This is a genomic window from Microcoleus sp. MON1_C1, assembly GCF_036701945.1.
GTDB lineage: Bacteria > Cyanobacteriota > Cyanobacteriia > Cyanobacteriales > Microcoleaceae > Microcoleus.
Map to the genome: position 1 here is coordinate 1 of NZ_JAUBRO010000044.1, position 57,671 is coordinate 57,671.

37 protein-coding genes are annotated in these 57,671 nt (G+C 48.1%); 19 read left to right on the top strand and 18 right to left on the bottom strand.

What is annotated here, in order from left to right; genetic code table 11:
- Positions 1-829: 829 nt before the first annotated feature.
- A complete protein-coding gene (locus QUA62_RS22115) occupies positions 830-1,648 on the bottom strand; it encodes a class I SAM-dependent methyltransferase (protein ID WP_333406718.1) in 819 nt (272 codons plus the stop codon).
- A 299-nt stretch (positions 1,649-1,947) separates the two neighbouring features.
- Between QUA62_RS22115 and QUA62_RS22120 the strand changes: the two genes are divergently transcribed.
- From QUA62_RS22120 to QUA62_RS22150, 7 genes are all read left to right on the top strand, one after another.
- Entirely contained in the window at positions 1,948-2,619 is a 672-nt protein-coding gene (locus QUA62_RS22120) for a response regulator transcription factor (protein ID WP_333406720.1), read from the top strand.
- 88 nt (positions 2,620-2,707) lie between these two features.
- On the top strand, positions 2,708-4,690 hold the full coding sequence (locus QUA62_RS22125) for a CHASE2 domain-containing protein (protein WP_333406722.1): 1,983 nt from the start codon (positions 2,708-2,710) through the stop codon (positions 4,688-4,690).
- Between the two features lie 514 nt (positions 4,691-5,204).
- Positions 5,205-5,960 (top strand): DUF928 domain-containing protein, encoded by a 756-nt coding sequence (locus QUA62_RS22130; RefSeq protein WP_333406724.1) that lies wholly within the window; start codon positions 5,205-5,207, stop codon positions 5,958-5,960.
- Positions 5,961-5,966: 6 nt separating this feature from the next.
- On the top strand, positions 5,967-9,263 hold the full coding sequence (locus QUA62_RS22135) for a tetratricopeptide repeat protein (RefSeq protein ID WP_333406726.1): 3,297 nt from the start codon (positions 5,967-5,969) through the stop codon (positions 9,261-9,263).
- A gap of 646 nt (positions 9,264-9,909) precedes the next feature.
- Positions 9,910-10,542, top strand: a complete 633-nt coding sequence (locus QUA62_RS22140) for a hypothetical protein (RefSeq protein WP_333406728.1) — start codon at positions 9,910-9,912, stop codon at positions 10,540-10,542.
- A 293-nt stretch (positions 10,543-10,835) separates the two neighbouring features.
- Positions 10,836-12,575 (top strand): S8 family serine peptidase, encoded by a 1,740-nt coding sequence (locus QUA62_RS22145; protein ID WP_333406730.1) that lies wholly within the window; start codon positions 10,836-10,838, stop codon positions 12,573-12,575.
- Positions 12,576-12,986: 411 nt separating this feature from the next.
- On the top strand, positions 12,987-16,313 hold the full coding sequence (locus QUA62_RS22150; protein WP_333406732.1) for a tetratricopeptide repeat protein: 3,327 nt from the start codon (positions 12,987-12,989) through the stop codon (positions 16,311-16,313).
- Between the two features lie 154 nt (positions 16,314-16,467).
- On the opposite strand, the gene QUA62_RS22155 is transcribed toward QUA62_RS22150, so the two are convergent.
- Positions 16,468-18,426, bottom strand: coding sequence for a cation:proton antiporter domain-containing protein (locus QUA62_RS22155; RefSeq protein ID WP_333406735.1), 1,959 nt, complete (start codon positions 18,424-18,426; stop codon positions 16,468-16,470).
- 432 nt (positions 18,427-18,858) lie between these two features.
- A complete protein-coding gene (locus tag QUA62_RS22160; RefSeq protein WP_333406737.1) occupies positions 18,859-20,124 on the bottom strand; it encodes a GH25 family lysozyme in 1,266 nt (421 codons plus the stop codon).
- Positions 20,125-20,238: 114 nt separating this feature from the next.
- On the opposite strand from QUA62_RS22160, the gene QUA62_RS22165 reads away from it, so the two are divergent.
- Both QUA62_RS22165 and QUA62_RS22170 read left to right on the top strand, forming a co-directional pair.
- Positions 20,239-20,733 carry a DUF427 domain-containing protein gene (locus tag QUA62_RS22165; protein WP_333287082.1) on the top strand — a complete coding sequence of 165 codons (495 nt, stop codon included), beginning with the start codon at positions 20,239-20,241 and terminating at the stop codon, positions 20,731-20,733.
- Positions 20,734-21,122: 389 nt separating this feature from the next.
- Positions 21,123-22,232 carry a diguanylate cyclase gene (locus QUA62_RS22170; RefSeq protein WP_333406739.1) on the top strand — a complete coding sequence of 370 codons (1,110 nt, stop codon included), beginning with the start codon at positions 21,123-21,125 and terminating at the stop codon, positions 22,230-22,232.
- Positions 22,233-22,291: 59 nt separating this feature from the next.
- On the opposite strand, the gene QUA62_RS22175 is transcribed toward QUA62_RS22170, so the two are convergent.
- Positions 22,292-22,486: a helix-turn-helix transcriptional regulator gene (locus QUA62_RS22175; RefSeq protein ID WP_333406741.1), complete on the bottom strand. Its 195-nt coding sequence runs from the start codon at positions 22,484-22,486 to the stop codon at positions 22,292-22,294.
- A gap of 299 nt (positions 22,487-22,785) precedes the next feature.
- On the bottom strand, positions 22,786-23,751 hold the full coding sequence (locus tag QUA62_RS22180; protein ID WP_333406743.1) for a methyltransferase domain-containing protein: 966 nt from the start codon (positions 23,749-23,751) through the stop codon (positions 22,786-22,788).
- A 634-nt stretch (positions 23,752-24,385) separates the two neighbouring features.
- On the opposite strand from QUA62_RS22180, the gene trxB reads away from it, so the two are divergent.
- From trxB to rpoD, 6 genes are all read left to right on the top strand, one after another.
- Positions 24,386-25,756 carry a thioredoxin-disulfide reductase gene (gene trxB, locus QUA62_RS22185; RefSeq protein WP_333406745.1) on the top strand — a complete coding sequence of 457 codons (1,371 nt, stop codon included), beginning with the start codon at positions 24,386-24,388 and terminating at the stop codon, positions 25,754-25,756.
- A 265-nt stretch (positions 25,757-26,021) separates the two neighbouring features.
- The gene (locus QUA62_RS22190; RefSeq protein ID WP_333096144.1) at positions 26,022-26,906 is read left to right on the top strand and encodes an ABC transporter permease; all 885 of its coding nucleotides are present in this window, start codon (positions 26,022-26,024) and stop codon (positions 26,904-26,906) included.
- A 578-nt stretch (positions 26,907-27,484) separates the two neighbouring features.
- A complete protein-coding gene (locus QUA62_RS22195) occupies positions 27,485-27,646 on the top strand; it encodes a hypothetical protein (protein WP_333406747.1) in 162 nt (53 codons plus the stop codon).
- A gap of 255 nt (positions 27,647-27,901) precedes the next feature.
- Positions 27,902-28,066: a hypothetical protein gene (locus QUA62_RS22200; protein ID WP_223300711.1), complete on the top strand. Its 165-nt coding sequence runs from the start codon at positions 27,902-27,904 to the stop codon at positions 28,064-28,066.
- 220 nt (positions 28,067-28,286) lie between these two features.
- On the top strand, positions 28,287-28,484 hold the full coding sequence (locus QUA62_RS22205) for a hypothetical protein (RefSeq protein WP_333406749.1): 198 nt from the start codon (positions 28,287-28,289) through the stop codon (positions 28,482-28,484).
- A gap of 267 nt (positions 28,485-28,751) precedes the next feature.
- Positions 28,752-29,918: an RNA polymerase sigma factor RpoD gene (rpoD, locus tag QUA62_RS22210; RefSeq protein ID WP_333048311.1), complete on the top strand. Its 1,167-nt coding sequence runs from the start codon at positions 28,752-28,754 to the stop codon at positions 29,916-29,918.
- Between the two features lie 214 nt (positions 29,919-30,132).
- On the opposite strand, the gene QUA62_RS22215 is transcribed toward rpoD, so the two are convergent.
- The 3 genes from QUA62_RS22215 to QUA62_RS22225 form a co-directional block, all read right to left on the bottom strand.
- Complete coding sequence (locus tag QUA62_RS22215; RefSeq protein ID WP_015179166.1) at positions 30,133-30,285, bottom strand: high light inducible protein; 153 nt, start codon at positions 30,283-30,285, stop codon at positions 30,133-30,135.
- Between the two features lie 125 nt (positions 30,286-30,410).
- Positions 30,411-31,844, bottom strand: coding sequence for an ABC transporter ATP-binding protein (locus tag QUA62_RS22220; RefSeq protein WP_333406751.1), 1,434 nt, complete (start codon positions 31,842-31,844; stop codon positions 30,411-30,413).
- A 231-nt stretch (positions 31,845-32,075) separates the two neighbouring features.
- Positions 32,076-34,628 (bottom strand): DNA topoisomerase (ATP-hydrolyzing), encoded by a 2,553-nt coding sequence (locus QUA62_RS22225; RefSeq protein WP_333288342.1) that lies wholly within the window; start codon positions 34,626-34,628, stop codon positions 32,076-32,078.
- A gap of 1,496 nt (positions 34,629-36,124) precedes the next feature.
- Here QUA62_RS22225 and QUA62_RS22230 point away from each other — a divergent pair.
- Positions 36,125-36,520 (top strand): response regulator, encoded by a 396-nt coding sequence (locus tag QUA62_RS22230; protein ID WP_006632892.1) that lies wholly within the window; start codon positions 36,125-36,127, stop codon positions 36,518-36,520.
- A 310-nt stretch (positions 36,521-36,830) separates the two neighbouring features.
- Here the strand turns inward: QUA62_RS22230 and QUA62_RS22235 are convergent, their stop codons facing one another.
- From QUA62_RS22235 to rpsT, 7 genes are all read right to left on the bottom strand, one after another.
- Positions 36,831-40,961, bottom strand: a complete 4,131-nt coding sequence (locus QUA62_RS22235; RefSeq protein ID WP_333406753.1) for a DNA-directed RNA polymerase subunit beta'' — start codon at positions 40,959-40,961, stop codon at positions 36,831-36,833.
- A gap of 451 nt (positions 40,962-41,412) precedes the next feature.
- Complete coding sequence (locus QUA62_RS22240; RefSeq protein ID WP_333406755.1) at positions 41,413-43,287, bottom strand: DNA-directed RNA polymerase subunit gamma; 1,875 nt, start codon at positions 43,285-43,287, stop codon at positions 41,413-41,415.
- An 84-nt stretch (positions 43,288-43,371) separates the two neighbouring features.
- Complete coding sequence (locus QUA62_RS22245) at positions 43,372-44,463, bottom strand: HNH endonuclease (RefSeq protein ID WP_333406757.1); 1,092 nt, start codon at positions 44,461-44,463, stop codon at positions 43,372-43,374.
- Positions 44,464-44,604: 141 nt separating this feature from the next.
- The gene (gene rpoB, locus QUA62_RS22250) at positions 44,605-47,991 is read right to left on the bottom strand and encodes a DNA-directed RNA polymerase subunit beta (protein WP_333041547.1); all 3,387 of its coding nucleotides are present in this window, start codon (positions 47,989-47,991) and stop codon (positions 44,605-44,607) included.
- A 451-nt stretch (positions 47,992-48,442) separates the two neighbouring features.
- Complete coding sequence (locus QUA62_RS22255) at positions 48,443-48,625, bottom strand: hypothetical protein (protein ID WP_333288348.1); 183 nt, start codon at positions 48,623-48,625, stop codon at positions 48,443-48,445.
- On the bottom strand, positions 48,594-49,373 hold the full coding sequence (locus QUA62_RS22260) for a TatD family hydrolase (RefSeq protein WP_190660454.1): 780 nt from the start codon (positions 49,371-49,373) through the stop codon (positions 48,594-48,596). The genes QUA62_RS22255 and QUA62_RS22260 overlap by 32 nt, the downstream gene beginning before the upstream one ends.
- A gap of 224 nt (positions 49,374-49,597) precedes the next feature.
- A complete protein-coding gene (gene rpsT / locus QUA62_RS22265; RefSeq protein WP_006632886.1) occupies positions 49,598-49,897 on the bottom strand; it encodes a 30S ribosomal protein S20 in 300 nt (99 codons plus the stop codon).
- A gap of 895 nt (positions 49,898-50,792) precedes the next feature.
- On the opposite strand from rpsT, the gene hisD reads away from it, so the two are divergent.
- Both hisD and QUA62_RS22275 read left to right on the top strand, forming a co-directional pair.
- Positions 50,793-52,106 (top strand): histidinol dehydrogenase, encoded by a 1,314-nt coding sequence (gene hisD, locus QUA62_RS22270; protein WP_333406759.1) that lies wholly within the window; start codon positions 50,793-50,795, stop codon positions 52,104-52,106.
- A gap of 324 nt (positions 52,107-52,430) precedes the next feature.
- A complete protein-coding gene (locus QUA62_RS22275) occupies positions 52,431-52,859 on the top strand; it encodes a universal stress protein (RefSeq protein WP_333406760.1) in 429 nt (142 codons plus the stop codon).
- A 43-nt stretch (positions 52,860-52,902) separates the two neighbouring features.
- Here QUA62_RS22275 and QUA62_RS22280 read toward each other — a convergent pair whose 3' ends face one another.
- The 3 genes from QUA62_RS22280 to QUA62_RS22290 form a co-directional block, all read right to left on the bottom strand.
- Positions 52,903-54,237: a carbamoylphosphate synthase large subunit gene (locus QUA62_RS22280; RefSeq protein ID WP_333406761.1), complete on the bottom strand. Its 1,335-nt coding sequence runs from the start codon at positions 54,235-54,237 to the stop codon at positions 52,903-52,905.
- Positions 54,238-54,379: 142 nt separating this feature from the next.
- A complete protein-coding gene (locus tag QUA62_RS22285) occupies positions 54,380-55,273 on the bottom strand; it encodes an isoaspartyl peptidase/L-asparaginase family protein (protein ID WP_333406763.1) in 894 nt (297 codons plus the stop codon).
- Between the two features lie 626 nt (positions 55,274-55,899).
- Entirely contained in the window at positions 55,900-56,532 is a 633-nt protein-coding gene (locus tag QUA62_RS22290) for an alpha-ketoglutarate-dependent dioxygenase AlkB (protein WP_333406765.1), read from the bottom strand.
- Positions 56,533-56,749: 217 nt separating this feature from the next.
- Here QUA62_RS22290 and QUA62_RS22295 point away from each other — a divergent pair, with 217 nt between their 5' ends.
- Positions 56,750-57,583 (top strand): hypothetical protein, encoded by an 834-nt coding sequence (locus QUA62_RS22295; RefSeq protein WP_333406767.1) that lies wholly within the window; start codon positions 56,750-56,752, stop codon positions 57,581-57,583.
- Positions 57,584-57,671 lie beyond the last annotated feature (88 nt).

Consider the following 57,671-nt stretch of genomic DNA (forward strand, 5'->3'; position numbering starts at 1 on the left):
CTTCCCTTTCATTTATTATCAAACTTTCCTATTTTACCAGAGAAATCCATATTTACATCTCAAATGGAATTGCTATAGAGTTACACACAGAAATTATGGCAATGCTTGATGTATTTCGTAATCAGATAGAAAATGCTGCTGTTAATAAGGATTATATGCGGAATTCACCTTAGATAAGTTATTTTTTTAGAGTGGTTTGAAGCTTAGTTGCGGATGTACAATCGCCAATCCCAGCATTTAGTTCATTTCACATTGAATTACCGATACAACCAGATGTACGATCAAGCATAAGGACACAGTTGAGCCGACGCCGACCACCATTGGCTCTCACAAACAACCTTTGCGCGATCGGCTCCAAGGATTTGTTAGACTGGTAGGTGTAAAGTTACTAAGCTCAAAAATATGAAAACTTATAGCTTTTATATGAAATCTTTTAGAATCGGAATTATTCCTATTTCTCTTCTCGACCTCTGCGTGAATCAGCGTCAATCCATTGTCCTCTGCGGTTAAAAAATAATCTTTTTTTAACCGCCGATGAGGGCAGATAAACACAGATTAACGCGGACGAATTAGATCAAATCCGGTTGCACAATTCGTGATTCCTGACTGTTGACTAGATTTGACGCCCGACGATGCTACCGGATTTGATATGATACGATTCTAGAGCTATAGGTGCAGCTTTAACCTAATTCTGAGGGGAGAATTCATTCTGAACTTTTTCGTATTTTACTGTTAGATAAGTTGGCTTTGTTAGCTCGCAATTTAGCGATAGTGCTAGAGGTTTTGCTGCGACCGAACATCAATGTGTGGTAAAAAAATTGTCTTAATTTTATTCATTTTTTTCACCGCAAGCCATCAACCAAAAACTCATCATCGATCGATCGCCCGCAGCTACAAACTCATCCCGCGAAACCAGATAGCTTTCTATTTCCGACTCGGAAATCAACCCTTGTTTGACCATTTGCAAAATGGGCCCGGAGTCCAGCAAAGGTTCAAACGCTTCAATTCCAATTAAATCGCTGTGGCTGACAACGGCTTCTAAATCAACGCTACCAAACCCAGCTTCTTTGAGAATGCGGCACAGATTTCGCCCGACGCATAAATTGCCGCCCCGCGATGCCATTACCTGCTTGAATTTCTCCCTGACAATCTCGACTGACCAAGGTGGATTTGTCAGCCAAAACAGATCGGCATCGCTATCAATAATCACCAGTTTGCCGCCCGGTTTCAAGATGCGGAATATTTCTCTAGCTGCTGCGACGGGCTCGGGAAGGTGAACGAACAGCAAACGGGCGATCGCAAAGTCAAACGTGTTATCCTCCAAACCAGTATCCGCCACCGATGCTTGAATGCGATCTACTCGATCGCCCCCTTTGTCCTGCAAATATGCTACTGCTTTTTCGTGCAGTACCGGGTCGATTTCTACCGCTGTTACCGAACTGTTTGGCAGCAATTCTAACAGTTTTTCAGTGAAAAATCCCGGCCCGCTACCCGCTTCCAAAACCTTCATCCCGTCGGCTAAACCGAACCAAGTTAAATTGCGCGCCTCCTTTTCCCAACTGAGGAGAACTTGACCTTTTAACCGCTGGATTTCTGCGTCAAGTTCCAGATTGTACGTGCTGGCTTGATACGAACCTTCTGCTGTCATAAAATTATCCTTCTTCTTGCTTGGACACCTAGATTATAATAGAACTGCGCTTTAGCGCAATTCTCGTTGCGGACATCCCCAACGCCAGTTGGCGGACAGATGCAGGACGGGAGCCCGGTAATTCCTCTATTGTAAGAAGATGACCGAGACGATTTTAGATTTGGGATTTTGAATGAGAATTTCAGCGGTTTAAAGCCCCTAGTTTCAACTAGGTCACAAATCGAAAATCGTAAATTCCCAATCTAAAATGGGTTGACGGATTACCTAAACTGACGATGTTGTGTGGTAACGAATCAATTATGCCCCAGACTTTACCTCAACCAGAGAAACGAACATTTTTAGTCGTGGATGACCATGCGATGGTGTTAGGTGGCACGCTTAACATTCTGAAGCAAGAATATCCAGAGGCAGACATTCTGACGGCTCCGACGGCTCAGGCAGCGCTTGAGCAAATAGCGCAGACGACCCCGGATTTGGTGATTGTGGATTTGGTGATGCCAGAGACGACCGGCGAAACAGCTCAAGCGAATTCAGGGCTTCAACTCCTCAAAACGTTGATGGAGCAGTATCCGAATCTGAATATTGTTGTGCAGAGTGCCCATGTTCGGACTTTAGTTTGGCTGAAACCGTCGATCGACAATCACATGGGCGGCTTCACAGTTGTCGATAAGAGCCAGCCGACGAAAGACTTGCTAGCAATGGTTGATTGGGCGCTGCACGAGCGGATTTATACACCCAGAGAGATCCGCAATGGGCTGCAACTCAAACCCGCCTGGATGCAAGTGTTGCAATTTGCTTTTCACGAGAGCTTGCAGGATACTGCGATCGCCAAACGGATGAATGTTTCTGAACGCACTGTGCAGTGTTACTGGACTAAGATTCGAGATGTGCTAGAGGTGTATGCTCATAATGATAAGAATCTGCGGATTCAAACGGAAGTGCGAGCTAGGGAACAAGGATTGATTGATTAGTGATATCAAGTCGGGTTAATTACTTATAAATCCTGTACGGGCATCGGGCATCGGGCATCGGGCATCGGCCAAACAGTCGTACAAAAGTATGATAACTATTCAATCGGACATTATTATGAAGCCCGATCGATGGCAAGCAGTGAAAGCGGGGGTCACGACTTGGGGACGAGGATCGCTTCCAGGGGTGATGGTGATTGGCGCTGTGATGATGGCTCGATTGACCGGTGCGCTTCAGTTTTTGGAGTTGGTGACGTTCGATCGATTTCTGCTGCTGCGTCCCCCTGAGCCAATGGATGAAAGGACTGTAATCGTAAGTATCACCGAGGAAGATATTCAACGCGCCAGAACTTATCCGATTCCCGATCGTGAAATTGCTGAACTTGTCAAATCTTTGCAGACGTATCAACCGATCGCGATCGGGCTGGATATTGTACGCGATATTCCGGTTGAGCCGGGTAATGCTGAACTAACATCGGTGTTTCGCAGCAGCAAGAATACGATCGGAGTGGAGATTGCCCTGCCCGATCGCAGTGGCTTTACCGTGGCACCTCCGCCCGCGCTGCCACCGGAACAGGTTGGCTTTGCAGATGCCGTTCTCGATGCGGATGGCTACCAGCGCCGCAGTTTGTTGGGCGCTCACAACCCCCAGCAGGAATACCGTTTTTCGTTGGCGATCCGGCTGGCGGAACGCTATTTAGCAGCCCGAGGAATTAAGTTGGGCAATGGAATTCGCGATCCAGACGCGATGCGCTTTGACAGCATTGAATTGACCAGAGTGCAGTCAAACTCTGGCGGATATGTGGGGGCGGATGCTGGCGGCAACCAGATTTTACTCAATGTTCGCAGCGGGACAATGCCGTTTCGCGTGCTTTCTCTCTCGCAAATCAAATCGGGACAGGTCAACCCGGATTGGATTCGAGGCAAGATTGTGCTGATTGGGATGATGTCTTTTAGCGCGAAGGATTTGGCAAGTTCAGGTGCGATCGTTGGCATCAATCCGGGACGGATTTACGGAGTCGAAATCCAGGCGCACGCCACTAGCCAGATCGTTAGTGCGGTGATCGATCGCCGATCGTTGCTTCGGGTTTGGGGAGACGCATGGGAATATCTCTGGATTGTGGCATGGGGACTTTTGGGGATAAGTCTGGGGCGGTTTTTGCGATCGCCCTGGAAAATTTTGTTGGGGCTCTTAGTCGCCAGTGTCAGCTCGATCGCGCTCTGTTACTGGCTGATTCTTTTGGGATGGTGGGTGCCGATCGTACCTGTGTTGCTCGTGCTGGTGTTGAATGGGGCTGGCTTGATGGCAGCCTTATTTTATCGCCACGAACAGGAACTCCGACTGCGGTTGGAGGAACGTCAATTTGCGATCGAGCAGACCTTTAATGCAATTCATAGCGGCCCGTTACAAACATTGGTTGGGATTTTGAGAACTGCTCAAGAACAAGCCACACCGCCGTTATTTCTACCGGAGTTGCAACGCTTGAATCAAGAATTGCGGGCAGTTTACGGCTCTGTGCAACGAGACGCGATCGCGGAGGAACCGCATCTCCGCATGGGAAGTGCGATCGAATTGGCCCTGCAGGCTCCATTGCATGAATTGCTCTACAAGGTCTATTCCAACACGCTCGAACAAGAATTGCCCTACCTCAAAACCATCAAATTCAAAATTGTGCAGTTCGATCCCTTGAACACCTCGCATCTGCGGTTGGAACACAAACGAGCACTCTGCCGCTTTCTCGAAGAAGCGCTCTGCAATGTCGGCAAACACGCGATCGAAGCTACTCGCTTGACCGTAATTTGCACTCAAGAAGGCGATCTGCAGGTGATTCGAGTGGCGGATAATGGTAGGGAGAAACAGTCTCAGTCAGAAACGCTTAGCTTGGCTGCAATCGATCGAGACAAGGAAATAACCGAAGATCCAAACCCTAAACTTCAACCTTCAGGATTAGGAACCCAGCTTGCAAAGAACTTAGCCAAACAGTTAGGCGGAGCATTTCGGCGCTACCCGAATCAACCGAAGGGGACAGTGTGCGAGTTAACCTGGCCAGCAAAACGGCGGTGGTTCTGGTAATTGGTTGGGTTCACCCTTGTCAAATCGGAGCTAATTGAGATGAGATATTGCACCATTTTCAATAAGGCGTTTATGAACGGGCATCCTGCCCGTTCCACAAGAAATTCACTCTTTGTGGAACGGGCATCTTGCCCGTTCTTGAGAATGGTTTAAGAACTCAGATATAACGATCGACAACACGGCAACTCTGGATACGGCAATGCCCAAAGCGTGTCAACTTAAGCTGTCAGTCCACCCAGTCCTCCCGCCCACCCGGCAGTCCGCCAGGGAATGAATTCCCTGTCTCAGAGCGAAAGTCCTCTCAAACAGGACTGAAGAACTCATTAGTCGTCTGAAGACGACTTTCGCTTTGAGGCAGGGGTTTAAACCCCTGCCGGACTGCCGGACTGAGGGTTTGCCCTTAAGCTGATACCAATATCTTTGCACCTTCCCGCAAACGAAGCTTGCGGACAGTGCTCTATTGTGTTTTTGTATTCGTGATTACTCTAGAAGATAGTTACAGATGAGGATTCAGATGATGACTCACGAGTTGAAGCGTCGAACCGTTGACTATGCGGGCATTGCGAGTTTAATGCTGAGTGTTTCGTTCTGGATCGCTCCTGTAGCGCTGGCAAAATATACTCCTCCTGAAAACCCTTCTAAACCGAAAGACACCGGGACGAATACCACTCGCGGCGGCAGTTGCGAAGCTAATTCATCGGCGAGATTGACTGTCTTGGTGCCGTTTAGCCATGTGGGAGAGACGATTTCTGGGCATCCGACCTTCACCTGGTTTGTACCCGATCGCACTCCTCGTCCGCTGCAATTGAGGCTGTTTACTCGCACGGGACAACTGCTCTACAGAACCGAGATGCAGAGTCAGCCAGGAATCATGTCGGTTGCTTTGCCCTCAAATCTGCCCCAACTGTCGATCGGGCAATCCTATCAGTGGCAAGTGGTGTTGGTGTGCGATCCGATGGTTCCTTCGAGGAATGTGGTGGCGACGGGAGAAATCCAAGTAGTCCAGCCTGCGGCGTCGTTGCAGTCTCAACTTGCAGCCGCCCAAACTCCCCAGCAGCGGATCGACCTGTATGCGGGGGCGGGGCTGTGGTATGACGCGATCGCCGAAGCGCGCAAAGCCTCTGAGACTTCTCAAAACCAAGCGGCTGTCCTGGAACTGCTGGATTCTCTCGCTAGTTCGGAAGCCGAACCTTTGAAAGATTGGAGCGATCGATTGCGGCAGATTAGGGCGATCGAACAACAGCGACAACCTCCCCAACCCAAACCGTAAAATCCCATGAAGCCTGACTCGCTAAAACTGCTTAAATCCAGCAATTGTAAAGTGCGATCGCGCTTTCTCTTTCCCCTCGCTTTTTGCCTTTTGTCTGTTGCTTTTTATATTCCCGTGCACTCACCACTCCCGGCTGCTGCTCAAACTACCGATGCTCGTCAAGCAGAGGGCGATCGGCTAATGCAGCAGGGGATGCAACAGTATCAGACCGATCAATTTCCAGCAGCCCTGAATTCCTGGCAACAGGCACTGCAAATTTATCGCGCTCTCAAAAACCGCCAACGGCAGGGTTTGGCACTAGGCTTTTTGGGAGGTGCTTACCTCAAGCTGGGCAACTCGGCCAAAGCCATTGAGTATTCACAGCAACAGTTAGCCATAGCCCGCGAAATTCAAGACCGCCAACAGGAGGGTTTGGCACTAGGCCTTTTGGGAGCCATTTACGGCTCTGTGGGCAACGATGCTAAAGCAATTGAGTATTTACAGCAACAGTTAGCCATAGCCCGCGAAATTCAAGACCGCCGATCGGAAGGTAGCGCACTAGTTCTTTTGGGAGCCAGCTACAGCTCTCTGGGCAACGATGCTAAAGCCATTGAGTATACACAGCAACATTTAGCAATCGCCCGCGAAATTAGAGACCGCCGATCGGAAGGTAGGGCACTAGGCCTTTTGGGAGCCAGTTACAGATCTCTGGGCAACTGGGCTAAAGCCATTGAGTATTCACAGCAACAGTTAGCGATCGCCCGCGAAATTCAAGACCGTCAAGGGGAGGGTGCAGCACTAGGCCTTTTGGGAAGTTCTTACCACTCTCTGGGCAACTCGGCTAAAGCCATTGAGTATACACAGCAACAGTTAGCCATCGCCCGCGAAATTAAAGACCGCCAACAGGAGGGTTTGGCACTAAGCGTTTTGGGAGACACTTACCGCTCTCTGGGCGACTTTGCCCAAGCCATTGAGTATGCACAGCAACAGTTAGCAATCGCCCGCGAAATTAAAGACCGCCAACAGGAGGGTGGGGCACTGGGCAATTTGGGAGCCGTTTACGGCTTTCTGGGCGACTATACCAAAACCATTGAGTATTCACAGCAGTGGTTAGCTATCGCCCGTGAAATTAAAAACCGCCAATGGGAGGCTTTGGCACTAGGCACATTGGGAGTCGCTTACCGCTCTCTGGGCGACTATACCAAAGCCATTGAGTATTCACAGCTCAGTTTAGCCATCGCCCGTGAAATAAAGGACCGCCAACGGGAGGCTGTGGCACTAGGCCTTTTGGGAGACACTTACCGCTCTCTGGGCGACTTGACCCAAGCCATTGAGTATGCACAGCAACAGTTAGCCATCGCCCGCGAAATTAAAGACCGCGGAGTGGAGGGTCTGGCATTAAGCTTTTTGGGAAGCGCTTACCTCTCTCTGGGCAACTATGCTAAAGCCATTGAGTATGCACAGCAAACTTTAGCCATCGCCCGCGAAATTAAAGACCGCCAACAGGAGGGTTTGGCACTAAGCATTTTGGGACTCACTTACAACTCTCTGGGCAACTCGACCAAAGCAATTGAGTATTTGCAGCAAAATTTAGCAATCGCCCGCGAATTTAAAAACCGCTCTGAGGAGGCTGCGTCACTGAGCAGTTTGGGAATCACTTACAACTCTCTGGGCGACTCGACCAAAGCAATTGAGTATGCACAGCTCAGTTTAGTCATCGCCCGCGAATTTAAAAACCGCCCGATAGAGAATGGGGCACTGAGCAATTTGGGAGTCGCTTACTTCAATCTGGGAAACTATGCCAAAGCCATTGAGTATTTGCAGCAAAATTTAGCAATCGCCCGCGAAATTAATAACCGCCAAAGTGAGGGTGTGGCGCTCAACAACCTTGGAGTGGCATTCTTGAAAGCTGGCAACTCAACAGAAGCCGAGAAAATACTCCTCAATGGGATTCAAGTTTGGGAATCAATGCGTCAAATGCTCGGCTCCAACGACGCGAATAAAGTCTCTATCTTTGAAGGACAAGCTGGCACCTATCGCCTTCTACAACAAGTCCGGGTGGCTCAGAATAACCCGATCGCCGCCTTAGAAATTGCCGAACGGGGACGTGCTCGTGCCTTTGTCGATCTCCTGACACAGCGCTTATCGTCAGGTTCTACCAATCCGGTTATCGCCACTGCTCCCGATCGGGATCAAATCCGCGAAATCGCCAAAGCACAGAACGCCACTTTGGTGCAGTATTCCATCATCTCCGACGAGTTCCAGATTCAGGGCAAGCAAGTAGGACGTGAATCCGCACTCTACATCTGGGTGATTCAACCTACGGGCGAAATTACCTTCCGTCAAGTCGATCTCAAACCCCTCTGGCAGAAGCACAACGCCTCCCTAGCCAGCTTGATCCTGGGCAATCAAGAATTCCTCGCCGTCCGCAGTCGCAGCAGTCTTGGCTCCACCCAACCCCAACCCGACTTACCGACACTACATCAACTGTTGATCGAGCCCATTGCCAGCCTCCTACCCAAAGACCCCAATGCCCGCGTCATTTTCATTCCTCAAGGAGCGCTTTTCCAGGTGCCTTTTCCCGCCCTGCAAGATGAAGGCGGCACTTACTTAATCGAAAAACACACGATTCTCACCGCCCCTTCGATTCAAGTATTGGATTTGACTCGACAGCAACGGCAGAAGTTAGCACAGAAGCCAGCCAACAACGGCAGGGCTCTAGTCTTGGGCAATCCCACGATGCCAAGCGTGTCTCTCTCTCTGGGAGAGCCCAAACAGCAATTGTCTCCTCTACCGGGAGCCGAAGCTGAAGCTAGAGCGATCGCCCCTCTGCTCAATACCCAAGCCATCACAGGCGCACAAGGGACAAAAGCTGCGATCGTCCAAAAAATGCCCCAGGCATCGATTATTCACTTAGCAACCCATGGATTGCTGGATAATGTGCGCGGATTGGCAAGTGCGATCGCCCTGGCTCCTTCTGGTAGCGATGACGGCTTATTGACCGCAGAAGAGATTTTCGACATGAAACTGCAAGCAAATTTAGTCGTTTTGAGTGCCTGTAACACTGGAGAAGGCCGAATTACCGGGGATGGTGTGATTGGCTTGTCACGCGCTTTGATTTCGGCAGGAGTGCCGAGCGTGATTGTTTCTTTATGGGCGGTTCCCGATGCGCCGACATCGGAATTAATGCAATCGTTTTATCAAAACTTGCAAAATAATCCCGACAAAGCACAGGCACTTCGGCAGGCAATGTTAACCACGATGAAAACTCATCCCCAGCCGCGAAATTGGGCAGCGTTCACGTTAATTGGGGAGGCCGAGTAAGTTTTTATTAATAGCGAATTGGCTCCATGTTTTTATCCTAAATTTTATCCTAAATTATATCAATTCCGGTTGTACCGGAATGATAGAGCAGACGGCAGTGCGGTTTCCCTACCCAAAATAACATTGTAGGGAAACGGCACTGCCGTATCCTTTTCGGATACTAATAATTCCGATGCAATCGGAAACGATCTTTATTCTTTAGTCCGCGCAGGCAGACTTTGTTTGTGTAGACGCGGTTTCAACCGCCGAGTTATCTGTGCGTCTCAATCTCAAAACTGATGGGAGTGAACCATCTACTCTACATATTCACATACATTGCACTTTCCCGCAATCTATTTTGCACCCGGTACTTCATCAAGTCTGTGGGTAGAACGAATGATTTTCCCATCTGGGTTGCTTAAGATTTAAGTCAAGTGTTAAGAGGATTTTTTTAGGGCTTTACAACCCGATCCGTCAGAATCTCGACGATTAATTGGCGACAATACATCCGAATTTGTTACTTTGTCGATCGGGGTAAAAAATTTACGACTCATTTAGGATTGCTATATCAACTGTCAACAGTCAACTATCAACTAAGAGGGCGGGCTCTCTTGGCACCGCCCCTACCACAGGTCAACTGTCAACTGTCAACTTACTGCGTAACTTTATGAATGCAGAATCAGCTACAAACATTCTAGATAACCTGGTACAGGAAAAGAGAGGCGAACCATTGAACCGCTTACAGCGAGCAATTATTCAAGGAGTGTTAGATGGTTTGACATACCAAGAAATCAAGAATAACTATGCGATCGCGCGGAACTATCAAATATGCTACTTAGCGCGATACGTTGCTTATCATTTGTGGAAATTGCTGACAGAGGTATTGAAAGATGCAGGAATTATCGACCCGGATGAAAGAGTCCGCAACAAAAATTTGTGGGAGTCCGCGATGAGAGTGGCGCAGCAAAGCGTGCAGTCGGAATCTGTACAAAAAAGTCAACCCCCCCTACCGCCCGATCCGATGCTGGACAGAAAACTGCGAATGCGTTACCGAATTACCGAACAGTTGGTAAGTACCGAGTTTAGCGATACTTATCTTGCGGGAGATGAAGATGTGCCCGATCGCCCTTTATGTGCAGTCAAACGTTTGAAAAGTCACTCGATCGAAACAACCAAGTTGTTCGAGCGGGAAGCGCGAGTATTGTGCAAATTGGGCAAGCACGATCGCATACCGGAACTGTTAGCTCGCTTTCAGGAAGAGCCATATTTCTATTTGATAGTTGAATTCATTTATATCTGAAAGAGGACTAATGAATTATATTCTTCAGTCCTCTTTTAGAGGACTGGTGCTATGAGACAGGGAATTAATTCTCTGGCGGACTGTGGAATTAATCTTTGTTCGCGCTCGCGTCTCAATCTCAAAACTGATGGAAGTGAACCATCTACTTTACATATTCACATACTTTGCACTTTCCCGCAATCTATTTTGCACCCCGTACTTCATCAAGTCTGTGGGTAGAACGAATGATTTTTCCATTGGGACTGCTTAAGATTTAACTAAAGAATGAATCGACATATCGGGGTTTTTAAATTATGTTAGACATCAAAACCAATCCTAACGATCGCCTTTATTTAAATCAATATCCAAACGATCTCGCCACATCAATATTTCCGGCTAACAGCGACTTGCTCAACGGAGCGATCGAGCCATTGAATATTCCTGGTTATAGTGCTGAATCTAGCTTGACTAATATCACAGCATCCAGCATCGACCAACAGACACAGAGCGCAGATTTTATTGTAGCTAATGCAGCCCAGGGCCTCAGTTTCTCTGCGAGCGATCGAGTTACTGGCGATGTCGCCGATTCTCAACTCAAACCGCAGTCACAATCGGCGATCGCAAACGCAGATCCGCTAACAGGAACGATATCTGCTTCTCAGTTGAATTTCGCCGATCCAGGTAACTCTCTTTCGACAGCTCGTAATATTGTTGGTGTTGAAAATGGTAGCATCAACTTAACTGATTTTGTCGGCACAGGCGATCGCGACGATTTCTACCGCTTCGATATCAACACTAAGAGCAATTTTAACCTGCGTCTGGATGGTTTAAGCAGGGATGCTAATGTCAGGTTAATTCACGATAGAAACCGCAACGGTGGTGTGGATAGTGGTGAAACTATTGCCAGCTCTATTGAGATTGGCACCATCCCGGACGTGATTAATGTACCCAATCTGGTTCCAGGAACATACTATGTTCAAGTCTCTAGCTTCTTCAACAACAACTCTACTAATTACAACGTGAATTTTTCTGCAACCTCTATTCCTGTAGTGCCAGATATTACCACACCTAATGGTGTTTACAATACTAACTACGGCTACGGTTTAGTGAATGCAAATGCAGCAGTTTCCCACACCTTAAATCTTTCAAGTCTTTTCCCCGCTCTTCCAGATATGGGTGGGAATAACTGGGCGCTAGATGTGATAAATGCGCCGGAAGTTTGGAATCAAAACATTACAGGAAATGGCATTGTTGTAGCTGTCGTGGATACTGGTGTTGACTACACCCATCCCGATTTGGATGGCAATATTTGGCAGAATAATGATGAAATTGCTGGAAATGGTATCGATGACGATCGCAACGGATTTATTGATGATATTCGGGGTTGGGATTTTGTGTCTAGCGACAACGACCCAAGAGATCAGATCGATAATAACCCTATAGGTAAGAATTTCTATGGTCACGGCACTCACGTAGCAGGTTCGATCGCGGCAGAGCGAAATGATTTTGGCATCACAGGAGTTGCGTACAATGCAAAGATTATGCCTGTGAGAGTATGGCCCGCCTCTAGTCCCGGCTCGCCGAATAATGTTGCTGCTGGAATTCGCTATGCTGCTGATAAGGGAGCAAATGTAATTAACCTCAGTGGTTCTTACCTTTCCACTCAGGTGAATGACGCAATTGAGTATGCAAATAATAAAGGCTCTGTTGTGGTTATGGCAGCCGGAAACTCGGGTGTTGACCAACCAGGTTATCCAGCTCGTAAGGCCGATCGCTTGGGAATTGCAGTGGGCAGCATAGATGTAAACGGCAGGATGGCTGACACCTCGAACCGTGCGGGTTCCACACCTTTGGATTACCTAGTTGCTCCGGGAGTAGACATCTATTCTACAACTCCCTATAGCACCTATGACACCCTAACTGGCACATCTATGGCAACGCCACAAGTAGCGGGTGTAGCGGCTTTAGTTTTGAATGCCAATCCGACTTTAACTCCGGCTCAAGTTGAGAACATTTTGACGACAACAGCTAATCGAAATGGGTTGATAGGATAGCATTGCAAATCCCCACTTAAGTCCTGCGGACATTAATCGAGCATTAGAGCAGACGGCTCTGAATATGGACGATCTAAACACGCCAGGTTTTGATGTTGGATTTGACTATGCCAGTGGATAATCGTTTGATTCAAGCCGATCGCACGATCGCTAAAATTGTCGTCTAATTCAGATTAGAGTCCCCATCCCTGCCGCGAGATCGGGGAGACAGAGTAAGCTTCTATGAAGGTCGATCGCCTGTGGCAGATTGAGGCGATCGCGCGACGACGGCAGAAAGAGCGATCAAGCTAATTCTCTAAATTCCAACTCTAGAATCCTATGCTGTATTCCCCATTTAAGCGACTCAAATCAACCCACTCTAGGCTCACTCATGTTTTCCTAGCTTCCATTTCCCTGTTCCTGCTTGCCACTATGTCTCTATTAACTACTCCTGACTCTCTCTTCCCAGCGATCGCTCAAACTATGGATGCTCGTCAAGCAGAGGGCGATCGGCTTGTGGAGCAGGGGCTTCAACAGTTTCAGACCGGCCAATTCCCAGCAGCCCTGAATTCTTGGCAACAGGCACTGCAAATTTATCGCGCCCTCAAAAACCGCCAAGGGGAAGGGAATGCACTGGGCATTTTGGCAGGTGTTTATCACTCTCTGGGCAACTATACCAAAGCTATTGAGTATTCACAGCAGAGTTTAGCCATCGCCCGCGAAATTAAAGACCGCTACGGGGAGGGTATGGCACTAGGCAATTTGGGAAACACTTACGGTTCTCTGGGCAACTCGGCCAAAGCCATTGAGTATTCCCAGCAGAGTTTAGCCATCGCTCGTGAAATTAAAGACCGCCTTGTGGAAGGTCGGGTACTGAATAATTTGGGATTCGTTTACAACTCTCTGGGCAACTCGGCCAAAGCCATTGAGTATTCACAGCAGAGTTTAGCCATCGCTCGTGAAATTAAAGATCGCTACGGGGAAGGTCGGGTACTGAATAATTTGGGAACTGCTTACCATTCTCTGGGAAACTATGCCAAAACCATTGAGTATTCACAGCAGAGTTTAGAGATCGCCCGCGCAATTAAAGAGCGCGAAGGGGAAGGTAATGCACTGGGCAATTTGGGACTGGCTTACGGTTCTCTGGGCAACTATACCAAAGCCATTGAGTATGCACAGCAGACTTTAGCCATCGCCCGCGAAATTAAAGACCGCCAAAGGGAGGCTTTCACACTAGGCATTTTGGGAAACGCTTACCACAATCTGGGCAACTCGGCCAAAGCCATTGAGTATGCACAGCAGAGTTTAGCCATCGCCCGCGAAATTAAAGACCGTCAAAGAGAGGCTTTCGCACTAGGCATTTTGGAAGGTGCTTACAGCTCTCTAAACGACTCTGCCAAAGCCATTGAGTATGGTCAGCAACAGTTAGCCATCGCCCGCGAAATTAAAGACCGCAAGGGGGAAGGTTGGGCACTGGGCAATTTGGGAGGTGCTTACAACTCTCTGGGCAACTATGCCAAAGCCATTGAGTATTCACAGCAGAGTTTAGCCATCGCTCGTGAAATTAAAGACCGCAAGGGAGAAGGTCAGGTACTGAATAATTTGGGATTCGTTTACATCAATCTGGGCAACTCGGCCAAAGCCATTGAGTATTCACAGCAGAGTTTAGCCATCGCTCGTGAAATTAAAGACCGCTACGGGGAAGGTCGGGTACTGAATAATTTGGGAACTGCTTACCATTCTGTGGGAAACTATGCCAAAACCATTGAGTATTCACAGCAGAGTTTAGAGATCGCCCGCGCAATTAAAGACCGCTACGGGGAAGGGGCAGCACTGGCCAATTTGGGAAACGCTTACGGTTCTCTGGGCAACTATGCCAAAGCGATCGAGTACACACAGCAGACTTTAGCCATCACCCGCGAAATTAAAGACCCCAAGGGGGAAGGGGCAGCACTGGCCAATTTGGGAAACGCTTACCACAATCTGGGCAATTATGCCAAAGCGATCGAGTATACACAGCAGACTTTAACCATCGCCCGCGAAATTAAAGACCGCAAGGGGGAAGGGGCAGCACTGGGCAATTTGGGAAACACTTACGGTTCTCTGGGCAACTATGCCAAAGCTATTGAGTATTCACAGCAGACTTTAGCCATCGCCCGCGAAATTAAAGACCGCAAGGGGGAAGGGGCCGCACTGGTCAATTTGGGAATCGTTTACCTCTATTTGGGCAACTATGCCAAAGCGATCGAGTATATAAAGGAGAGTTTACTCATCGTCCGCGAAATTAAAGACCGCGAAAGTGAAGGTGCGGCGCTCAACAACCTCGGATTGGCTTTCTTGAAAGCTGGCAACTTAACAGAAGCTGAAAAAATGCTCATCAATGGGATTCAAGTTTGGGAATCAATGCGTCAAATGCTCGGCTCCAACGACGCGAATAAAGTCTCCATCTTTGAAGGACAAGCTAAGACTTATCGGACTTTACAAGAAGTCCGAGTGGCTCAGAATAACCCAATCGCCGCCTTAGAAATTGCCGAACGGGGACGCGCTCGTGCCTTTGTCGATCTACTCACACAACGCTTATCAACTGGTGATGCCAATTCGGTCATCGCCTCTGCTCCCAACCAGGAGCAAATCGCACAAATCGCCAAAGCACAGAATGCCACTTTGGTACAGTATTCCATCATCCACGACAACTTCCAGATTCAAGGAAAAAGCGAACCGCGTGAATCCGCGCTCTACATCTGGGTGATTCAACCCACAGGCGAAATTACCTTCCGCGAGGTAGACCTCAAACCTCTCTGGCAGCAGCACAAGGCCTCTCTAGCCAGCTTGATCGTTGGCCACCAAGAATTCCTGGCTGTCCGCAGTCGCAGCAGTCTTGGCTCCACCCAACCCCAACCCGACTTACCGACACTGCATCAACTGCTGATCGATCCCATTGCCAGCCTCCTACCCAAAGACCCCAATGCCCACGTCATTTTCATTCCCCAAGGTTCCCTGTTCCAGGTGCCCTTCCCCGCCCTGCAAGATGCCAACGGCACTTACTTAATCGAAAAACACACGATTCTCACCGCCCCTTCGATTCAAGTATTGGATTTGACTCGACAACAACGACAAAAGTTAGCACAGAAGCAATCCCACAGCGGCAGGGCTCTAGTATTGGGCAATCCCACCATGCCAAGCGTGTCTCTCTCTCTGGGAGATCCCAAGCAGCAATTGTCTCCTCTACCTGGAGCCGAAGCTGAAGCGATCGCGATCGCCCCGCTTCTCAACACCCAAGCCATCACGGGCGCTCAAGGGACAAAAGCTGCGATCGTTCAAAAAATGCCCCAAGCATCGATTATTCACTTAGCAACGCATGGATTGCTGGATGATGTGCGCGGATTGGGAAGTGCGATCGCCCTGGCTCCTTCTGGTAGCGATGACGGCTTATTGACAGCAGAAGAGATTTTTGATATGAAACTTCAAGCAAATTTAGTCGTTTTGAGTGCCTGCAACACTGGAGAAGGGAGAATTACCGGGGATGGGGTGATTGGTTTGTCGCGCGCTTTGATTTCCGCCGGAGTGCCGAGTGTGATTGTTTCTTTATGGGCGGTTCCCGATGCGCCGACATCGGAATTGATGCAGGCATTTTATCAAAACTTGCAAAATAATCCCGACAAAGCACAGGCACTTCGGCAGGCAATGTTAACCACGATGAAAACTCATCCTGGGCCGCGAAATTGGGCGGCGTTCACGTTAATTGGGGAGGCAGAGTAAGGACGATCGCTCTAATCTGCTTGTCGCGATCGATCTGATATATGTTGTGCATTGAAATTGTATATTTCAATCCCATATCAAAAATTGTAAAATCCTCTCCCCCTCTTCCCCTCTAATACCATATACAATCTAGATGCACGACAGCTTACTGCCCCTATCGCGAAACTGGCGGTAGCAAAACTTCTGCTTCCTTCTCGATGTTAGCTTCCTCCAAAATCGGCTCTAAAACCGGAGAAGGAATCGGCACTTCTTCAACTACCTGATGCTTTTCCAAAGTCAAACGAGACTGAGACGAACCAGACAATCTTTTCAACAATTTCGGTGTCGGATCGTACAACAAATAAATAATTCGATCGCCTGCTTGCCAAATCTGAGTCGCCGACACTACTTGCAAGTATCCTTGCCTTTCCAGCAGCAGCGGCGCCAACTCCCCGGCTTTAACCAAAGCTTGTAAGTGAGCAATCTGAAACTGCAATCCCTCACTTTTTAACTCAGTTTCCCCCAATTTTACTTCGCCGTCGCTCAAATATTCGTTCCAATCCTTCAGCGACAAATCCGAGACAAAAGCTTGATTGATTTTAGTCGGATTTGCAGGCGTATTTGCTTGCGGATCTTTGGGGAATATTGCCAAAACCCTCGGCGGTGCAAACTCTTCCGCCGCTCGCTGAGCTAACACTAAGTTTACCTCGCCGTTGTTAGTCATTGCCAAAAAAGTTCCCATCGAATCGAGTCCGGCTTCTTCTAACACGCTGTGGTCGAGTGCACTGCTCAAAAACACCCGCAAACCTTCTCGTTCTGCTTGTGCACAAGCTTCCGGGTCGGTGTCAATAATTGCCACCGATTCTCCGCGTTCTTGAAACAAGCGAGCAATTAGTCTGCTCAAAGGATTTGACCCCACAATAGCAGCACCGGTTGCGGATTTTGAGGTGATGCCCAAAAGTTGAGCGATCCGTCCGGCCGTTAGTCCCTGGACGAAAACTGTCATAATAATTGTTAGGAAAACTAAGGCTTTAATCGAGTCGCCGCCGTTGATTCCCCGCTGCGTGAGCAAAATTGCAAATAAAGATGCGATCGACGCTGAGACAATTCCCCTCGGCGCTACCCAACAAACAAATAATTTCTGCCGCCAATTCAGTCCGCTGTTCCAAGTGCAAAGCCAAACGTTGATCGGCCGCACTACCCACATTAAAGCTAAAACTGTAAACAAACTTCCCCAACCGAGGGCGACCACACTAGCGAGCGATAAATCGGCCGCCAGCAGCACGAACAGCATCGAAATAGCCAGGACTGTCAGTTGACCTTTAAACCTCCTCAGCAGCCTTTCTTCCGGCACAGCAGCGGCTCTGAGGACGATGCCGGAGAGGACTGTTGCCATCAGTCCCGATTCGCTGCGGATTTCTTCTGCTAAGCCGAAAAATCCCCACAAACCGGCTAAAACTACTAAGTTTTTGAGGTCTTCCGAGAGAAATTGCGATCGCTTGAGAATGAATCCCAGCAGCCAACCTCCCGCAACTCCGACGACTGCGCCAACGAAGAGTCGGACGATTAAATCTCGGAACAAAACCAGCAAATCAGGATTGCCGTTCAAAATAATATTCAGCACCAATACTGCCAGAATTGCCCCGACAGGATCGATTAAAACGCCTTCTGCTTCTAGCAAGGCGGCGACTTGTTTGTCAACAGATACTTGTTTGAGCAAAGGGCCGATTACTGTCGGGCCTGTGACGACTACTAGAGAAGCATACAAAAATGCGATCGGCCAGGGAAATTCCCCCAACCAGTGTGCGGCCATTCCGCCGCCAATTAGGGTAATTAAAGTGCCTACGGTAACTAAATTGCGGATGCTGCCGGAAAGTTTTCCTAAATCTCGCAATTCCAAATTCAAGCCGCCTTCAAACAGAATTAACGCTACGCAAAGCGATACCATAACTTCCAAACCGCTGCCCAGCAGATTCGGGTGCAGCACTCCCAAGCAGTCTGGGCCGGCTAAAATTCCAAACAACAGCAAAAAGACGATCGCCGGAACTTTCAGATAAGCGGCGATAACTTGAGCGCTGATGCCACAGATGACGGTCATGACCATCAACTGGGTGATGTTAAAGGGGATTTCCATAGATATAATTGTTACAGGCTGCCCGCTTAGTTTTAAATGTTCGATCGCGGGTAATTGGAGTGCAGGCGCTATTTTCGGCGCAGCTTACAAACTCGGCACGGCCCTGCATTTTTCCCAATAAGATTAAAAAACCTTGATAGTCGCTATAACTTTATCAGATAATTCTCTTGGCGTCAAAGATGGCAGCAAGCTGTAGCTAAGCGAGAGATTGTCTGTTAGGTTCCAGAGTCTAATGGAGATGCGGGGAGAGAGGGAGAGGATTTGACGAGTTTTGATGTGGAGTCAATCTCAAATCTCCAATAGCAAGATTTGGTGGCTTTTCAATTACAGAGCGCTCAAACCCTCAGATTCATTTGTGGAGTCAATCTCCTATCTAAAAAACTCTAAAATCACAAGATTCATCTGTAGAGTCTCTCTAAAATCTAAAATCAATCATCGATTGGCATCCTGCCACCTGCGAAAAAACTCCGATAGAATTGCCGGCGAAATTCGCCCTTCCAGCCAATCTAAAGCCTGGTTTTGCTGGGGTGCGGCCCGATAAAATTTGCACGCATCAATCAGCCGAATCGGAGAATTAGTGACAATAGATTGAGAGCGCCATTTTTGTGCAAACTCGGTAATAATAGCCGGAGAAATTTGTTTTTGCAGCCAATCTAAAGCTTGGTCTTGTTGTGCTAAACCGCGATAAAATTTGCCCACATCTATCAATCGCAAATTACTGTCTTGAGGTAAGGCAGTTGCCCGCCATTTTTGAGCAAATTCCCCTAAAACAGAGGTAGGAACCTGACTTTGCAGCCAAATTAAGGCAGTATCTTGGCTAGCGCTAGCTTTATAAGACGAGAATACCTGAGTCAGCCGCACGCCTGATATGGGAGCAGGAGTCGGCGGCGGGGCGGGTGTGGGCGCTGGAGGGGGGACAACTACTTTGGGAGATTTTCGCATCAAAGCGGCCCAAGTTTTGAGGGTTGCAATGCCATCTGGATTGAAACCTTGAGATTTCTGAAACGAGATGAGGGCCGCTGTGGTGGTGGCTCCAAATTTACCATCCATCGCGCCTTGATAAAAACCTTTAATTCTTAATTCCCTCTGGATGTCTGCAACTTTATAACTTTGGGCGCCTTCTCGGACGCTTTCAAAAATATTGGTGTCTACATTGCCCGAGATGCCGGACACGCTGCCGGTGTCGCTGTACTGCCAAAAAGTCCAAGTTTTCCAGCCGCCGGGAACCCAAGGTTCTTCAGCACTGGTATAGTGAGCAATCCACAGTGGGTAATCGGCAAACCGTTTTGTCCCCAGGTTGTCCCAGAAACCGGGGTAGGTGTAGATAATCGGCCGCATCAAGGTGGCTTTTTCGACTGCTTGTAACCAAATTGCGGCTCGATCGCAGAATTCACCCACACTCAAACCGCCTGTAGTTTCCAAATCCAAGACTGCCGGCAAATCCCCCGGTTCGAGTTTTACAGTTTTCAAGAACAAATCTATTTGCCCTTGAACGCTGCTTGCAGGTCGAAAAAAGTGGTAAGCACCGCGTTGAATCCCCGCTGCTTTCATAGCCGCCCAATTGCGGGCGAAAGTTTGGGCCACTAACGTTGCACCCTCCGTCGCTTTGACAAAACTGAAGGCAATACCATCCCGGGCAACTGCTTGCCAATTGATATTGGGCTGGTAGTCGGAAACATCTATACCGCGAATACTCATATTACGAAGAGTTGAGAAAAGCTGGTTTGGTCTGAAGCAGCGACTCGATTAAGGGTACATTAAATTGTAATGCTAAGTCGCTAAGTGTTTTTTTTTGCAGGGGAGATTGTGCAAATGAACTTCGATCGAATAGAGCCGGGCCCTGGTGAAGAGTCTGTTTGGGATTACCCGCGTCCCCCTCGCCTTGAGGAATCGACCAAACACGTACAGATAGTTTTTAATGGAGTGACGATCGCAGACACGCGCCGCCCTCAGCGGGTATTGGAGACAAGCCACCCTCCGGTTTACTATATCTGCCCCGAAGACATCAAAATGGAATATTTGCACAAAACTTTACAGGGCTCTTGGTGTGAGTGGAAGGGACAAGCCGGTTATTACACTGTGACGGTAGAGTCCAAAGAAGTAGTAAATGCGGCTTGGTTTTATCCCAATCCTAATCAGGTTTTTGCAGCTATTAAAGATTATGTGGCTTTTTATCCGAGCAAAATGGATGCCTGTTATGTGGACGGGGAATTAGTGCAATCTCAACCAGGGGATTTTTACGGCGGCTGGATTACCAAAGATATTGTGGGCCCGTTTAAGGGAGGGCCAGGAACTTGGGGGTGGTGAGGGAATGTTGAGTGTTGAGTTTTGAGTTTAAAACAGGGGCAGAAACCACGTTTTTTTACGCAAAACCTTGTTACAAGCATCGACCCCTTTTTAACAACCAGGTTTCTTGAGTTTTTTTGTCCCGTGAATGAGTTAAGGAATGGCGCTCAAATCTGTTTTTTACACCGCCAAAATCAACAGTAAACAATCAAGTAATAATTTAATAAATCTCTAAGGTAGTAATGATGAATCAATGCAATGCAGGCAGGGAATAAAGTCAGGCGTTAGTTTATTCCCTTAAATATTAGATAGTGTAGTAAATACAGCCAATGGTACGAAACAAATACTAAGATAAGTTAATAGTTGAGACTAGCTTTGTTGCTGCTTTATTGTTTATTCGGATCTGCGCTGTGTCTGTTGAATTTCTCCCGCCATCTAACTCACAAGAAAAACTACCAAAAAATCTATCTTTAGAGTCTACTCTTAAGGATTTGGCTGTATTAAATTTTCAAGTTGAAGCTTCATCCCTAGCCAAAGAAGTAGCCCGGTTTTTTCAAGCTCACCCGCTGCTTCCGGGAGTTATCTTGACCGTAAATGGCGAATTTTTAGGGATGATATCGCGCAGGCGATTTATGGAACGCATGAGCCGCCCTTACGGACTAGATACATTTGCTGGCCGACCAATTATGGCTTTGTATCAAATAGCTCAAACTGATATTTTGATTTTACCAGGAGTAGCCTTAATTGTCGTGGCAGCTCAGCGAGCCATGCAGCGGCAGCCCGAACTGCTTTACGACCCGATTGTTGTGCAGTTAGAACCTCAAGTTTACCGACTGTTAGACGTGCATCAAGTATTGGTAGCTTTATCCGAAATTCACCAACAAGCTACTGGGTATATTAGGCAACTGTATTACAATTTATCGGTAACACAAGCCGAGTTAGAAGCAGCTAATTCTCAATTAAAATCAGCTAATTCCGAATTGTATCGCCTTGCGAACTCAGATGGGTTAACTCAGGTGGCGAACCGCCGCTGTTTTAACGAATACTTCGAGAAAAAATGGCAGGAATTGGGACAAGAAGCAGCAGAACTATCTTTAATTTTATGCGATATTGACTTTTTTAAACAATACAACGATACTTACGGACATCAAGCGGGAGACGCTTGTTTGCAACAGGTAGCGAAAACTATTGTTGAGGCTGTAAATTACTCAACAGGCGAAGTTTCGGGGGAGACTCTGGTAGCTCGTTACGGAGGCGAAGAATTTGCAGTGATTTTGCCTCGGACTTCACCTGAAATAGCTGTCTCGATTGCAGAGAAAATTCGACTGTGGATAAAAGAACTAGAAATAGAACACATTAATTCGGAGGTGTGTTCTTCCGTGACGCTGAGTATGGGGGTAGCGAGTACGGTTCCTCGATCGTCCACTGCACAAAAAAACTTGATTGCAGCGGCAGACCGCGCGCTTTATCAAGCTAAAGACAAAGGACGCGATCGAGTGATTTTAGATGTTAGATTTTAGATTTTAGATTGGAAAAAGTGATCCACAGATTTATCCGTTGGCTTGTTTAATGGTTTCGATTAGAGATTGTCTGGCAAGTCGCCGATCGACCTGCCGATGCTAGCGAGCAATTTCTCCAAAGCTTTCATCTGCTTGACGGTGAACGTGGGTACATTTTTCCCCAACTCCCAACGGCTGATGGTTTGCGACGAAACGCCAAGTTCTCGCGCCAAATCTTCCTGACTCATCTCCAGTTCTTCCCCGAGCTTCTTCAAATGCGACTCTTCATCTTCTGGTCGCGGAACGGGCTTTTTCGGCCTAACTTCGATCGCAGATTTTTCCGCTCAGATGCTTAAACATCTTACTTCCTTCCTCGGAGAAGATTATCTACTTGTAATTCTTCCTGACTCTTCCTTCGCGTTTTTCACGTCTTCGCGGTTCAATCATACTAATTTTTCCGACCCGAAAACAGTAATTAAACAACAAACAGATCGCGCCACGGTACGACGCATAGCTGGAGGGGTGCGATCGCTCCTATTCTCATTTGAAATGTTATCGGGCGAGCGTCCCGTGCCTACAAAGACTCGCACCAAGCACGCTCCGCCGTCCAGTGTCTGTCTGAAGATTCATAAATCCTCAACCCATCCAACCCGGCATTTTGGATCATCTCCTCAACTTCATCCACCGTAAATGCTGCTTGCAACGAGTCGCTGAATAACTGTTTCTGATGCGAGTTGCAATCTCCCGCATACATCTCGACTAAATTAGTCCTCATTGCCTCATCCATAGGTCGGAGTAAATCCCGCAAAAATATTGCTCCGTTCGGTTTTAAGACCCGCTTGACTTCCTGCAAAAACGGCAGTGGATCTGGCAAATGGTGAATAATGCTGTTGGAAATAACCATGTCAAAATAATTGTCAGGGTAAGGCATTGCCTTAGCATCAATTAATTCGAGATTAATTTGCGATCGCGCGCCAGCCTTTTCCACATTTTCCGCCCCGACTTTCAGCATATTTGCCGACAAATCGATGCAAGTCAATTTCCATGCTGGCCGGAGTTGACAAAGAGCGATGGGAATTCTCGCCGTACCCGTCCCCGCATCCAAAACGTTTCCAAAAACCGGCCCCAAGACCGCAGCACTCTGAGCAAAAGCAGCATTAACCTCAGTAAAGTCCATCGAATCGTATTCGATCGCCTCTGCCAAGGAATCCATCACTTCCGGTTCCAAAACTCGCTGCATAAAATTTATCTCGTTATCTGGCATTTCCATATAGGGATTCAGTTTCGCCTGCACAAGCTCGACTAACTCCGGTTCCATATATTCGTAATTGTCGGGGACTTGCAGGCAAATAACTTTCTTGCCTTCGAGACTTTCGGGAAATTTGCTGCGAAGTCGATCGCCATGCTTCTTCTCCATCACAAATATCAAATCTGCCCAACCGACAAGACCCTCAGTTACTCTAATTCTTGCACCTTTTTCCGTTCCTGCCGATCGCACGCTGTAGCCACTAATCTTCTCGCATATCTTCTCGGCAGTCAAACTTCTCCACTTATTCTGACTGCACACAAACAATATCTTGATTTTATCCACGAGTTTAAAAAGCAAAATTCGATCTTATCTTCGTTAATCCGCGTTAATCCGCCTACATCTGCGGTTAAAAATCTTAGTCCAATTTTCCTCCGAGCGCACCTTACATACTACCAATACTGTATTTTGTCAAACTGACCCACAGCTCCGTTACAATTCTTAAACCCTCAAATGCGGATTTTGCATAAACAATTGTGTTTATTACATTTGCAGAGTTCGTTAATTTTACGGTTTTAAAAGCTTTCAGCGTCAAAAATTTAAATTAGTCATAATGCCCCTGGATTTTGAAAATCCTACCATAAGCCTCAAAGCAAGTAAATAGGTAAAATAATTGAGAATGAAGTCAATACTTTGGGTCGTATTTAGATTTTCTTAAGAATTGAGGGGTCAAAATAGATCGAACATTTAAAACTAAATCGACTTTTAGATTGTTTTTGCTTATTAAAGTAGCTGGAATTGCCCCGAAGACTCATCGACCCTCAAAAATAGATACAGATGGTCGATCGCACAATGGCATCAAACCAAACTCGATCGAACTCTGCTAGAATTAGTAAAACGAAGTCGTTATGAGTTTAAGTAAAGAGCTATGACCAACGAAACCGTAGAAAACCTAGTAATTATCGGCTCAGGGCCCGCAGGCTACACCGCAGCAATCTACGCCGGGAGGGCAAACCTGAAACCCGTAGTGTTTGAAGGCTACCAAGCGGGAGGCGTCCCCGGCGGTCAACTGATGACCACCACAGAAGTAGAAAACTTCCCCGGCTTTCCCGAAGGCATCACCGGGCCGGAACTAATGGATCGCATGAAAGCTCAAGCAGTGCGCTGGGGTGCCGAATTATACACAGAAGATGTAATTTCGGTGGATTTGACCAAGCGTCCGTTTACAGTGCGAGCGGAAGACCGAGAAATTAAAACCCACACGATAGTAATAGCTACAGGCGCGACCGCCAAACGGCTGGGGCTGCCTAGCGAACACGTATTTTGGAGTCACGGCATTTCTGCCTGTGCCATTTGCGACGGCGCTACCCCACTTTTTAAAGGAGTAGATTTAGCTGTAATCGGCGCGGGCGACACAGCAGCGGAAGAATCTATTTATTTGACAAAATACGGCTCTCACGTACATATGCTGGTGCGGCGCGATCAAATGCGCGCCAGCAAAGCCATGCAAGACCGAGTGCTGAGCAATCCCAAAATTACCGTTCACTGGAACACCGAAGCAGTGGATATTTTGGGCGAAGCGGGCGGCAAAATGGACGGGGTGAGACTTAGAAATATCGTGACAGGCGCTGAGAGCGATTTGCTGGTGAAAGGATTGTTTTATGCGATCGGTCACACTCCCAACACTCAACTGTTCCAAGGTCAGTTAGAACTCGACGAAGTAGGCTATATCGCCACCAAACACGGTTCGGTAGAAACCAGCGTTGAGGGAGTCTACGCCGTCGGCGACGTGCAAGACCACGAGTTTCGCCAAGCAATTACCGCCGCCGGCAGCGGCTGCATGGGGGCCATGCTGGCAGAACGTTGGCTGTCAGTCAACGGTTTAGCTCAGGAATTCCGCCAAACCGAGGAATCCGAGCAACCCGTCGCAGCGCCGGAAGCTCAAAAAGTACGCAAAACCAGCGCGAACTTTGATATCCAAGACACGCGCCACGAAGGAGGTTATGCTTTGCGGAAGTTGTTCCACGATAGCGATCGACTGATTGTGGTCAAATATGCCTCTCCGAGTTGCGGCCCTTGCCACAGCCTCAAGCCGATTTTGAGCAAAGTAGTAGATGAGTTCGATGGCAAAATCCACTACGTGGAAATTGACATCGAAGAAGATCCAGAAATTGCTGAAAATGCTGGCGTGATTGGTACACCGACGATTCAGTATTTCAAAGACAAAGATATGGTGGCTGAGCTCAAGGGAGTTAAGCCGAAAAGCCAGTACCGCGAGTTAATTGCCAGTAATTTGTAGGAAGTCGATCGATTTTAGATTTCAGGTTCGCTAAGGGAGATTTAACTTAAACTCGACTTGCGTCCCGCCTGCCAAAAACACAGTTTCTCCCCTGCGCGCCAGTCCCATGCAGGGGAGAAACCGGTTTTTTTGTAGCGGTATCGCGCGAAAAAACCCGGTTTGTCGCGAGTGTTTGGCGAAGGAGAAAGAGGATTTTGGAGTGTTCCGAGTTTTTTCGCCGGAGTGCTACTAAAATCGAAAAGTCTTATATAGGTCGATCGTCATTATGGCTCAAAGCCGCCTCCGACTGCCGCGATTTCTCAACAGTGCCTCACCGTCAAGCCTGTCAATGAAAATGATGTGGGCAGGTTTGACAATAACTGCCGTGTTTGTATTGGTAGCCACCTTGTCTCCAGCTATGCAAGCTTGGGGATGGCTGCAAAATCCTACCGAGGCTTTGATTAACCCCATCCACGAACCGCCGTCGGCGAATTATTGGTTTGGTACTAGCCGCAGCGGCTACGATGTGTTTTCCCGCACGCTGTTTGCTTCTCGGGCTGCTTGGCAAGTGGTAATTTTAGCCACTGCTTTGAGTTTGTTTATCGGTGTGCCGCTGGGTTTGGTTAGCGGTTATTTGGGCGGTAAGCTCGATCGAGTGTTGTTATTTTTAATGGATACAATTTATACTTTGCCGGGGCTTCTACTTTCTTTGACGCTAGCGTTTGTAGTGGGGAAAGGAGTTTTGAATGCTGCGATCGCCCTGAGCATTTCCTACATCCCTCAATACTACCGCGTCGTCAGGAATCACACCGTCAGCGTCAAAACCGAATTATTTGTCGAAGCCGCGCGAGCAATGGGTGCTGACACTTGGACAGTGCTTTCGCGCTACCTGTTTCTGAATGTGATTCAGAGCGTACCTGTGCTGTTTGCGCTCAACGCTGCCGATGCAATTTTAACATTAGGAGGTTTGGGATTTCTCGGATTAGGACTTCCCGAAGCAACTCCTGAATGGGGACACGACTTGCGTTTAGCTTTAGATGCGCTACCTACTGGCATTTGGTGGACGGCTTTGTTTCCCGGTTTGGCGATGACTTTAATGGTGGTGGGACTGTCTTTGGTGGGGGAAGGATTAAACGAGTTTGTGAACCCTCGCCTGCGGAATCAGCAGTAATTTGTCTCGCGGTTAAATTAAGTTCGCAGTCAGGACTTTAGTGCTTATTCACAAATATAAAAAAAACTGAAGTCCTGACTACAACCGGCGCTATAAAGAGATGGTTATATCGACGCGATTAATTACTAAATCTTTCTCTCAAGAAGGTGAATTCTTTCTAGTAAACCTTCGTTGGGCTGTCAATATAGACACGGATCTGAAATTTTTCTTGATAGCTTCATCCCCTAAAGGTCAAGCCACATAATTTAAACCCGAGTAGAGGATAAAGCAAGGCTCTGTGCTTTCTGATGACACGCTGTAAATAATAACAAAATTTTGAGCATCGCACCAACGTCCTACCGTTCGATTGCTTTAAGTATCCTGGAGTTTAGGCCTTCTCTAACCATAGCAAGCACATCGCTAACTGGGTAAATTTTTCTTCCCTAGCGGAGTTATCGTTGGCCGACTGTTGCAGCAACGCCCGCTGTGGCTTTTGTTTCGTCTGCTTGAAATTATCAAGACAATTCGGGAATGCTACCTAAAATTGATTGAGGGGCTTTATCGGATCTTCATACTGTCACGATATATTTAAAGGAATCGTGAAGTTATACTTCCGGGAGATGGCAAATTGTGTTGTTTGTGAGTACGTGCGATCGCGCAACTGCGAACCGAAAGCCAAAAAATTTAGAGAAATCCGCAGCCGAGAGTTGCGCGGCGGGTTAACTCTCAGTAGAATTTATCCTGGTGGTTTTTGCCACTGACGCGACAAACTCGTGTAGAACTGCTTAAATAAGAATGTGACGTTAAGAACTTAATGTGATTTAACATCAAAATTAAACCCAATTTCTGAGATTTGAGCTAACTTAACAATGAAAGCCCCTGTTGCATTACTCAACCCGCAACGCTTCATTGGGGGTCAGAGTCGGTCTCTAATCCAGAGTTGCCGGCTTAAAACTAAAGCTACGAGCTTTATTCAATCGCAGATTGCGTATGATTCAATTCAGGGAAACAGGGTAATGATGGGTGTATCTACACGGATTGTATTGGTTCCAATTTGGGCAACTCAAAAATTGTCTGCTAACTGTCTGGCCAACTACGCCGCAGCCGTTCACCCAGATATACGCAGAAAACAGCGCCGTTCGATCGTGCCAAAGTTTTTGCGGGCCGTTCTCAGGATTTAGCAGAGCCGGACATAAGTTAGTATTGTCAAGCTAAGCTGACAGAGTTTTCCTAGTTCTTGACCAACAATGGAAAACAACTTCCATTTTTTGTGAGAAAGGCTACAATCGGGAAGGTCTTTGCAAGATCCGATTCTCCCGGTTTGGTGCTTCAACCCTCTGCTGTTGCATTTGAGGCAGCAGACCAACATCCAAGGTGGCGAAAATTTGCCGCGCAACTGTCATGTCCGACAACCCGAGTAAAGCAAGGCGAATCAAAAGTTCGACACCTCGAATACAAAAGTTAGAGGGTTCCGTGCGGGAAAACTTGTACGGGTCAAAACTCGAAGTACCGAGTAAAAAAGCCAGTATTTTTGGAAGTGCGATCGATCGTAGTTCATGGTTTGTTTCTCTGGGCCAGGTATTGCAGATGATGTGGTAACTCGCTCCGAAAGAAAAAGCCGCCAGCTCAATTTAAGGTCGCCATGTTAAAATCTGCGATCGATTGAATGCGCTGCCTGCTTCAAACCCGAACTCGAACTTTGACTCATAAAACTGGTGCAGTTTCGGTAACAGATTCAGCTAGCAGACCGAAAATCCCACTATTTTTTCCTGCGGGAATGTCAATACTGGCTAACTTGTCTAAACTACAAACAGACACTATTCCACTCTTATTTATTCTTTAATTCAGGAGCATGAGGAAGACGGCATGATCCAGGCTAACACCGTACTCGAAACCACAATTACACCGGAAATGGAAACAATCGAGTTGCTTCGGAGCGCCGAAAGCGTTCTACCTGAGAGCGAGTTAGAACTCTTTATCGACGAAGAAGACGATCGCGAAGAATTCTTAGACTCTCAATCTGAGGAAGACCCTAAATCTGGCAAAGGCGCCAAAGCCCGCCGTCGGGCACAGGCAAAGAAAAAGCATTATACTGAAGACTCTATTCGTCTTTACCTGCAAGAAATCGGTCGGATTCGACTGCTGCGAGCTGACGAAGAGATTGAACTAGCGCGCAAGATTGCAGATTTGCTGGAATTAGAGCGAGTTCGAGAACAACTGCTCGAAGAGTATAACCGCGAACCCAAAGACAGCGAATGGGCAAATGCTGTAGATATGGCACTTCCTGCATTCCGTCACCGACTCCACGTCGGCCGTCGGGCAAAGGAAAAAATGGTGCAATCAAACCTGCGTTTGGTGGTGTCGATCGCCAAAAAATACATGAATCGCGGTTTGTCTTTCCAAGATTTGATTCAGGAAGGCTCTTTGGGTCTGATCCGGGCTGCTGAAAAATTCGATCACGAAAAAGGCTACAAGTTTTCTACCTACGCAACTTGGTGGATACGTCAAGCCATCACCCGGGCAATCGCCGACCAATCGCGCACTATCCGCCTGCCGGTTCACCTTTACGAAACCATTTCGCGGATCAAGAAAACTACCAAACTCTTGTCTCAGGAAATGGGTCGCAAGCCTACGGAAGAAGAAATTGCTACCCGCATGGAGATGACGATCGAGAAGTTGCGGTTCATTGCTAAGTCCGCACAGTTGCCTATCTCTTTAGAAACTCCGATCGGCAAAGAGGAAGACTCACGTCTGGGAGATTTTATTGAATCAGACGGGGAAACACCAGAAGATCAAGTCTCCAAAAACTTGCTCAGGGAAGACTTGGAAAGCGTTTTGGATACTCTCAGCCCCCGAGAACGGGATGTACTGCGGCTGCGTTACGGCTTAGATGATGGACGGATGAAGACCTTGGAGGAAATTGGTCAAATCTTTAACGTCACTCGTGAGCGGATTCGCCAAATCGAGGCTAAAGCCCTGCGGAAGTTGCGCCATCCCAACCGCAACAGCATCTTAAAAGAATATATCCGCTAGAGTAATTTGCTAGCATCACCCAAAAGAGTGATTCGCACTGTTGTTTTTGGGGGGGAGACCCCCCGCCCCGGTTTGAGCTATAGCTGTTAAGTTTTGGGCAGCTAACTGCCCGGAGCAAGTGGCTATTTGCTGCCAAAATTGCGCTGCCAAAATTTAGGGAGTCCGTTACGGAACTCCCAAGCTTTGCAGTGTCACAAAACTCTTAACTAGAAAATTACATCACGCCCCAAAAGTGAAGCAGGCCTTGACCGGAAACCAATTCGATGATGACAGCGGCAGAGAAACCAATCATCGCCAAACGACCGTTCCAATTTTCGGCTCCCTCGCTGAAGCCCCAGTTCCAAGCGTTGCGTTTTTGTTCTTGCATAGTGCGAACTCCTTTCGTTAACTTGTGTAAGGCTTATGTAAATAAATATAACATTCCTTGATAAAAATGCAAGCTTGTGATTGGTGATATCTGTCACAACGGTCGATCGACCTTGATGATTTTACCTAACGAGGAAAAATAGCCAACTCGGTATCAGGGTCGAACAAGTGAATTTTGTCATGGGCGATAGCCAACCAAAGCTCCTCGCCAACTCGGATCGATCGCTCAGGAGGAACCCGCACTTGCATTCGCACCGCCGGATCATCCGTCAAACAAACCCCCAAATAAGTTTCGTGTCCCAAAGCCTCTACAATTTCCACTTGTACCGAAAGATTTTTGGTAGCCGGAGGGTTAATACTCAGATGTTCCGGCCGAATTCCCAAAATTAGCCCTCGCCCGTCATATTGTTGTAGACTTTTTGCCCAAATATCGGGTAAAGTAAAACGAAATTGCGGGTGAGAAATCAACAGCGGAGCACTAAATTCAACCGACAAAAAATTCATCGGCGGAGAACCGATAAACTCAGCAACAAACAAATTAGCCGGCTTGTTGTAAAGCTCTAGAGGTTGAGCTACTTGCTGAAGCTGACCTCTATTCATAAGAGCAATTCGATGGCCCATTGTCATCGCCTCAGTTTGGTCGTGAGTCACATAAATAGTTGTAGTTCGCAACTGTCGCTGCAACTGCACAATTTGCGATCGAGTTTCCGCCCTCAATTTCGCATCAAGATTAGATAGCGGTTCGTCCATCAAAAAAACTTCAGGATTCCTAGCCATCGCCCTACCCAAAGCTACCCGCTGCTTTTGCCCTCCCGAAAGTTGTTTTGGCAAGCGATTTAAAAGAGATTCTATTTGCAATAATTCAGCTACCTCTCGCACTCGTTTTCCTACAGCCTTTTCCCGTTCCGACAAATAGCGCAAACCCGGAGGCAACTTGCGAGTAGCTCCTCCTAAAAAATCTTCAAACAAAGGGTAAATTAGAGGATTTTTAAAATAATTAGAAGCTAAATCATTAATAACTTCTTCTATCTTATTCCTAATTTTTTCTATCTTCGCGATGCTTCCTTCTTCTCCTTGTATCTTCCCCCTTATCCCTTCTACTTTCTTCCCTCTTCCTTCTTCCGTCTTCCCTCTTCCTTCTTCCCTCTTCCTTCTGCCTTCTTCTTTCTCCCTTTCCGAGCGGCGCAATCCAAAGGCGAGATTATCGTAAACTGTTAAGTGAGGATAGAGAGCATAATTTTGAAATACCATAGCGATATTTCGGTCTTTAGGAGGCAAATCGTTAACCAGCCGATCGCCAACCCAAATATTGCCGGCTGTCAAAACTTCCAAACCGGCGATCGATCGCAGCAAAGTGCTTTTTCCGCAGCCAGAAGGCCCCACCAACACCATGAATTCCCCGTCTTCGACCGTTAAGTTAATGCGCCGCAAAACGCTGTTAGACGAAGGGCGATCGGCTAGAGGCGAGACACTTTCTGCGACGGTGTTTGCTTCTTTTTCCTGTTCTCCTTGGCGGAGCGGAAAACTTTTGTAGATATTTTCTAATACAACTTGCGCCATTAAACAATTTTAGGTTTTAGATTTTAGATTGGGCATGGGGTATGGGGCATGGGGCATTGGTAATTAGGGCATTCAAGGAAGCAGGAAGTTCGGCAACGAGCAGTATACGGGATTTAAATGATTTAACGGATGGATGTTGAATTAAGAAGTCAGAGGTCAGAAATCAGATTAATGCCCAATGCCCCATGCCCCATGCCCAATGCCCAATGCCCCATGCCCAATGCCCAATGACTATTGACTGCTGATAACTTTGATAATTTTTTCACCTGGATTGAGGTCAAAAACTCGATCGCCCGCAGCATCTTTCCCCCAAAAAGCTATAGCATCAATAGCCGATCGCAGCATACGGCCTGAATTAGTAAAAAGTTTGACATCCGTACCCGGAACCGCCTGCAGCAAGCCAACTAAAGCATCTTTAGGCTCTGAGAAACGAAAAGCTTGAGTGCCAATTTCGCCCCGGTTAGTAAGTCTGACAGAACCTGCAGGCATTCGTTTTGCCCAACCCAACTCGGAAAATAGCACCAGACTGTCGTTCGGGTCCAGAGTGATGCAACCCACCAACTCTTCCTGCTTACGCAACCTGGTTACTTGAGAGCCCTGGGCCGCGCGGCCCATTGGCGGCAGTTGTTCATCATCAATCTCAAACCGGAGGACTCGGCCTCCTGAAGTTGCTATCGCCACTTGCTCGCCGACTTTAGCCAGACTCGCACAGCGCAGCCGATCGTCCTCCTTGAGTTTAACAACTGTAACGCCACGATTAGTCAAATCAGCAAATTCCTGCATCGGCAAGCGCTTAATTTTCCCTTGCTGAGTCAGAGTTACTAAATCTGCTGCTTCCGAATTTTCCGGCAAAATAAAGTGTGCAACTGTGATTTCCGACAAAGCGCGACCGGCACTTTCTTTAGTAGCACTCGGCGACAACAAACTAACGATCGGCGTTCCCCGGTCTTTGGCGCTACTACTAGGAATATCGGCCACTTTCAGCGGGTAAGCTTTGCCGTTAGGAGTTAAGACGACCAAAGTGCGATCGGTTTTCGTCAGATTTGCCGTCACAATAAAATCTTCATTTTTTTCTAAAGCTGAAACCGATTTTTCGCGACTTTTCGAGCGCGGTCGTTCCCCAGCCGGCAAGCGTCGCACGTACTGCTTGTGCGAAAATTCAACAATTGTTTCCTCTGCCTCTACAACGGGCAATAAGTTAGGCTGAATCGTTGCCGGCGACAACTGCTTCACAGCAGAATTTTTCTTACCAGAAAATTGTGGTTCGGCGTTTGCTGCGCGTGCAGTTCCATTGGCGAATTTAGTGCGGCGGGGGTCAGCGTACTTGCGTTTGAGCGAGCGAAATTCCTTCTTTAAAGCCTTCAAAAGTTCGCGCCTGTCGCTCAACAACCGCTGCAATTCTTGAATATTAGCCATCAACTCATCAAACTCAGACTGCAAATTTTGCCTTTCCAAACCAGTCAGCCTCCGCATAGGCATCGCTAAAATGGCATCAGCTTGACTTTCGCTCAAATTGAGGCGAACTTGCAAAGTTTGCTTAGCAGTAGAGCCGTCAGGAGAATTTCTGAGAATGTCGATCGCTGTATCGAGATTTGTCAAAGCCAACATTAAGCCTTGGACAATATGACAGCGGCGTTCAGCAGCCTGCAACTCGTAATTGTAGCGGCGGGTAAGAGTCACTTCCCGGAAATCCAGAAATTCCTGCAACAATTGTCTGAGCGTTAACTGTCGCGGTTGACCGTTGACAATTGCCAGCAAAATCGCCCCAAAATTTGTTTGCAGGTCAGTTTGTTGGTAAAGGCGAGCCAGAACCCCTTCTGGGGAAAATTCCCGCTTGAGTTCAATCACCACTCGAATGCCTTCGCGATCGCTCTCGTCACGCAAATCAGAAATACCGTCGAGGCGGCCAGCATTGACCAACTCCGCCACCTTTTCAATCCAAGCCGCCTTATTTACCTGAAACGGAAACTCCGTCACCACGATCGCCGTTTTAGTACGCACCTTGCGATTACCTGGCACTTCTTCCACCCCGGCCACACCCCTGACAGCAATGCTGCCTCGACCCTTAGTGTAGGCGTCAACAATGCCCTCTGTAGCGACGATTTCCCCTCCGGTTGGAAAATCCGGGCCCGGAATCAGTTCTATCAACTTCTCGTCCGATAGTTCCGGGTTTTCAATCAAAGCAATTAAACCGTCTACCACCTCCCCCAAATTGTGCGGCGGGATATTAGTTGCCATCCCCACAGCAATGCCAGCACAGCCGTTGAGTAACAGAAACGGCAACTGAGCAGGCAGCGCCGTCGGTTCCTGCTGCGAACTGTCAAAGTTACCAGTAAAATCAACAGTTGCCTCGCCGACTTGGGTTAGCATAGCTTCGTGGGCGATCGGCGCTAGCCTCGTTTCCGTATAGCGCATAGCAGCCGCCGGATCGTTGTCCACCGAACCGAAATTGCCGTGACCCGCCAGTAAAGGATAGCGGCTTGAAAACTCCTGAACCATGCGTACCAGAGCGTCGTAAACCGATTGGTCGCCGTGGGGGTGATATTTTCCCAAAACATCTCCAACTACCCGGGCGCACTTACGGTAAGGTCGGTCTGGCGTCAGACCGAGTTCGTGCATCGCATATAAAATTCGACGGTGAACTGGTTTTAAACCGTCGCGGACATCAGGCAAAGCTCGCCCGACGATCACACTCATGGCATATTCGAGGTACGATTGCTGCATCTCGGCGTGCAGAGGCGTAGAAATTACTTGCCCGGAAAGTAGGTTGAGTTGTTTAGCCATGAGTCCTTGTGTCCGTTAATTCCTGAGTGAAAACAGCCTCTGTCAATAATGCCGAGGTTCCCTGTCTCGATTTAAAAGCCTTTGCCGCAGGCGAACCGAAAGTTCGATCCAACCGCCCAGTTGAAGAATAAAAATAACCTTAACTTGTGAAAGCAGAATCAGAGTCCCGAAGACGGGCAACACTTGCCTCTTACTCTCCACTCTTACCCTAACCTCTATGTTGCCTTCATTTGCGCCTACCTGTCTATTTACCTTCTGCTGTGAGAAGGTTGATTCACAGGAGAACACGGAATGCCAGAAACTCAGAACGTAGTGAGGCTGTAGCTCTTCCTAGGAAAGCATCACGAGGAACTTGAGTCCCCGTCAATCTATGATAGAATTTAATTGCAATTAGGAATAACCATCTACACGAAGAAATATTTTATTCAGGAGAAACCTCAGATTGAGCTCGTCTCGGTACAGCCGTAGCCTGGATCGAGCAGCAATGGTAGAAGATCGAGCTTACCGTATTTTGGCAAGGGTGATGGACTCCGAAAGTATTAAAAAAGAAAAGTAAGCGGAAGTGGAATACCTCTGGTACGGGTACTTGTTCTGATCCTGTAGAAACGACTGGACTATGAGTGAAGTCCAAGTTTTGGGCTTATTCAACCATAGAGCGTGGCCGTGACTCGCTGAGAGTGTGAAAAATGCCGATATTGATGAATTCATCAGTCAAAAGCTCTCCTGGCGATATCTCCTAGTCTGACATCCCCTTGATGAACGGAAGCGTCGATATTTTAAGCCGTTTTGAGGGGTTAAAACTGAGAATTAGCAATCTCCAACAAGCCCCGCTAGATTCGCTACTCCGAATGCTGTGGCGACGGGAGTATGTGAATAAACATGGCTTGATTCTAATGAGGAAGAAGGAAAATAATTATCACACATTCCCGAATCTAATACCAGTTTAAAAAATAATGCAACTCTAGATCCGCGATCCAAACCCATATCCAGTCAATCAGTTCCCATCTAAAATCTAAAATCTAAAATCTAAAATCTAAAATCTAAAATCTAAAATGGTAGAAGCCGGAGGCTTGACCGAAAGAGAGGATACTATAGTCCAGGACGCACGGGTAGTCAGAAACCGGGTTTTTTCATAGCAATAGTTCGTTATAGCCCGCCGAAACGATCGAAAACCCGGTTGCGAGGCGTCGTCCCTGCGTCCTGGATTGTACTAGAAACCTGCTACCTGAGAATCTTGAGACTCTCACCAGTGTCAGGTCGAGTTATAAAAAAGAACTAAACTGTCTGTGTGTAGTAGTCTAAATGATGGTACTGGATGCTTCTAGGCATCTGTACACCGTCTCACAGCTAGTGGCTCAAGGATATACATACGGGTTTTGCAGGGTTCCCGGCTGATGGCGCTAAAAACTCTGCATTTTTGACGGGGAATGTAGTCCCCGTGTCGTGTTCCTCTTTGGACTAAAGTCACAAAGTTTCTATACTTCCCATATTTATTTATGAAAACCGTTCTGATTGTAGAGGACGATTTGGTTAATGCTCGGGTTTTTTCCAAAATTCTGACTAAGCGGGGGGGCTTAGCCGTGAAGCACACGGAAAATGTTGAAGAGGTGATGCAGATTGCTGCCAACGGCGAAGCTGATTTGATTTTAATGGATGTGTCTCTTTCGCGCAGCGTGTACCAGGGCAAATCTGTTGACGGCATTAAGATTACTCAACTGCTTAAAGCTGACCCGCAAACGGCCTCGCTGCCGATTATTTTGGTGACTGCTCACGCGATGGCTGGTGATAAAGAAACATTTCTAGATCAAAGCGGTGCCGACGGTTACATCTCTAAACCTGTGGTAGACCATCAAGAGTTTGTTAATCAAATCAAGGCTTTGCTGCCTGATTGAGTGAACCATATATGCAGAAGGAATAAGAAGGAAGAAGGAAAAAGGAAGCAGGAAGAAAGAATTGTTTGTGTGAACCAACAAACAATTAAAACTCTAGAATTACAAGGTTTTCTTGAACTCTAAATCTTCCTTCTTCCTTCTTCCTTTCGATGTCCCATAGCACAATGCTATGAGTTCGGACTTGGAATTTGTGAGGAAAAATTTGAGCTTTTTTAACTCATGAAATCGGAGTGTGCGTTGTGGCGAGGAACCAACTTATCCTCAGCGAACACAACGCTGTTCACTCATTCATGCAAGCTCAAAACTATGATTAGTCTTCGTCCTCATCGAAGTCAAAACCGATATCATCATCATCGTCACCATCAGGTCCCAAGGCATCATCATCAGTCTCAGCGACAAACTCGTCCTCATCAACCTCAACTTCCTCAAAATCCTCATCAGGCTCAAGATCAGACCCGCGCCCGATCTCAAAACCGCTCTCGATCGTATAAGCACGACGCGCCGTACGGTCATCAAGTACCACATCCTCCTGTAAATCGTGGATGTCGTCATCAAACACAGCACCATCAAAACCCGCATCCTGGACCCCAGCATCCTCATAGGCATTGAACCCAGTACCCGCAGGAATCAGGCGGCCGATAATCACATTTTCCTTCAGCCCCCGCAGCCAGTCAGACTTACCTTCGATCGCAGCCTCAGTCAACACCCGCGTAGTCTCCTGGAACGAAGCAGCGGAAATAAAGCTATCAGTATTCAGCGAAGCCTTAGTAATCCCCAGCAACACCGGAGTATAATCCGCCGGCGCTCCACCAGTAATTGACATCGCCTCATTAACCTGCTCAACCTGCCGCAATTCTACCAACTCGCCCGGGAGCATAGTAGTATCGCCACCATCTTCCATCCTGACTTTGTTGGTCATCTGGCGGACGATGACCTCGATGTGCTTATCAGAAATATCCACGCCCTGAGACTGATAAACCGACTGCACCTCATTCACCAAAAACGTCTGCACCTGTTGGAAACTCTCCAAAGCAGCCTCAAAAGTAGACTGCCGCTCCTTGAGCACGTGGAAGAACACCTCCAGAATTTCGTGAGGATTGGCGGGCCCATCGGTCAAAGCTTCGGCGACGCCTACGCGCTGTCCGTCGGAAACGATCGGGTTTTGACCAGGCAACAAAGGATACTCCTCAATCCGGCCATCATCCTCAATCACCGCAAGTTCCACAACATCGTCATCCGTAACCACGCGAGCCGTCCCCGGCCGCTTGGCTAAAATACAAGCTTCCTTCGGCTTCCGCCCTTCAAGAAGTTCCTCAATCCGTGGCAAACCCTGAATGATATCCCCAGTCTTTGCCCGCTCAAACACCAGAATCACCAAATTGTCACCCCGCTGCACCAAGTCGCCGTCGTCTACGTGCAGCACAGCACCGGCCGAAACCCGGTAAGGACGAGCCACCCTGAGCAAGAGTTTCGCCGATTCTGTCTCCGACGCAGGTACAACCTTCACCACTTGGCCGGACTCTTCGAGAACAACCCCCGGAGCTATTTCGGTACCAGCCACCAGCAGTTGACCCGGACTCACATCCGGCGTACCCGCCACAGAGATCGAAATAGAATCCGCATCTCGCATCACCAACAGTCGGCGCACTGGTTCGCCATGCCCCTCACGGATGCCTCGAACGATACCCGCTTCTTTGCAGAGAATCTCCGTGCGGGCGACTACTGCCCCGGGCGCGATCGACTGCCCATCTTCGACCAACAGCCGCGTGTGAGTGCTGCCCTGAGTCGGATCGGCAGACACATCCCGCCGAATCACCAGCGATTCCAAAATGACTAGCTGCAAGCGGAAAGTCTTTGAAGCTCGATCGCCCCCATCAGCCACAGCCATCGCCAACTCTTGCGACGCACTAGCGTCTTCAGGCGAACCCCAAGCCGGGCCCGAACCGTCCGCCCCAAAAGCCGTAGCATCCTCCTCATCCGGCAGCAGCTCGATATCCGCCGCCAGTTGCGGAGCTCCCGAACCAATTTCCAAGATAAGCTGAGTCCGCAGCAGTTCCAATCCCTCGACTGATTTGACGCGCTCCCCATCCTTATAAGGAAGTCGCTGCACCGCTTTCAAAGAGATCGACTCATTCAGCGCCGTCTGAGAAGGCACAGGTGGCTTATCCGGCACCGGAAACTCCACCACAGGCCGCAGCAGCAAAGCCGGGCCCTCGGGAGTTTCGATATACTCCGCATAGCCCAACTCTTCGGCAACCAAGCCGGGGAAAATTTCTTCACCGGCGTTGACGATTTGACCTTCCCCAAATGTTAGCGGCGGGCGGTCAACTACATGGAGTGTGCCGGGTTTGATCACAATTTCCCGGAGGATGTCATTTTTCTGAGTGATTTCCACTGCCCCGCTGGTTTGGCAGAAAATATCCTTAACCACCTCAGTACCGGCCTCAACGTACTGGCCATCTTCCACCAGCAGCAATGAAATATCTTTATTTACCTCGTGGCACTCTTCCGGTATCCAGAGCAGAGTCCCGCCTTTAACGACTTCGTAGCCAAGTTTAGCTTTGCCCCGCTTGTGGACTTCCACCCCGCCGTACTTGACAATGCCCCCTGTAGCTGTGCGGTAGCTGTCGTCGAGCAGTTCGGCGACGACTTCCCCGTTGATGACTTTGCTCCCGGGAGCCGTCTTCAGAGAAAACCGCTGCTTAGAAGATGTTTCGATGGTGTAGTGGTCGCGGCCGCCTGCGCTTTCTGCCCGCACGACTGCTTGGTCGAGCAGGACTTGGGCGGTGATAATTTCAATTTCTCTGGGGTCAGCGATGCGGACTACGCCGCCGTGTTCAGAGATGAGTTTGGTTTCGGCAATTACGCTTTCGGCCGGAATGCGATCGCCATTTTTCACTGCTGGTTCGGCACCAGGGGGCAAGTTGTAGACCTCTCCTGAGAGAATCCAAATCAGTCCGCCTTTGCTGGCTGTGCGGGTTGTGTTCCCTTGGCGGTCGGTTTTTTCTTCAGGCACCAAATCAGCAAATTTGGCTTCTCCGGCTAAGTCGGAAGCCACGTCTGTAGTCACTTTTTCAGTGGTTTTGCGGGCGGCGCGACCGACGATCGGCACTTCTGCCAAAACTTGACCGGGAATGGCGCGCTGTCCGTCTTTGACCATCAGAGTAGAACCCTGGACGATCGCCAATTCGATTTTCAGTTTTTGATTTTTGGCGCCGGATTTCCCTTCTTCAAATCCGTCGCCCTCAAATACAAGTTTGCCGTTGTTTTCTGCCACCAGTGCTTCTTCGCCGTGTCTGGTGCGGAACGAGCGAGTACGCAAGTTCTTGAATTTCACTACGCCCGGGAAGGGTGCGCGTTCTTGTTTCGCGACTTCTCCAGTGAATACGCCGCCGGTGTGGAAGGTACGCATGGTGAGCTGGGTTCCCGGTTCCCCGATCGACTGAGCTGCAATAATCCCGATCGCTTCTCCCATGTCCACCATTTTCAAGTGGGCGAGACTCCAGCCATAGCAGTGCTGACAAACCGATCGCGTAGATTCACAAGTCAGGGGCGATCGTAAATACACCTCTGCCACCCCAGAATTACCAATTTCCGTCGCCAACTCCTCGGTAATTGGCTGATTTCGCACGGCTTTTTCGCTGCCGTAAGACACGATTTCCCCGGTTTTCGGGTGCACCACATCTTTGGCGAACACCCGCCCTAGCAGCCTGTCCTTGAGGGGAATCAGCACTGTTGCTCCGTCCGTCATCGGCCGTACTCGAATTCCCCGCTGAGTGCCGCAGTCCACTTCCCGCACAATTACGTCTTGGGACACATCCACCAAACGGCGAGTCAAATAGCCAGAGTCTGCCGTCCGCAAAGCTGTATCTACCAAGCCTTTGCGCGCGCCGTAGGAAGAGATGATGTATTCGGTGACGGTGAGTCCTTCGCGGAAGTTGGTTTTAATTGGCAAGTCGATGATTTCTCCTTGGGGGTCAGCCATCAATCCGCGCATTCCGACTAGCTGCCGCACTTGAGAAATGTTTCCCCGCGCCCCGGAGAATGCCATCATGTAGACCGAGTTTAGGGGGTCTGTGGCTCGGAAGTTTTTGACTACTTCGTCTTTGAGGTCTTCTGATGTGCTGTTCCAGGTATCGATTACTTTTTGGAAGCGTTCGACTTCGGTGATTTCGCCTCTGGTGTATTTTTGTTCGGTGATGCGGATTTCTTCTTCGGCGGCATCGAGGAGCGATCGTTTTGACGGGGGCACTTGCAGGTCGTCTACGCTAATCGAAACTCCCGCTCGTGTCGCAAAGCGAAAACCCAAGTCTTTGAGTTTATCGGCCATTTGCGCTGTACGGGCCGTTCCGTAGTGCATGAAAGACCAAGAGATTAATTTTTTGAGCTGACCTTTGTCAACAACTCGATTGCGAAAAACAATTTCCTTATTTTCTGTCATTTTTCTGAGTAGTGGTAATTGGTAATTGGTAATTGGTAACTTTTACTGCCGTTCGACTTCGGTTCCCCTGAGCGAATCCGAAGGATTTAGGAACCGCGTAGCCAAAGTATTGGTAATTGGTAATTGGTAATTGGTAATTGGTAAGTAGAGTAGCGGGAAAAAACAACAAGCATTTTGTAGGGGGAGTTTAGCGTATAAGGAAGAGAGCTAAGCTAGGAGATGAATGCACTCACCTGCCCTTCCCATAATAAAGTTTACTTGCACCTACCTACTTACTTGGTAATTAGTAACTTTTACTGCCCTTCGACTTCGATTAGGAATCACGTCTCCGAAGTAGTGGTAAGTAGTAATGGGTAATTTTTCCGTCTTCAATCGCTCTTATTTTTTAGCAAAAATTGACCCTTTATTACCCATCACCTGTTACCTTTTACCTGTTACCCATTCCCAATTTCTAATTGTTAATTACCGATTCGATCGTTTGGTGATAGATAATCCTGCCCGGAGTAGTGCGAATGAATTGATTGATCACCTTGCCGTCTCCGTCTTCCCGAACCCGGCGGAACTTGTATTCTTTCGTCACTATACCGTCGGTAGAGCGTTCCACCTTCAGCGGTTCTCCCTCGGGTTCTGAGTTTTCTATGGCGCCTTGAAACCTCACCCACACATAAGAGTGCAAGTCAACGATTCCTTGTTCGTAAGCGACAACCGCGTCGGTAAGGTTGGAGAAATAGTGACCGGCTCCTTTTTGAGCGTCAGGATTTTCGGCTGTCAAGTAATAGCAACCGAGCACCATATCTTGAGAAGGAGTAACGATCGGTCTTCCGGTTGCCGGCGACATAATGTTGTTAGAAGCCAGCATCAGCAAGCGCGCTTCCGCCTGAGATTCCAGAGACAAAGGCACGTGCACTGCCATTTGGTCGCCGTCAAAGTCAGCGTTAAAAGCCGGACATACTAGCGGGTGAAGCTGAATTGCCCTCCCGTCCACCAAAATCGGCTCAAAGGCTTGAATCCCCAAACGGTGGAGGGTCGGCGCCCGGTTTAGCATTACCGGGTGTCCTTCAATCACCTCCTGAAGCACGTCCCAAACACTGGGATCGTTGCGCTGGATCAGTTTTTTGGCAGCTTTGATGTTGTTGACCAATCCTTGGCGGATCAAGCGGTGGATGACGAAAGGCTGGAAAAGCTCGATCGCCATTTCCCTCGGCAAACCGCACTGATGAATTTTCAGTTTCGGCCCCACCACAATCACCGAACGCCCGGAGTAGTCAACCCGTTTCCCCAGCAAGTTTTGCCGGAAGCGACCTTGTTTCCCTTCAATGATGTCCGACAGCGACTTCAGCGGGCGGTTGTTTGCCCCCACCACTGTCCGGCCCCGGCGACCGTTGTCAATCAGCGCATCCACAGCTTCTTGCAGCATCCGCTTTTCGTTGCGGATGATAATCTCCGGTGCCAGAATTTCTTGGAGTCTCGCCAAGCGGTTGTTGCGGTTGATGACTCTCCGGTAGAGGTCGTTGAGGTCGCTCGTTGCAAAACGCCCGCCGTCTAGCTGTACCATCGGCCGCAAGTCGGGGGGAATCACCGGAATCACATTGAGCACCATCCAATCGGGTTGAGATCCCGTAGCGATGAAGTTGTCAATTACCCGCAAACGTTTAATTAACTTCGCCCGTTTTTGACCTTTAGCATTGGCAATATCTTCCCGCAACTTTTCCGCTTCACTTTCTAGCGGAATATTTTGCAGCAAAACTTGCAAAGCTTCAGCACCAATCCCCACTTCTACACCTGTGAGTGTGGAATCTTCGCTGTAAAGTTCGTCTTCTATTTCCAGCCAAGCATCTTCGGTTAGCAATTGCTTGTATTGCAGTTTTTCGGCATTACCGGGGTTGAGAACAACATAGGCATTGAAATAAACTATTTGTTCGACATCTCGGAGCGGCATATCTAACAGAATTGCCATGTAACTCGGGATGCCTTTGAGATACCAAACGTGAGCTACTGGAGCTGCTAATTTGATAAATCCCATCCGGTGACGGCGGACGCGAGATTCAGTGACTTCAACACCGCATCTCTCGCAAACAATGCCTCTATGGCGAACTCGTTTGTACTTGCCACAATGACATTCCCAATCTTTTGCCGGCCCAAAAATGCGCTCGCAAAACAAGCCATCCATTTCAGGTTTTAACGTGCGATAATTTATGGTCTCCGGTTTTGTCACCTCTCCAGTAATCTGACCGTTGGGTAAAGTTCTCTCTCCCCACTGTCGAATTCTTTCTGGTGAAGCTAACCCAATCTTGACGTAATCAAAGCGTTGTTCTATTTTAGCCATTCTTGACTCCAATTAATAATTTACAGTCGATTATTTGTGGTTGTTTATTTTTTTGGGTTGCTTGTTTCACGGCTTAAATCAATGTTATACTCCTCTATATGTGACGTGGTTTTTAATATCAGAGATGACACTTGACGAGACTCCAAAGTCATCAGCGATTTTAGAGATTGATTCTCTACCTCTAATTCTTTTTCGTACCTCAAGAGCTTGCTCGAAAGTCAATTTGCGATCGAGATACCCACCCATGCGAGGAACTGGAACCTCTTCGCCTGCTTCCTTCCAAGTGACGTGATACTTAATATCGTGTATGGTTTTGCGACCAACACTGTATTCCTGAGCTACATCCTTCACTCTCTCACCTGCTGCTAGTTTTTGCCTAATTTCTCGCACCTTTTCCCAGTCTAATTTGGCATTGGAAAGGGGATGACTTTTGCCTTGAGTGCGTCCTTTCTTAGAAGCATCTAATAAATTTTGAGTGCGAGTTCCACCCCAAAGATGTTCTGGATTAATACAACTGGGATTATCGCAGGTATGACAAGCATCCATCGAAGTCGGAACTTCACATCCTAATTTCTCTGCTAAAACAGCACGAGTAACTGATTGGGATTTCCCATTTTTAAAGTACCTGCCATAACCACCTTGACCATCCTTTGCACCTTGAAAAATTATGCAGCCGCTGTCTTGAATTTCTCCTACAAAACCGGGGGGAACTGTAGTGAAGTTATGGGGAATTTTTGCCTGAAGTATCTTAGTAATAGTGTCATACTGTACGCCATACTCTTTTATTAGGTGGCTTTTGATGGTTCCAGCTAAATATTTACGCTGAATTTCCCGCAGTTGTTCGATCGAGAGTTGGCCAATACCCGGAATACTTTTGCGTCTGGGAGTTTTGCGATCGCGCCCCATCATCTGCTGCGTATTCTCAGCCGCAGTTCCAGCTACGAGATGTGCTGGGTTGATGCAGCTTGGATTGTCGCAGATGTGGCACGCAAAATAACCGGAATCTAGAAATCCTGGTATTTTTGATGCGAGCACTAATCGGTGGACTAATACCGTTTTGCCCTCGATCCACTTGCGCCCGTAACCATTTTTCAGCTTGCTCCCTTGCCAGTTAATACAGCCTGTCGCCCGGTCAACTTCTCCTTCTATTCCTGGGACAACTGTTACAATAGTCATGTCAGCGTCTCTCCTCTTAAGAGCGTTGATTCGCCTCACCAGTGTTCGTACCACTGCTGAGGCATTTTAATTGGGGATTGTCGATTAAAGATTAAAGAATTGAATCCGATCAAAAAATCTTTAATCTTTAATCTTTAATGCCTAATCCTCGTCAAGTTCGTCACGAGAAAGCGATTCGTAAGTAGGCCGGGAGGGCGATCGCTTGCCCCCAGCATCTGCCATCAAATCCACCTCAACGTGCTCGCTGCCCTCGTCGGACGTATTCACCTTGTGCACAGCAATATCCAAGCACAAAGACTGCAACTCCCGCATCAGCACCTTGAAAGATTCCGGCGTACCGGGGCGCGGAATAGCTTTGCCTTTGACGATCGCATTCAGCGCTTCATTCCGCCCCTGCATATCATCCGACTTGACAGTCAGCAACTCTTGTAAAGTATAAGCTGCGCCGAACGCTTCCAGAGCCCAGACTTCCATTTCTCCGAACCGCTGACCCCCCTGCTGCGCTTTGCCGCCCAAAGGCTGCTGCGTTACCAGCGAGTAAGGGCCTGTGCTGCGGGCGTGGATCTTATCGTCTACCAAGTGAACCAGCTTCAGCATATAGGCGATGCCGACTGTGATGGGGCGATCGAACGGTTCCCCAGTTCTGCCATCGTAGACAATAGTCTTGCCGGGGTGCTTTTCATTAAACACCCAAGGCTTGCCGGTTTTTTCGCGCGCCTCCTGTAACTTGCCGTGTACGGTTTCCCGCGACTTTTCAGCGCCGTGCATTTCATCAAAAGGCACCATCTTGAAGCGCATGGACAGATTTTCGCCCGCCCATCCCAGCAAGCACTCAAAAATCTGACCTACGTTCATCCGCGACGGTACGCCCAAGGGATTGAGCACTATGTCAACCGGAGTCCCGTCGGGCAAATAAGGCATATCCTCCATAGGCAGAATCCGGGACACAATACCCTTATTTCCGTGGCGGCCGGCCATTTTGTCGCCGACTTGAATCTTGCGCTTTTGAGCTACGTAGACGCGGACGACCATGTTGGCGCCGGGGGGCAGTTCGTCGCCCTGTTCGCGGGTAAACACCCGCACGTCCACTACGCGGCCTTTTTCGCCGTTAGGGACGCGGAGGGAATTGTCGCGCACGTCGCGGGCTTTTTCGCCGAAGATTGCCCTCAGCAGTTTTTCTTCCGGCGGTTGGTCGGATTCGCCTTTGGGGGTGACTTTGCCGACTAGGATGTCGCTGGCTTCTACCCAGGCACCTTTGCGGATAATGCCCTGTTCGTCTAGCTGGCGCAGCGCGTCTTCGCCGACGTTAGGAATTTCGCGGGTGATTTCTTCGGGGCCGAGTTTGGTTTGGCGGGCTTCGATTTCGTATTTTTCAATGTGGATCGAAGTGTAGACATCTTCGTACACCAAACGCTCGCTAATTAGCATCGCGTCTTCGTAGTTGTAGCCTTCCCAAGGCATATAAGCTACGAGGATATTGTGACCCAGAGCGAGTTCTGCCCCTTCGGTGGAGGAACCGTCGGCGAGCACTTGACCTGCTACGACTCTATCGCCCTCATAAATCAGCGGACGCTGGTTTAAACAAGTATCTTGGTTAGAGCGCTGATATTTTTGCAGTTCGTGTTCGATGCAGCCAGCATATTTTTGCTTCCAAACCGAGGGCTGTTTGACTTTGAGATCGTCGTATTCCTTAATCAGGAAATGTTCTTCGCTGGAATTCGATTCGGCATCTACAGCCAGGGGTTTGACAATAATCCGGGTAGCGTCGATGTAAATCACCTCGCCGTCGATCCGGGAAACCACAACCATCCCGGAATCTCGGGCCGCCTGAGCTTCCAAGCCCGTACCGACGAGGGGCCGTTCTGGTTTCAGTAGCGGCACAGCTTGCCGCTGCATATTCGATCCCATCAGAGCTCGGTTGGCGTCGTCGTGTTCCAAGAACGGAATCAGCGATGTCGCTACGGAGACGATTTGCACGGGCGAAATCGCCATGTAGTCCACCTGCATCGGCGTGGTGGTAGTAAATTCTTGGCGGTAGCGGACGGCTACGGTTTCGCCCAAGAGGTTGTTGTTTTCGTCGAGGCTGATGTCTCCGGGGGCGACGCGCAAATCGTCTTCTTCGTCGGCTGTCATGTAAACAGGGGCTTTGTCGCGCAGCACCCGTCCTTTTTCTACTGGATAAAAAGGAGTTTCAATGAAGCCGTAGGGGTTGACGCGGGCGTGGGTTGCCAAGGAACCGATCAGGCCGGCGTTTGGGCCTTCTGGTGTTTCGATCGGGCAAATCCGGCCGTAGTGGGACGGGTGAATGTCCCGCACTGCAAACCCGGCGCGTTCCCGAGTCAGACCTCCAGGGCCCAAGGCGGAAAGCCGACGTTTGTGAGTCAGTTCTGCCAGAGGGTTGGTTTGATCCATGAACTGCGATAGCTGGGAGGAACCGAAGAATTCCTTGATTGCTGCTACCAGCGGTTTGGGGTTGACCAGAGAAGCGGGGCTCAGGGAGTCGGCATCCGAGACGGTCATCCGTTCGCGGATGATCCGTTCTAAGCGGTTGAGACCGACGCGGACTTGGTTTTGCAGCAGTTCTCCGACACTGCGGACGCGACGGTTGCCTAAGTGGTCGATGTCGTCGGTGGAGCCGATGTCGAATTCGAGGTTAATTAAGTAGTCGATCGCCGTCAAGATATCTTGCGATGTCAGCACCCGCATGGTATCGGGGACTGTCAAGCGCAATTTTTTGTTGAGTTTGTAGCGGCCGACTCGGCCCAAATCGTAGCGTTTGGGGTCGAAAAAGCGCGAGTTGAGGAGCTGTTCGCCGCCCGCCACGGTGGGGGGTTCCCCTGGACGGAGTTTGCGGTAGAGCTCCATCAAAGCTTCTTCTTCGCCGAATTGTCCTTCTTTCTCGATCGTTTTTTGGAAGTATTCCGGGTGGCGCAGGGAGTCGTATATTTCGCCGTCTGTGAGTCCGAGGGCTTTGAGCAGCACCTGAGCCGATAGTTTGCGCGTTTTGTCGATTCTGACCCAGACTAAATCGTTTTTGTCTGTTTCAAACTTGAGCCAAGCGCCTCGGTTGGGGATGAGCGAGGCGTTATAGGAACGGCGACCGTTTTTGTCGGTTTCCGATTTGTAGTAGACGCCTGGGGAACGCACGATTTGGTTGACAATCACCCGTTCCGCGCCGTTGATGATGAAAGTGCCGCGCTCGGTCATCAAGGGCAAGTCGCCGATGAAGACTTCTTGTTCTTTGATTTCCCCTGTTTCTTTGTTAATCAGGCGGGTGGGTACATACATTTGCACCGAGTAGGTGCTGTCCCTGCGCTTGGCTTCGTCCACGTCGTATTTCGGGCGCTTGAGTTTGAAGTCTTTGCCCATGAAGTGGAGTTCCAGCTTCCCCGTGTAGTCTGTAATCGGGGAGAAGCTGTCGAGTTCTTCGATCAGCCCGGCTTCTAGAAACCAGCGAAAACTTGCCCGCTGGATTTCGATCAAATCGGGCAAGGTGAAGGCGAATTCTGTGTAATCTTTAGTGGTCATGGGGGTCCTTTTTCCGCAGTGGCTCTAGCTTTTTACATGGCGCCAAGGCTGGGCTTTTTTACCTTGTTGCGTTTTTTTGATTGATTGTGTGAGAGAATTTATATGATGTTTTCGATCGCCTGCCCACTACTGCAACGGTTATTTTTGCTGGTGGCTCGCAGTATTTTTGTGCGGATTTTAGTTCCGATCGAGATGCTTTTAGCTCTGATATCGTGGTATCCCGGGGTAAATTCCCTACACTTTTGACTCCTAAAATTGACTTGACAGCTATTGCCAAATTGCTGAGGTTCCAAGTTTCTTCTGATCTGTAAGTTTGAGTGTGTAAGTTTGAGGTATTGCGTGAAGTTTTTGCCGATCCCGAAGGTTAGCGTACTCGCGTTGTGTTGGCATTTCCGGGGCGACATCGCAGTCGCGGATACTAAGCCAACGCCCGATCGGGCGGTTCTTTTTATTATAGGACGCAAATCCGATCGCAGCAGGCAACGCTAAAAGAATCTCCAATAAAGGATGAATCCGGTTTTTCCGGCAGGATAGAAATGAAATTGTCCCGATCGCTGGCTCCTAAATCGACCTGTTTTCCTCGTTTCTCTGTTCTGCTATAACTAAACTGAAAAGCCGAATAGCTGACAGGCATTTTCGGTTGTCTGCTGGGACAAAGTTAAGAGAGAAACTCCTCTCAATTTAGCAACTTGCTCGGCTACGTAGTAGACGTAGGCTGGTTCGTTGCGTTTTCCCCGCTGGGGTACGGGGGCGAGAAAAGGGCAATCTGTCTCGACTAGGATGCGATCGCTATTTACCATACAAGCTGATTCTTGTATTTGCAAGGCTTTTTTAAAGGTTACTGTTCCGCTAAAACTGATGTAGAAACCTAGGTCTAAAAACCACTGGGTTTCTTCGGGTGTGCCTCCCCAACAGTGCATGACCCCGCGCACTGGCCCGCGTGTTTGCCAAAAGTTCCTCAGCATTTCGGCCATTGGGGCGGCGGCGTCGCGACAGTGGATAATGACTGGTTTGTCAAGTTCCTGGGCGATTTCAAGCTGTGCCTCAAACACTTTAAACTGGTGTTCTCGATCGTCAGCTTTATAAAAGTCCAGTCCGGTTTCGCCGATCGCCACTACCCTAGAGTCCGAATTCGCTAATTCCCTAATCTGGCTCGCCGTCTCGTCTGTCCACTTCTCGGCATCTAGGGGGTGGAGTCCAACCGCAAACGAGACTTCTGCAAACTGATTGGCGATTGCTTGAATGCCGGCAAATTCTTCTGGCTCTACACAAGAATGAACCAGCCGAACTACACCAGCTTCGCGCCAGCGTTCTCGAATGGCTTCTAACTCAGATTTGTAGGTCTCAAAGTTGATATGAACGTGAGTGTCGATGAGCTGCATGGGGGAAGCAGATTAGAGGTGATACGGGAGAGTCCTGGTGGGATAGGGCGAGGGGGAGTGAGAGAGTCGGGGAGTGGGAGTGGCCGAGAGTGTGTGGGAAAAATCTTCCGTCTTCTTTCTTTCTTCTTCCTTCTTCACGCTTGACTTCTTCACCCTTGACTTCTTCCCTCAACATCCATCCCTTCAATCTTGTACACTGCTTCGTTGCCGAACTTTCTGCTTCCTTAAGATGCTACCGATACTTCGTGCGGCTTGAGGGTTCTTGCCAAGCGGGACTTTTTGCGAGCGCCGTTGTTGCGGTGGAGTACACCTTTTTTGACAGCTTTGTCAATTTTGCTGTAGGCCTCAGACATTCGCTGCTGGACTTCTTGCATTAATTCCGGGCTGGGAGCTGCGGCGTACTTGTCTACGGCAGCGAAATACTTCTTCATCAAAGTTTTGACCGCTGACTTGTAAGATTTGTTGTACAAGCGGTTACGTTCGGCGATTTTGACTCGTTTGACGGCGGACTTAATATTTGCCATAGTTCAGTTGCTGGAAGTAGGTATTCATTGATACACCCTAGTCTCAAGAGAGTCCCAAGACACGGGGATTTTGAAGGACAACCTTTTCGGGATCGATCCGCAAAAAGCTTGATTTTTAAAGGCGGAGTGAGACAGCCAACTTTCCATTAGCTCAGATTGAGCTGAGTCTGTGGCTACTTTTTGGCGACGCCCGCGCAATAATTTTTTATTGACTCATTTAACTGCCTGTTTTTTACCGCTGACAATACCCATAAGGTAGGACATGGGTCTTACAGAGGCGTTTTGCGGTGTTTCCACCGTCACGAGTTAAAGTCACGGTTTCTTGCGCGCAATTTTCAAGTATACAATAATTTGGCGTTTTTTTATAAAAAAATTATCAGGTGTTGGAAAAACTAATATAGCACCTATTCTGCTTAAAATCCAATTCTCTGAAAAATCCAAGTTAAGCTATAACAAAGAATACGGGTTATTTGGGCTTCGGCAAGAAGCACTTACCGAAGGTAGAAGGTAAAAAGCTGAAGGTAGAAGGTAGAAGGTAGAAGACAGCACGGATCTGAAGGTAGAAAGTAGAAGGCAGAATCAAAATTCTTCCGCTCGAACACTCTCCCTCTCGGATATTATCGGGGTCGGACACTCTCCCCTTCTGCGTTCCAACCCTCTCCCTCCGCACCTGGTTCTCTGGCGGGCAATTCCTAGAGAAGGTTGTGACTTGTCCTCAGTGTTGCAAAATCCTCGACAGAGATTTAAACGCTGCACTGAAGCCTTGGAAAATGCCGCGACTCTCGCGGTTTAAGCTTGTGGACTGGTGGTGGCCTACTTCTCTAGGAGAACGCCACAAAAATCCCCAATTGTCAAGCAAATGTTAGTGAAGTTATAGACGGCATTCCTAATCTCCATGCTGCGAATCATTACTCAGTGGGTTGAGGCACAAGCTGAACTGCGACGGATCTGCGATCGCACCCATGACGAACTTGTCGTTCACAAAGAAGCCACCGTGCGGGAGGTGCTGCAAGCTGTAAGGCGCAGAGGCGATCAGGCTGTGCTGCACTACACTGCTGAATTTGACCGCATGACCCTAAATGTGGAAGATTTACGCGTGACCGGCGCCGAACTGGATGCTGCTTACCAGCAGGTGTCGAAAGAATTATTAAATGCCATCCGGCTGGCTTGCAAACAGGTAGAGGCGTTTCACCGACAGCGCGTACCCAAGTCTTGGGTGCAGTTTGGCGATGACGAGATTGTTTTGGGCAAGCGCTACACGCCGGTTGATCGAGCGGGAATCTACATTCCTGGGGGTCAGGCGTCCTATCCGAGCTCGGTGATCATGAATGCGGTTCCTGCGAAGGTCGCCAAGGTGCCGAGACTGGTAATGTGTACTCCCCCCGGACAGGAGAAGAAAATGAATCCTGCGGTGCTGGTAGCGGCTCAGGAAGCGGGAGTTGATGAGATTTATCGCGTCGGCGGGGCCCAGGCGATCGCGGCTTTGGCCTACGGTACGGAAACTATTCCGAAGGTGGATTTAATTACTGGGCCGGGGAATATTTACGTCACCCTAGCTAAAAAGCTGGTTTACGGGACTGTGGGGATCGATTCTCTGGCTGGCCCGTCGGAGGTGCTGATTATTGCGGATGGTTCGGCGAATCCCGTGCACGTGGCTGCGGATATGTTGGCTCAAGCTGAGCACGATTCGATGGCGTCGGCAATTTTGCTGACGGCGGATTCGGTGCTGGCTAGGAAGGTGGTGGCTGAGGTAGACAGACAGTTGGCAAATCACCCGCGCCGAACTTTAACAGAAAAGGCGATCGCCAACTATGGTTTAGTCGTGGTAGTTGACTCGCTCAAAGCCGCGGCGGAACTCTCTAACGAGTTTGCGCCCGAACACTTGGAATTGCAAGTTGCAGATCCTTGGGCTTTGCTCGACCAAATTCGGCACGCTGGGGCGATTTTCTTGGGCTGCTCGACGCCGGAAGCTGTGGGCGATTATTTGGCTGGGCCGAATCACACTTTGCCGACTTCTGGGGCTCCGCGCTATGCTTCGCCGCTGGGTGTCGAAACTTTTATGAAGCATTCGAGTTTGATTCAATATTCGCCTGCTGCACTTAAGAAGGTGAGTAGGGCGATTAATGTTTTGGCGGAAGCAGAGGGGCTTCCTTCTCACGCTGATTCGGTGCGGCTGCGGACTGAAAATGAGGGAGAGGGTGAGTTTTAGATGGTAGATTTAAGTAGATGAGCGGCAAAATACAGAGGTAGTCAAAAGCGAGTGAAATGCAATGAAAGGAAGCAATTCTCTTGCGATTATGGTAGCTTTACATTCTGTGACAAGCGGTCCAGTTTATTTGCACGTACCTACTTACGCACTGCGGGCTTAAGAAACCCGGTTTCTTCAAGTATCTTGCTTAAATGACGCAATTATGTTAAGAAACCGGGTTTCTGGGTAGGTAATAATGATGTTGGTGGGAAGCGCGAAAATTGGGGAAAGTAGGCGACAATCAACGAAATATTTAAAGTCTAAATATCTCAGATTTAAAGGTGCATGGTATTGAATACTGTTTTGGTAGCGATCGACAATTCAGAGCTTGCAGAACGGGTTTTGCAAGCTGTAGGACAATTTCAGCTAGAACCGACGGCAAAGGTGATTCTAGTTCATGTTGTGAGTTCTGGTATGTCGGATTTTGACGCGGTTGTCGATCGACCTCACGCTCAGGGAGATGAGATTGCTTACCGAGAGGTGGAGAAGTTACTGCAATCTTATCAGGAAAAGTTGCCTTGCCAGAGCGAATTGGAAATTGTTTCGGGACAACCTGCAGAAGAAATTGTGCGTTTGGCTCATATCTATAAGGCCGATTTAATTGCGATCGGCTGTCGGGGTTTGACTGGTTTAAAGCGGATTTTGGAGGGTTCGGTAAGTGCGGAGGTTGTGGCTGAGGCTCCTTGTTCGGTGTTGGTTGTGCGCGCCAAATGACCGGGAAAACCCCATAACCGCTGCAATGGGTAGAGTAGAGATATCAACCAAATTGCTGCAATCCCTTACTGTGCAAATTCTCCTCGATGTGCTGCATTTCCTTCATATCTTCACCCGCAACTATCCCGTAAATTTCGGTGTAGATTTTTCCGTATTTAACCTTCTCTAAAGCTGACAAGATTATCAAGTCCTTGCGAGCGAGTTCTGATTTCAGCGTGACAAGAATCGATTCCAAAGTCCCATCCATTCGCCAGCTACTGGAATATTGAGCCACCTCCTTTCCCAGCCCCAGTAAGGTATGGCGCTGCACACAAAGCGGAGTCGAGCCATTAACTCGGAAATTGGCATCAATGGCATACAACTCTCCCTCAGAGTCTTCCAGCACGTCGAAGCCAATAACGCCGAAATAACCCTGTTGGTGAGCATATTTACCAATAGCGGCAATCATCTCAAAAAACCTACTCATGTCGGTTTCGCGGTAGTGAATTAATCCCCCTAAATAGCTGCCCTCTGGGGTGACAAGTTGGCTGGTAGTGCCGATAAGCGTGATATTTCCCGTTTTGCTTACATAGAACTGCACGCAATAGTTCTGCACTTCATTCTTGACGAATTCCGAGACAATAATCGTATCCAGCAACTTAATATCAAGATATTTCCTCACTTCCTGCAAGCAGTAGTTGAGATCGCTGGCGCTTTTGATAATATAAGTGCCTTCTCCAGAAAGTCCGTGGGATGCTTTAATTAAGTAGGGGAATTTCTCGGGTAACTGAATGCTTTCGAGATTGACTTCGTGCAGATTGTAGGTTTGGTATTTCGGACATTGCACGCCTAATTCTGCTAGCGTTGCTTTGCTGAGCAAGTGGTAGTGGATGTCGGGATGGACGGCGTGTTTTTCCGGTTTGAGATTGTCGAAGGGAAATAGAGTGAGGAGTTTGTCAAAGCGATCGCTTACGCTGAGATCTTCGAGATAAGTTGAGCAGTCTATCATCTCCATACTGCTGTAGCTGAAGCCAAAATGCTCCCGCCAATAGTCCATCAGCGAGTTCGGCGGCGAATTAATCACAATCCCTGGGATGGCATCGCCTAACACAGCCAGATTTTTCCAAGGTTCTTTCTGGCCAATCTTGTCGAAAGAAGTTTTGGTGGCTTCACTGCTGCCGTCTTGAATAAAGTATTTTTCCCTGTTGGGGTAAGCAGCCCAACTGGCAGTGGCAGGGTAATTTAGGATGAACGCATAACGTGCATCTGTGATGTCGGGAGCAAATAAATCGGAAAGAGAATTACCCTGAAAGTAAGGAAAGTCGTATGTTGAGTTCATAGAAACATCCAAGTCGAGTTTGAATTGAACTGTTTTGCCGACCACTAAGTAGCTCGACATAATTAAAAGTAGGGTGGGCAATGCCCGCCCTACAAATTGAAAAAGTGTTTATTGATGTCCAGCTACTTAATACCTAGGAAACAAGATATTAGTTGCGGAATTTTAACACTCTCCAACTAGGGAGAATGCAACCTCAATAATTTCAATGATGGACGAGTTGTTTTTTCTTAGTGAACACAGCCACCTTGTCCATTTCTTCGGTTCTATAAGCACAAGCCATGTCGGTTGAGTTATGCGCCCAGCCAACCCGCCCTTGAGGGTCTATGAGGATACACCCAGCTTCTCCTGCCACCTTAGATGCCAGAGTCTCAATAGCCATCTGCGCTGCATCGTCTGGGTGCTTGCCGGACGCGAGAAAATCGATCGCCGTCTTAGCCAGAACTACTGGTATAATCGACTCGCCATCGCCTGTGGTCGAGCAACCGCCCTGTTGACTGTCAGCAAACAAGCCTGAGCCGATAATGGCGCTGTCGCCGACGCGACCGGCGGGCTTATTCATAGTGCCGCCTGTTGAGGTACCGGCAACTAAGCTGCCACTACTATCCAAAGCTACACAACCAACGGTATTGGGGCGGTCAATAACTTCTTTTTCCTCCTCCCACTCTTCCTGTTGCTCATCCGCGATTAAGTCTTCTTTTGTACACATCTCGGCTCCACTTTCTGCCGCAAAATGTTCTGCGTGATCCGCTACTAAGAACATGGGTTTTTTATCCATAATCTTTCGCGCCACGGAGATAGGATGGCGCACGCCTTGAACATTGGCGAGGGCTCCCCAAGCTAATGAACCGCCTTCCATCATCGCTGCGTCTAGCTCTACCTGTCCCTGGTTGTTGAGAACCGATCCAAAGCCTGCGTTAAATGTCTGGTCAGCTTCCAAAACCCGGATAGCTGCCTCAACAGCTTCTGCTGCTGTACCCCCCCTTGCCAGCACTTCCCAACCAGCTTCTGCTGCTGCGGTACAGCCTGCATTGTTGGCTGCAACCTTGTCTTCTGTGATGGTTTTTGCTCCACCGTGAACAATAATGCTTAGTACCATAAATTTCCTTCTTTTTAACGTTAAGCAATACTTAAAAATTCCTTAGATCAATCAATTTATTATAAGCAATTTTTAAGTATTTTATTTGATGCTAGTTATATAGGCTAGCTGTGTTTAATTTAGGATTCGTCTATCTTCAGATATAATTATTTTTGTCGATATTTCTATTCCTCCCGACCTAGCTATTTACGAATTGTTAATATATATGTTGCTAAAGTTATGTCAATAGTTCGATCACATTTAGCTTCGAGTTAGTTAAGGAACTTGAAAGAGTTAGGGAATAAAGATGAGGTACAACTTAAGGGGATGCACAACACCTTAACAGGCAAAATTGCTAAACGTGAAGAATGAGACTTTGAGAGAAAAGAAGTGCGATCGGCCTTCACATCAGTCTGAGCCTTTCTGCTGACCCGCCAAAAACCCGCGCAGCCACAACAAACTAGCCGTTTGACCCAAACTCAGCCTTAGCAGCGGCACTCCCGTGCGATCGCTAATTCGGCGGTACTGTTATTGCTGTGCTAAAATCGCTACTTTTACTGCTAACAAAAGTTGCAATAGTTTTTTATTAAAACCGCAATTAAAGGCAGATAAACGCATATACCAATTACAAATTACCATTTATTCATTTAGCTTACTTTCCTGAAAGTAAGGTTGATTCTGGGTTCAGTAACTTTGGCTGCTTTCGGAATTTGGTGTTGCCAAAAATGCTGGGTTGCTCCTTTCATCAGCAGGAGGCTTCCAGGAGTTAATTGAATTTCTAATTTCATTTCTTTTTGGTATTTGTGCCTGAGCATAAAACGACGAGTAGCCCCAAAACTTACAGAACCGATCGCTGGGTTTTCACCAAGTTCTGATTCATCATCACTGTGCCAAGCTACACTATCTTTGCCGTCGCGATATAGATTAAGCAACACGCTGTTAAACAATGTACCTGCTATTGCTTCTATTTTAGATTTGATTGTTATGAGTGTAGGTGTCCATAGATTAGGCTCCATTTTTATGTTGGAGTAAGTGTAAGATTTACCTGCATCTCCGTACCATGCGGTAAGTCGCGGTATAGCGACTTGCTTGCCAAAAAGCAGAGTCACCTCTTGCTTCCAATTAATAGTGCCGTACAATTCCGCAAATATCTCGTTGCTCTCATTGTTATTGAAGAAGTCGCGGTACATGATTACTTCGGCATCAGGCAGAGATAATTGCTGACCATGCTTCTGGCTTTCTGCTTTTGGCTCTTCCCACAATGAAAGTTGAGTATACATAAATCTGCTCGCTGATTACGTTTTACTGAAATTTATAAATATACAGTTGTTGACACAAGCACTCCCCAGCTTTACCATTAATCATGTAAAGCTAATTTTAGCATTTTAACAAGACAAGGATAATTAGTTTTTGTAACATACATAAATTTTTATGTATTCACCAACCAAATCCTGAATCGTCATTTAAGATGAGACTGGTGTCAATTAGCTATGTACTATGAATTGCTTTCAAATAATTAAATCTGTTCTTGATGAAGCTTATGTCCAAATTCCAGGAGATGAAGCTGAAAAGGATGAGGTAATTAATGACGCACTAGAATACCTGCGAGAAGAATATCTTCAACTCTCGCAGGAATGTAACATAAATTATAGCGACCCGACGACTAGGTTTGCTTATATTTATGCCTACGTAACATCCCATTCTAATTTGGTGTGTAGTATTATTCAGCAAAATACTGTTTTAGGTAATCTTTTTGACAACCAAAAAGTCAAGGTAGCTTGTATTGGAGGAGGACCAGGCAGCGATTTTTTGGGAATACTCAAATACTTGATGACGAACAAAAAGTCACCAACAATAAAGTTTCAACTCTGCGATCGGGAGAAAAGCTGGGCAGAATCTTGGAGTGACGTTGATGACAAAGTAGAAGACCTCGAATTTCGCATATCAACTTCTTATCTGCCACTCGATGTCACTAAACGTGATGACTGGGAATCTCACAGCAAGTATTTTGAGTCAGACCTTTTTACAATGATTTACTTTATGTCAGAAGTATTTAGCCTACGGCACTCAGCCGATGAATACTTCGCTCACTTATTTAATCAGGGAAAAATCGGCTCACTTTTCTTGTTTATTGATAACAATAGCTCCGAATTTTATAATTGGTTTGACCAATTAGCTGAAAATCATAAAATAGACATACTAAGCAGTAACGAAACTAAAATGACTGTGCCTTTAGATGAGGAAAAGTCAGATTTAGGAAAATATTTTGCCAAATTTTCTAGTCCCAAACTTACAGCTAATGTTGCATACCGGATTGGGCGAAAAGGCTAGGATATGTTCCGGTATGTTTTTACACAGGGACATAAGTTGAGATAATGCCAGAAAAATTCGGTTACTCTTGCTTTTGCCGGCGTTGCTG

What these genes read in the sequence shown, in the direction of transcription:
- QUA62_RS22255 (WP_333288348.1), bottom strand. Translation starts at nt 48,625, where the DNA reads ATGCCTGTCAGCTATTCGGCTTTTCAGTTTAGTTATAGCAGAACAGAG.
- rpoD (WP_333048311.1), top strand. Translation starts at nt 28,752, where the DNA reads ATGATCCAGGCTAACACCGTACTCGAAACCACAATTACACCGGAAATG.
- QUA62_RS22135 (WP_333406726.1), top strand. Translation starts at nt 5,967, where the DNA reads ATGAAGCCTGACTCGCTAAAACTGCTTAAATCCAGCAATTGTAAAGTG.
- QUA62_RS22130 (WP_333406724.1), top strand. Translation starts at nt 5,205, where the DNA reads ATGATGACTCACGAGTTGAAGCGTCGAACCGTTGACTATGCGGGCATT.
- QUA62_RS22190 (WP_333096144.1), top strand. Translation starts at nt 26,022, where the DNA reads ATGGCTCAAAGCCGCCTCCGACTGCCGCGATTTCTCAACAGTGCCTCA.
- QUA62_RS22285 (WP_333406763.1), bottom strand. Translation starts at nt 55,273, where the DNA reads ATGGTACTAAGCATTATTGTTCACGGTGGAGCAAAAACCATCACAGAA.
- QUA62_RS22145 (WP_333406730.1), top strand. Translation starts at nt 10,836, where the DNA reads ATGTTAGACATCAAAACCAATCCTAACGATCGCCTTTATTTAAATCAA.
- QUA62_RS22165 (WP_333287082.1), top strand. Translation starts at nt 20,239, where the DNA reads ATGAACTTCGATCGAATAGAGCCGGGCCCTGGTGAAGAGTCTGTTTGG.
- QUA62_RS22275 (WP_333406760.1), top strand. Translation starts at nt 52,431, where the DNA reads ATGGTATTGAATACTGTTTTGGTAGCGATCGACAATTCAGAGCTTGCA.
- QUA62_RS22125 (WP_333406722.1), top strand. Translation starts at nt 2,708, where the DNA reads ATGATAACTATTCAATCGGACATTATTATGAAGCCCGATCGATGGCAA.
- QUA62_RS22290 (WP_333406765.1), bottom strand. Translation starts at nt 56,532, where the DNA reads ATGTATACTCAACTTTCATTGTGGGAAGAGCCAAAAGCAGAAAGCCAG.
- QUA62_RS22230 (WP_006632892.1), top strand. Translation starts at nt 36,125, where the DNA reads ATGAAAACCGTTCTGATTGTAGAGGACGATTTGGTTAATGCTCGGGTT.
- QUA62_RS22260 (WP_190660454.1), bottom strand. Translation starts at nt 49,373, where the DNA reads ATGCAGCTCATCGACACTCACGTTCATATCAACTTTGAGACCTACAAA.
- QUA62_RS22155 (WP_333406735.1), bottom strand. Translation starts at nt 18,426, where the DNA reads ATGGAAATCCCCTTTAACATCACCCAGTTGATGGTCATGACCGTCATC.
- QUA62_RS22240 (WP_333406755.1), bottom strand. Translation starts at nt 43,287, where the DNA reads ATGGCTAAAATAGAACAACGCTTTGATTACGTCAAGATTGGGTTAGCT.
- QUA62_RS22225 (WP_333288342.1), bottom strand. Translation starts at nt 34,628, where the DNA reads ATGGCTAAACAACTCAACCTACTTTCCGGGCAAGTAATTTCTACGCCT.
- QUA62_RS22220 (WP_333406751.1), bottom strand. Translation starts at nt 31,844, where the DNA reads ATGGCGCAAGTTGTATTAGAAAATATCTACAAAAGTTTTCCGCTCCGC.
- QUA62_RS22245 (WP_333406757.1), bottom strand. Translation starts at nt 44,463, where the DNA reads ATGACTATTGTAACAGTTGTCCCAGGAATAGAAGGAGAAGTTGACCGG.
- rpoB (WP_333041547.1), bottom strand. Translation starts at nt 47,991, where the DNA reads ATGACCACTAAAGATTACACAGAATTCGCCTTCACCTTGCCCGATTTG.
- rpsT (WP_006632886.1), bottom strand. Translation starts at nt 49,897, where the DNA reads ATGGCAAATATTAAGTCCGCCGTCAAACGAGTCAAAATCGCCGAACGT.
- QUA62_RS22120 (WP_333406720.1), top strand. Translation starts at nt 1,948, where the DNA reads ATGCCCCAGACTTTACCTCAACCAGAGAAACGAACATTTTTAGTCGTG.
- QUA62_RS22160 (WP_333406737.1), bottom strand. Translation starts at nt 20,124, where the DNA reads ATGAGTATTCGCGGTATAGATGTTTCCGACTACCAGCCCAATATCAAT.
- QUA62_RS22295 (WP_333406767.1), top strand. Translation starts at nt 56,750, where the DNA reads ATGAATTGCTTTCAAATAATTAAATCTGTTCTTGATGAAGCTTATGTC.
- QUA62_RS22205 (WP_333406749.1), top strand. Translation starts at nt 28,287, where the DNA reads ATGTCCGACAACCCGAGTAAAGCAAGGCGAATCAAAAGTTCGACACCT.
- QUA62_RS22140 (WP_333406728.1), top strand. Translation starts at nt 9,910, where the DNA reads ATGAATGCAGAATCAGCTACAAACATTCTAGATAACCTGGTACAGGAA.
- hisD (WP_333406759.1), top strand. Translation starts at nt 50,793, where the DNA reads ATGCTGCGAATCATTACTCAGTGGGTTGAGGCACAAGCTGAACTGCGA.
- QUA62_RS22150 (WP_333406732.1), top strand. Translation starts at nt 12,987, where the DNA reads ATGTCTCTATTAACTACTCCTGACTCTCTCTTCCCAGCGATCGCTCAA.
- trxB (WP_333406745.1), top strand. Translation starts at nt 24,386, where the DNA reads ATGACCAACGAAACCGTAGAAAACCTAGTAATTATCGGCTCAGGGCCC.
- QUA62_RS22280 (WP_333406761.1), bottom strand. Translation starts at nt 54,237, where the DNA reads ATGTCGAGCTACTTAGTGGTCGGCAAAACAGTTCAATTCAAACTCGAC.
- QUA62_RS22235 (WP_333406753.1), bottom strand. Translation starts at nt 40,961, where the DNA reads ATGACAGAAAATAAGGAAATTGTTTTTCGCAATCGAGTTGTTGACAAA.
- QUA62_RS22215 (WP_015179166.1), bottom strand. Translation starts at nt 30,285, where the DNA reads ATGCAAGAACAAAAACGCAACGCTTGGAACTGGGGCTTCAGCGAGGGA.
- QUA62_RS22200 (WP_223300711.1), top strand. Translation starts at nt 27,902, where the DNA reads ATGATGGGTGTATCTACACGGATTGTATTGGTTCCAATTTGGGCAACT.
- QUA62_RS22115 (WP_333406718.1), bottom strand. Translation starts at nt 1,648, where the DNA reads ATGACAGCAGAAGGTTCGTATCAAGCCAGCACGTACAATCTGGAACTT.